The following is a 57,671-nucleotide window of genomic DNA, read 5'->3' as shown; positions in this document are numbered from 1 at the left end:
GGCTCGGGAAGGGAGATATAATTTTTACCGGTACTCCAAGTGGCGTCGGTCCTCTTTCAGATCAAGACCAGCTTTCACTTAACTGGGGTGGAAATGAAATAGGGTCCTGTTCAGTTACAATGCGTTAAGAAAAAAAGCAGTCATTTTGACTGCTTTTTTTATGCATTAACTCAATTTTAGACAAAATGAAGAAACTCGTCTAAAATGAGAAGAACCATATAACATACATGGAAACGGCCAAAGTGTGCACGTACTTCTTCAAAAAAGTTTGGCCATTAAATTGTGGCTTTGGTAAAATTACTTGTTATGGAGTATTTTAGAACGATTAAAATGCATGATGATAATCAATTAAAGTCCATATTTTAATTATATAGGGTAGAACAGGGTGGAATGTGCATGAAAAACAACCAAGAAAAGAAGTATTTAGATAATTGGCTCTCGATTACAAATATTCAAATGAGCATTACGAATGAGCTGGAAAGTGCTTTGCAAAAAAATCATAACCTTTCATTAAAAGAGTTTTACGTTCTTTACTTTTTATCCAAAACAGGCGAAAAACAATTGAGGCTACAACAATTACAAGAGATGGTAGGATTAAGTCAAAGTGCTATATCCAGGCTGGTAGTCAGGCTGGAGGCAAAAAGCTGCGGCGTATTACAAAGACAAATATGCGAAGATGATCGAAGAGGTATTTACACACGTTTAACTACATTAGGTGAAGAAAAACTACAAATTTCCTTAAATACTGTTCATGAAATTCTGCACTCTGCTTTTTCAAAAGGAAACCTTCAAGAGGAATTACAATCCTTAATCGAGAAATTATAATTTGGTTCTTAGATCCCTTAAGTAACGTGAAGTAGGTTATTTCTATATATTTTAGATAGGAATATACCTTTAGCCCAGTAACGTAATTATGAACGGATCTGTTGGGAAAAAGGGGTGTTTATCCGAAGTTGAATGTAAGCGTATTCATTCAAGGGTTGAAATAGGTTTGTTTTACCAGCGAGGATAACTTTTATTTATGCCTAATAATAAAAATGCCAGGACGAAGAATTGTTAGCTCCTGGCATTCTTTTTTTTGAGTGAAAATTGAACTCTCTCAATGATTATTTGTATTGTTGCTGGATTTCCCCCTATATTAATTTAATTAATAATTAAAGAGAAGGAATCAATCCTTCTCTTTTTAATTTAATAATCCATCAACAGCATCATAAAAGACGACGAACTCCATTATCAAAGGAAGATCACTTACTGCGGCAAATTATTTGAAACTATTTTCATTTTTTGACGTAATACTATCAGGGATAATTTAGAAATCTCATAAAATGCAAATGGATTTCTTGTTCTTTATAATTACGCCCCATTATACATATAAATTCTAATATAGATTTGACGAAGGGAAGAGGACGTATGTTAAAAAAAATCTTAGCCAGCTTAGGAAAAGGAGCTGCAACTGTTGATTTACAATGTGACAATCATAATTATCAAGCTGGAGAAAGCATTCAAGGGCAGCTAGTCATTCAAGGCGGTGAGGTGGAACAGAAAATCAATCAAGTGACTGTCCGGTTGATGATGAATGTGGTATTAAAACAAGGAAGCGTAACTAAGGAAGTTGCACATATACCATTAATTAATCGAGATTGTATTCAGCCCAAAGAACGTAAGGTCATTCCTTTTCATTACGTCCTACCTACGAATATACCTATTTCAAGGGGAACTGTCTCATACTATCTGGATACACATCTTGATATTGAGGGCGGGGTCGACCGCAAAGATGTAGACCGGCTACTCATCCAATCCCAGGAATCTATCACATCCATTTTTAATGCTATGGCTCAATTAGGATTTCGCGAGACAGCAGACTCAGGTAAACTCGATCAATATGGACAGGAATTTGTTTTCTTTCCCACTCAGCAATTCATGGGACAAGTAAATGAAGTGGAAATGCGGTTTGCCAATGAAGAATCAGGTATCCGGGTCTGGATGGAAGTTGACTGTAAAAGCGGCTACAAGGAAATTGAAGCAAAACGTGAGTTTCATTTAAATCAAAAAACGCTTGAGCAAGAAGGCGATCTTCATAAGCTACTTGGAAAGTATATATCGGACGCTATTGAACAGCCTTATGCTTTTACACAGCCGTTCTCTTATTCCACAACCCATCCTCATGGTCGCTCTTCCCAAATGGGAAACACTATACCTGGAATGATTGGTGGGTTAGCAGTGGGTGTTTTAGGGACTATGTTATTCACTGAGATGATGGAAGGTTTTGATGTTGAGGAAATGTTTGAAGAAGCAACAGAGGATCTTGATGGAGGATTTGATTCATTTTTTGATAATGGGGATGGGGAATTCTAAAAATAATTAGCTTGTTTTTTATAGAATAAAAAAAGTCCCGCTAATCAGTGCTTGGGTAAGAATTGGTAGAAAAGCGTTACTTACTTTGATAGTCAGTAACGCTTGTTTTATTGTTGTTTTTTATAAGAAGCCAGTAAGAGGTCATTTAACAGTGCACTTGCTTCCTTTTGTGCTCCGATTTCCCCCTTAATCCTCCTATATTTAGAAAAGTTATACGTCAGTCTAAAATCTCCATTCTTCTTTCCCAGAACCGTTCACTAAAAACGAAGTCATATCTAGCCGATTGTGATAAAGGATTAGGTGAAGATCATGAAGGAAAATGAAGAATTGATATGAGAAAATATGAATGTTCAACTATACTTACATACTTCCTTGGTGATAACAACTAAGTTAAGGGAATCGAAATGCTTCATCATCTGAAAATAGCCCTTGGTTTTTTGATTTGGCCTGAAAAAAATGAATAAACAATCAAATAAGGCTAATTCTATATACAAGAATGTTAAAAGGGAGATTACATAGTGAAGCCATATGAAATAAAAAATATGATTATTGATGACGATTTTAATGGTGAAGAATCGGTTACGGCTGATTTTACTCACAATGATAAAGATTATAGCATTACTCTAAAAAAAGAAGATCTTGAAATAATCAATGCATGGTTTTTTGAGGATGGTTCATCTCTTCCTGCAAATTTATCAGGTACTGTCATTGATTCAATAAGGGAAGATATAAAAAAGAGAATCTAGTCAGTTGCACTAGATCCTTTTTTGTCATTTTCTTAATGGAAAAGAAATTTAGCCTTGTTTATATCGATGATAAAAGATTATGAAGAATTATTGTTTATGGTGCAATATCGATAAGAGTTGAAAAAGACTTAAGGTACTCTTGAGGACTTTAATTATCATTTAAAAAAATACGAGTGAAACTTAATTCACTCGTATTTTTTTAAAACGATAGCTGCATTATGACCTCCAAAACCAAATGAATTGGATAGACCAGTACTTATTTCCACTTTGCGAGCAACACCTGGTACATAATCTAAATCACATAATGAATCAGGCTTTTCTAAGTTGATGGTCGGAGGGATAATTCCTTCCTTTAAGCTTTTTGCCAAAGCGATTGCTTCCACGCCTCCAGCTGCTCCTAACATGTGCCCTAGCATAGATTTATTAGCTGTTATTGGGATTTGATAAGCTTTTGATTCAAATAGTTTTTTAATCGCTAGTGTCTCAGAACGATCTCCCACTTCTGTACTTGTTGCATGTGCGCTAATAACATCAATCTCTTCAGGAGAAATATTTGCGTTTTTCAAAGCCATTTTCATCGCAAGGTAGGCTCCTTTGCCTTCTGGGTGTGTAGCTACCATATGATAGGCATCAGAACTTGCACCATACCCAATGACTTCAGCATAAATCTTTGCCTCTCTGCGTAAAGCGTGAGATAAAGATTCCAAGATTAAAATTCCTGCTCCTTCTGACATGACAAATCCATCTCGATTTACATCAAAAGGACGGCTAGCTTTAGCTGGATTATCGTTTCTCGTTGATAATGCTGTAGCATTACCAAAACTAGCTAAAGATAAATCTGTAATAGCTGCCTCTGCTCCTCCAGCAAAAACGGCATCAGCTTCTCCAAAGCGAATAAGCCTGAATGCTTCACCAATAGCGGTATTTCCGATTGCACAAGCAGAAACAGGTGACATAGTAGGTCCCATTGCGTTCCATTTGATACTAATTTGGGCTGCGGCAGCATTAGAAATCATGGCTGGTACCAGGGTTGGACTGACTCTTCTTGGACCTTTCTCTCGAAGAGTATCCACATTATCAATCAATGTTTCAATTCCTCCTATCCCCGAACCAACATATACGCCAAGTCTTTCTAGATTGATATCATCAATATTTAATTTAGAATCAGTCCAAGCTTGTTCAGCAGCAGCCAAAGCAAATTGAGAAAAGCGATCTAGACGTCGGGCTTCATTTTTTCCAATAATATCATCTGCATTAAAATCACGAATAATTCCTGCAATCTTTGCTTTATGGTTGCTTACGTCAAATGTATCGATAGAGGAAATTCCCGACTTACCTTCAGTCAGATTTCTCCAAAATTTTTCTACGCTGTTTCCAATAGGAGAGACAACTCCCATTCCGGTAATAACGACTCTTTCCATTTTTCATCACTCCAAATGAATAGTATACTTGTATTATACTTCGGGGTTATCCTATTACAAGTGAGAGTTTATCCTGGTATAATAACTACCCGGTTAAATCGTTATGAAGGGGGTTTTAGAAATGAATGATAAAACCAGACTTGAAGCTTTGTCTACATTTTTGAAAACGAAGCGATCCCAAATAAAGCCTGAATCTATAGGTATACCTGCTGGTACACGGAGAAGAACACCTGGATTACGAAGGGAAGAAGTTGCACATTTGGCAGGAGTTAGTACTACCTGGTATACGTGGCTAGAGCAAGGTCGGGATATAAAGGTCTCTACAAGCGTATTGGATTGCATATCTACAGCTCTGCAATTAAATAATGATGAACGAGAGTATCTATATGATTTAGCTTTAGAAGTGAAATCATCCATTACTCATCGAAAGAACGATCATCCAAAACTTAGTCCTTCTTTGGAAAGAATTTTAGCTGAGTTAACATATTGCCCTACTATCATTACAGACCGACATTGTCATATTGTAGGCTGGAACAATGCTGCCGCTCATGTATTTCTAGATTTTGAACAACTCCCGGATGACCAACGAAATTTGATCCATCTATTATTTACCAGAAAAGAATTAAAATCATTAGCTGTGAATTGGGAGCATTTTGTTAAAGGATTTCTTTCCATTTTTCGCGCCTATTATGGACACTACTTAGGTGATGAATGGTATAACCTATTTATTAAAGAAATGAGTGATTCCCACCCGGAATTTCAATCTTTATGGCAAGAAAGTCAAGTGAGTAAAGCTCCAGAAATGATGATTGAATTTAGGCATGCCAAAGCCGGAAAAATGCTGTTTAATTTAACTTCTCTCCAAGTCCAGGGGGACATGGACTTAAGATGCAGTATCTATACACCAGTAGAGGGAACAGCTACGGAAGATAAATTAAAACGATTAATGAAGAAAATCTCCATTGAAAGTTCATAAACCAGCATATCTACAGTCTTTGAAATAATATTCGCAAAAAGCTTCAACTAAGGTGCTTTACTTCAATAAGGCAGGTTGCTGAGGCAACCCTTGCTTTCTTGTGGAAACTAGAGAGGCAGTTTTGTTAATGATAAGGTTTAAAAAAAGAGTTGTTTTGTAACTCTTTTTTTGTATTACCATTTAAATGATAATAAGCTAATGTAAAACATTTTGGAAGTAAACTAATGAAAAATATACAAGTTGATTAGTTTTTTTCTTTTCCGATGTTTGGAATTCTAGTACCTATACTAATATAGCTCTTTTGTGATTTAATTAATATTTGACTATTTTGAAAATTCTTGATAATATTTACGCATAAAAGAATCAATCGGCAATGGCGCCTGTTTCGATAGCTAATAACGAGCTATTGGGCAGGCGTCTTTTGCATTTTTTAGGGGGGATAATATGAATAATAGAACCAAATTAAAGGCTTTATTTGGCATAATCGTTATTTGCTTGTTTTTGTCTTCTTCCTTAGGAGCGGCTGCAAGCGAACATGCAGTTTCGACTCCGCAAAAAAGGGAGGGCCATTGTATTCAAGTGTTGAATAAAGGAAAATGGGCTCCTGACACCTATAAGTCTGTTCAAAACCTAATTGATAAGCATGGTGCTGGAAGTACAGGATACGATCCAAATCGAAAACCTTATGTTGTTTTTGATTGGGATCATACGAGCATCATGAATGATACGGAGGAGGCACTCTTTCTTTATCAAATTGATCACTTAGCATATAACATGCAACCGGAAGAGTTTTATGAAGTGATCAAAAAGAATGTGCCGAATGGACCCTTTTCACACGAGTTTAAAAACCTTCAAGGAGATGTAGTCACTCTCAAGCAAATCGCCGAGGATCTGAAGCGCGATTACGAATTTCTTTATTCCAACTATAATGGAATGAATGGAAAAGAGCGGTTAGAAGCGCTACATTCAACTGATCGATTTAAAGATTTTAAAGCGAAAATGTACTTTCTGTATGAAGCCATTGGGGAAACATACGGTGTTGAAATCGGATATCCATGGGTACTTTATTTATTTGCCAACATGTCGACCGAAGAAGTTCAGCAGCTTGCAGAGGCTTCAAATGATTATAATTTAGGGGCGGCAATGGCATCGGTGAGTCTTATAAGTCCTGGGTCCATGTTAGGAGAAGCCGGTACTGTTGAAGTTACCTATACAACAGGATTGCGTCTGGCCACGGAAATCGCAAACTTAATGCATACTTTTATGGAGAATGGGATTGACGTTTATGTTATTTCGGCTTCAATGGAAGAGGTGGTGGAGGTATTTTCGTCAAATCCCAAATACGGCTACAACCTTCCAAAGGAAAATGTCTTTGGGATGAGATTAAAAAAGAAGGAAGGAATTACTCAAGCAGAATATGAAGACAATTGGCCGATCACTGCTCGAGAAGGTAAGGTGGAAGTGATTGAACACGCCATCTCCAAAACGCGGGGCGGATACGGTCCGATATTCGTAGCAGGAGACAGCAGCACAGATTATGAAATGCTGACAATTAAGAGTTTGAAACTAGGTTTAATTATCAACCGCCTCAAAACAGGTGATATCGGCAAGCTTTCGAAAACAGCTGCAGAACGTATGGGCAAAAACAACCCGAAATATGTTCTACAAGGAAGAAATGAGAATACAGGCTTATGGATACCGACTGAATACACGATCAAGCTTGGCTCAATTGAAGAAAAATTGTTGGCGAATCCATAAAAAGATTCGTCCCAGTAGATTCAGTCAAACTCGGAGTATAAAAAAAGGAAATAGCTATGGATTTCGCCCTCATTGATACTCCGAACGTATTGAAGAATTTAGATTCAGGGATTCGAGGAAGACTCAGGATGTGCATATGGAAGCAATGGAAATTGCCAAGAACGAGGATTAGGAAAGTCAAAGGATTAGGCGTCCAATTTGGAAAAGCATATGAATGGGGAAATAGCAGAAAGGTTATTGGCGCCTAGCGCATAGTCTTATTCTAGACAAAACCCTTAATAATGTTTATTGGCTTCATCATGGGTTAGTAAATCTATATGAACGATATACAAAACTACGCCAGACTTAAACTGAACCGCCGTATACCGAACGGTATGTACGGTGGTGTGAGAGGTCGGAGGCTAGGCGCCTCCTCCTACTCGATTTTATGCCACTATCGGGGCAGATTACCGTTTTCGTTCATTATGACTAACCATTTTGATAGATTCATCCAGTCGGTAGGTTCCATTCCCGCGATGGCGGTGCCTAAACGGTTTATTCGTTTAAGTTCTTTGATCCAACTTAGAAATTTAGTAACCCCTCATCGTTATTTTCAAAGGTTAAAAGGATGACCGACCAAAATTCCTTGATAGTTAACAGCTCGACAACATGAAATTGTTTTGCAATATCAATTCCTACAACAAGATGACGATTCGTGATTCTTTCAATTAGTTGATTTTGTTTGTTTTGCATTTTAAAATTTATAGAGCTTTCTCCTTAAGATAAGTTTTGAATTTGTGTGCACTCTCATCAAATTGAGGGGCTTTTTTTTTAGCCGATATTTAACGCTCTACAGGAATGCTAACGGGGGTGATTTAGAACTATAATGATCACTAAAAAGTAATCGAAATTTTTAAAAAATTGTATGCTGAATCTTTTAAAAATAACCCTTTTGATCAATCTCTATTCATAATTAATTGTATTAATATATAAGGTCATTTAGGGTCCATAATTAACTGTGTTTCAATCCAACTAAGGTTATCCTTGTTTCTCTTGAAATATCTGCTTAATGAAGATCCATTTCCTTTAGCTTTGGTATTAATAATATCAAAAACTTTAATTTCTACATCTAAACAGTGAAAAGTATTGAACCAGTCATTTAATATTGTACTATTTGTACATACTCCAATTCACCCAAATGCGAAGTTTTTCACCTATTGAACTGCCTATATTTAGGTTTTTTTAATCTCCCTGAAAACCTTCTCTCACCAAAGTAAAGCAATCATCCAAGCTTTCTCCTACCAATCCGTTAAAAACGAAGTCATATCTAGCCGATTGTGATAATTAAGGTATAATGATAGGGGAAAGATATTTTGTAACGGATTAGGTGAAGATGATCATGAAGCTAATCATTGCGGAGAAACCAGATCAAGGTTCAACGCTAGCGGCTCAATTTAAAAAGAAAAAACAGCAAGGCTATATAGAAATCATGCCGAATGAACTTTTCCCCGATGGAGCTTATGTAACTTGGGCCGTCGGACATTTATGTCAACTTGTTTCGCCGGAAACCTATCATTCAAAATGGAAAAAATGGTCGATGGAAACGTTGCCGATGATTCCTGAGAAATTTCAATATGAAGTGACCCGACAAAAGGCAAAGCAATTCAATGTTGTGAAGACTTTGCTTAGGAAACCAGAAGTCGATGAAATCATTCATGCAGGTGATGCCGGGCGTGAAGGAGAATTGATTGTACGCAACATCGTTAACTTATGCAATGTCAATAAACCGATGAAACGTTTATGGATTTCCTCTTTGACCCCGAAAGCGATATATGAGGGATTTCAAAATTTGAAGAGCGAGGAAAAAACCAGGCCGCTTTATTATGAAGCGTATACGAGAGCTTGCGCGGACTGGGTTGTGGGAATGAATGCGTCGAGAGCGTATAGTATTTTGTTGAAACAAAGGGGCGTTTCGGATGTGTTTTCAGCTGGAAGGGTTCAGACACCGACTCTTGCTTTGATAGTAAAGCGGGAAATGGAAATTGAGCAATTCAAGTCTGAACCGTTCTGGGAAGTGTTCGCAGATTTCAAGATGGACGGTAAGAAATATCAGGGTAAATGGCAGCTCAACAATGATCCGAGAATCAAGACAAAAGAAATGGCTGATAAAATTGCCGCCTTTTGTAAGGGTAAGGAAGCTGTAATAGCGGAAATGGATACTGAAAGGAAAGAGTTTCAGCCGCCTTTGTTATTTAATCTATCGTCATTGCAAGCGACAGTGAACAAGATTTATAAATATTCACCGAAACAGACGCTTGATATCGTGCAAAGTTTATATCAAAAAGGGATCGTTTCTTATCCGCGTTCAGATTCCAATTATGTGACGGAGGGCGAAGCCGAAACATTTCCCGATATTTTGCAAAAACTAAGCGGATTTTCAGAATATGAATCTCTGTTTCCTTTACCACAACCGAACATCATGAATAATAAACGGTTTGTAAATGAAAAGAAGGTGACTGATCACTATGCCATTATTCCGACAGAGCAGGTAACCGACCCAAAGCGGCTTTCCGCTGAAGAACGGAATATATATGACTTGGTTGTTCGCCGATTGATTGCGGCCCATTATGAGAAGGCCATTTTCGATTACACCACCATTAAAACGCTTGTCGATAAGCGGGCCGAATTCATTTCTAAAGGAAAGCAGCAGATTCAAGAGGGATGGCGCAAAGTGATTTTCCAAAATAATGACAAGGATGATGATGATATCATTTTGCCGTCCGTTTCAAAAGGGGATTCTGGAAAGGTCGCCAATATAAAGGTGAAAGAAGGAAAAACCCAGCCCCCTAAGCGTTATACAGAGGGTCAGCTGATCACTTTGATGAAAACTGCCGGAAAGCATCTGGATAATGAAGAGTTAGAAAAAGTACTGATGAAAACCGAGGGTCTCGGAACCGAAGCAACTCGGGCTGGCATAATTACCATGCTCAAAGACCGTAAATACATCAATGTTAAAAAAAACCAGGTGTTTGCCACGGATAAAGGGAAAGTGCTGATTACTGCAATCGGGGAGAAAATCCTGGCTTCACCAGAGATGACAGCCAAATGGGAACAGCGATTAAGGGAAATTGGTGAAGGGAAGGCTTCAGCTGGAGGCTTTATGGAAGCTGTTAAAAAGATGTCGGCAAAAATCATCAGTGATGCCGTGGAATCATCGGAAAGCTGGGATTTTCAAGGGCTGGATACCGAGTCGATTCAACGGAGCGGCCCTAAAAAGAGAAGTTCCGCATCTGTTGGCAGCTGTAAACTATGCGGTTCTAAGATTGTCGATAAAGGGGAATTCTATGGATGTGTAAGTTATCAAAAAACAAAGTGTAACTTCACAATATCCAAAAAAATCCTTAATAAGAAAATTAGTCAAGCAAATATAAAAAAGCTGTTGGCGAGCGGTGAAACGGATTTGATAAGCGGGTTTAAGAAAGGGGAAAAGACCTTTGACGCCATTTTATCTTGGTCCGACTCTGAAAAGAAGATCAGTTTTACATTCCCGACAGAACAAAACGTCAAGCAAACTTGAGGAAAGACAACATTAAAGGCGCCCTGAGACTTATATCTTCTTGTTTCAGGGTCGTTTATATAGTAAAATTTTTAGATATGCGTTTGAATGGGAGGATTCCGAATGCCTACACCGAGCATGGAGGATTACATAGAACAAATTTATTTACTTATTGAAGAAAAAGGATATGCAAGGGTTTCCGATATAGCTGAAAATCTTTCCGTCCACCCATCTTCTGTTACAAAAATGGTTCAAAAACTTGATCAGGAAAAATACTTGATATATGAAAAGTACCGGGGTCTCGTCTTAACCGCAAATGGGAAAAAAGTTGGTAAAAGGCTCGTTTACCGCCATGAACTTTTAGAACAGATGCTAAGGTTGATTGGGGTCAAGGAAGAAAATATTTATCAGGATGTTGAGGGGATTGAACACCACCTTAGTTGGAATGCCATCGATAGGATTGGAGACCTGGTTGAATTCTTTGAAGAATCTCCTGACCGTGTCGAGGATTTACGAAAGATACAAAAAAGAAATGAAGAAAATTCAAAATAAGCTGCCGCTGGCAGTTTTTTTTATGTTTTAATATCATCTGTCTTCTTGAACCGGGTATGTTCATTTTACAAATAGGGTGAAAAGGGGAGTGACGTTTTAAAAGAGGATTTTTTGATTATGAACAGAATAGCTATAAAGAGGACCCGGTATTTTAATTAGGGAAAAACGAAGTGTTTTTGTGTTTTTCAGTAACTTATTGATTAGGGGTTAAATGGGAGGGTGAATTTCTTATGAATATACATACATGGCATAAAGAGTCGGAAAAGGAATGGGATGTTTTTGCACCCATGTGGGTGAAGAATTCACAAGAAATGTGGGAAACGGGGAGTCGGAAAAACATCATTCCCTTTTTTTCTGAATATGTACCTTCGGGAGTGAAGGTGGCTGACATAGGCTGTGGAGATGGAGTTGGTTCCTTGAAATTGGCCGAAGCGGGATTTAAAGTAACTGGAGTTGATTTATCCAATGTTATGATTGAATTTGCAAAGGTGAAAACCGCTCAACAACCAGGACTTTCTTTCCTGCAAGGGGATTTCTATAACCTTCCCTTCGAAGATGAAGAAATGGATGCGGCAATGGTCATTAATTCTTTGGAATATACGGGTGAACCCTTAACGGTGATGAAGGAAATTCAACGGGTAATAAAGCCTGGAGGTTATGTCTGTTTTGGAATACTTGGTCCAACAGCTGAGCCACGAAAAAAATTCAGCTTCAACCGGTTATTAGGAGATAAAGTCATCATGAATACCATGCAGCCGTGGGAATTTGAAAAGATGGCTTTAGAAACGGGATGGAAGGCAGTGGCTGATACCGGCGTAGCAAAGAGAGGGGTGGACTATACAAAGCTCGGACATTTTTCAAAGGAATTAAAGCAAGCTGTATCGTTCATGTGGCTTTTCCTCTTTCAAAAAGAGGTGGGGCAGTGATGGAGAAGTATAAAATCGATCAATTCGTTGAAAAGACGAAACAGCAGGATAAAGGGCAAGGTTTATTTGAACTTGAAACGGAGCGAATTCTGGAGATTAATTTGGAAAAGCAGATTTGGGCAAAAATGGGAACGATGGTTTCTTATCGCGGCAACATTAAGTTCGAGCGGGAAGGTATATTGGAGCATGGTCTTGGTAAACTCTTTAAAAAAGCCTTAACCGGTGAGGGTGCATCCTTGATGAAAGCGACCGGAAGCGGCAAGCTATACGTCGCGGATCAAGGGAAGAAGATTTCCATTTTACAGTTAAATGGTGAATCGATCTGTGTTAACGGAAATGATTTACTCGCATTTGAGCCGGGGATTTCATGGGATATAAAAATGATGCGTCGCATTGCCGGGTTATTGGCGGGCGGTTTGTTCAACGTAAGGCTCGAGGGGAGGGGCATGGTCGCATTCACTTCCCATTATGAGCCGCTTACTTTAATTGTGGAACCCGGGAATCCGGTTTATACCGACCCGAATGCCACTGTAGCTTGGTCAGGGGAATTGCAGCCTGAATTCGTAACGGATGTTTCATTGAAGTCGTTTTTTGGAAGGGGAAGCGGCGAATCCGTTCAAATGAAATTCGAAGGGCAAGGATTTGTGGTCGTCCAACCTTTTGAAGAGGTATATTTCGGTAATAAGGAATCATGAACCAAACAACCTGAGTCAGATACTCAGGTTGTTTCCCATGATGATCGGATGTGTCTGCCTTAAAAAAGCGATTCATTTCAAAGTGAAAGCTTCTTTTTTCTTACCCTTTCAATCCCACTCATAAGGGGTTGATTGGTAAACATAATAGTTCAGCCAATTCGAGAACATCAGGCTGCAATGGCTCTTCCAGCGGTGAAGAGGTATCCTGGTCGGATCGTTATCAGGAAAGTAATTTTCAGGGAGTTGCGTATTGATCCCGCGTTCCCTATCGCGCTTGTATTCTTCACCTAGGGTATCGGCATCATATTCGAAATGGCCGGTAACCATAATTCTTTTTCCATCACCTGAAGCAGCAATCAATACACCAGCTTGATCGGACTGTGCGAGAACCTTCAATTCAGGATGGTTAACTAATTTTTGATAGTCAATATCCGTATAGCGTGAATGAGGGGCCATAAAATAATCATCGAATCCGCGGACTAGATTTTCATTCGGTTCAAGGACCTCATGAGTGTATACCCCGAAGCATTTCTCTGGAAGTTCGTATTTGCCTATTCCATAGTGATGGTACAGGGCAGCTTGTGCCCCCCAACAGATATGTAGGGTGGATGTGACATTTTCACTTGACCAGTTCATGATGCTCTGCAGTTCTTCCCAATAATTAACGTCTGAAAATTCCAGTTTTTCCACTGGAGCGCCTGTAATGATCAAGCCGTCATATTTCTTCGTGCGAATATCATTGAATGATTTGTAAAATTGATCTAAATGAAATTTACTTGTGTTCTTTGATTCATGTGTGCTTAAGCGCAGGAATGATATATTTACTTGAATGGGAGTATTGCCAAGAAAGCGCAGTAACTGGGCCTCCGTTTTTTCTTTCTCTGGCATTAGGTTTAAAATTAATATATTCAATGGACGGATTTCCTGATTGGTAGCTCGTTCCTCATCCATTACGAAGATATTTTCCTGTTCTAAAATTTCCCTTGCTGGCAGTTGTTCCGGAATTCTAATTGGCATGATTAGCCTCCTTCTTCAAAAATCATAATATTTTAATTATATAGAAAATTATTGAATAGAAAAGCTATTTTAATAATTTCTTGTAAATCCCGAAGGAAATGGCCTGGGAATGGTAAAATGGGAAGATCGGAAAACATTAACTATGAAGTTGGAGAGGTGTTTGGAGATTGTTTGATCCTACAGCATTTGAAAACATGAAAGTGGTATTGGAAGGAGCGGTTTACGATCGTGACTTCATTGGGGATATATTGGTCATAAACCGTGATGATATAGTGAATCTCTCAACCATGTCCAGATCATATAAGATCGAGATGGAATTGAAAAAAACAAACGAGCCCATTTCGATTAGCGGTGCCATTGAGCTACACGCTTCCCTACATAACCTAAGTTCGGAGTTACTCGATGCAGCTATTGATGATACGCATTCAGGCTGCACGGTCAATATATTCATTTCTTTTCCTAAAAAGCTTGATGAAGTGAATGCTGAACAATTATTGAGCGACCTGGAAAAAATCTGGGGAGATCAGAGAATCATATCAGTGACGACCAGCGAAACGGTCAGTAAAAAAATGCAACCCATTACTTCTTCTATATATAAAATTTCATTTGGAAGGCTTGTAAGAGAAGAGCAAATGGATGATTTGGAAGACATGGTAGAGTATTTGATTCAATCCATACAAGCAGTGAAAATTCCGGGATGATGGAAAGAGGATTAAAGTTGGTAAACCCACCTTTAAATACGGTAAAATGAATCATCATACTAAAGGGAGAGATCATACATGTCCATTTACGAATTCGAAGTAAATAAGATCAATGGCGAAACCATCTCGCTTGAGGAATATAAAGGGAAAGTGATGATTATTGTGAATACCGCAAGCAAATGCGGTTTTTCGCCACAGTATGATGATTTGCAAAGTCTATATGTGCAATATAAAGAGGATGGGCTTGTCGTGCTTGGTTTTCCGTGTAATCAGTTTTTGAATCAGGAGCCTGGTGATGATCTGGAAATCGATTCATACTGCAAATTGAATCATGGTGTAACATTCCCGATGTTCGCAAAAGTGAATGTCAATGGAAAGGAAGCCCACCCCTTATTCAGCTATCTGACTGAAAATGCTCCTGGAGTGATGGGGTCCAAATCGATAAAATGGAATTTTACAAAGTTCTTGGTTGATCGTAATGGAAATATCGTCAGCCGGTTTGCACCTAAAACAAAACCTCTGGAAATGGAAGAAAATATAAAAAAAATAATATGAAGTAAAAAAATCGAGTCCAACGGAAAGTTTCAGTTGGGCTCTTTTTTGAGGTAAGATATTTATTGCATGCATCCGTTTTTAAAAGGGGACAGATGGTTGGGATATTGAATATAATAGAAAACACAAATGAGGGGGGAAACCATGGAACGAATTGCTTGGGTAACGGATAGTACGGGAACTTTAGATGAAGAATTATCATTGTATGAACATGTATACGTCGTTCCGATGGTCGTCATCATAGATGGGAAGGAATATGAAGATGGCGTCGACCTATTACCTGAGGAATTATACCGGCGGATGAGTGAGGAAAAAATCACCGCCACCACGTCACAGCCCTCTGTCGGCCGATTCCAGGAATTATATAAGGAGCTTGAAAAACGATATGATCGAATCATAGCCGTACATCTTTCCAGTGAATTGAGCGGGACGGTTTCTGCGAGCAGGCAAGCTGCACAAATGGTTACGATCCCTGTTGACGTTTTTGATACTTTACTTATTTCCTTTCCAATGCTATTAATCTTGAAACGGCTCATGCATTATATTGAGAATGGCTATTCCATCAATGAAGCATTCGTCAAAACGAGAATGTATGCGGATAACCATGAGACCTATGTAATGATAGGTTCTTTAGATCAGCTGCATCGCAGCGGCAGGTTAACAAACACACAGTATATTCTAGGAAGCCTATTGAGCTTTAAACCCATCATTTCAATCGAAAATGGTGTCCTCCATACTAAATCTAAACCTCGGAACCTTAAAAAAGCGGAAAAACAGATCTTCACTGATTTTCGCAGATCAGTCGAAGCGGGGACAGTAAAGGAATGCACCATATTATATGGTGGAGTGTCGGAGGAGGCACAAAAATGGAAAAAGATGATTTCCGAAGAATTCCCTCATGTGTTGATCCATGTATCCCCACTGGGGAGCGCCATCGGGGTGCATACCGGTGAACAGACGATTGGGCTCAGTTGGTTCAATGAAGATTAAAGCACACCATTATTGAGAACCATGGTAAAATAGAAAGGACATGGAGTGGTGAAATGAAACAAACGATGATTGAGTTAACGGAGAAGTATGTATATGACCAATTGAATTCTGATGCCAGCGGCCATGATTGGTTCCATATCGATCGAGTTCGTAAGCTGGCTTTACATATTGCAAAAGAAGAACGAGTAGGAAATGAGTTCATCATTGAAATGGCGGCTCTGCTTCATGATATCCCTGATGATAAACTAAACCAGGAAGCCGATGGGGGCTGGAAAAAGCTTGATGCTTGGTTTGATGAAATAAAGTTGGATATTGATAGTGTTGATGCCATCAAACAGATCATCAATACAATTTCATTTAGTGCAGGGCAGTTGAGGCTACCCTCGATAGAAGCTGAAATTGTTCAGGATGCGGACCGCTTGGATGCAATGGGTGCCATTGGCATAGCCAGGACATTTGCATTTGGCGGAAAGAAGGGACAGCTTATGTATGATCCTTCGTTGCCCATTAGGGAAAACATGACCAAGAAGGAATACAGAAATGGCAAAAGCTCTTCCATTCATCACTTTCATGAAAAATTATTGCGTTTGCAAGATATGCTTAATACTTGTACAGCCAAGAAGGTTGCAAGTGAAAGGCATGAATATATGGTAGGATTTTTAGAGGAATTTAATAAGGAATGGGATGTACGATTATGAAAGTTTTTAGCATGGAACATGTAATGAAAACCCAGGGGGAAAAGCTGCTTTTTAAAGATGTCTCTTTTTCCATTACCGAAGGGGAAAAAATCGGGATCGTTGGGATAAACGGTACCGGTAAATCGACATTATTGAATATCATCGCAGGGCTGGAAGACAGTGATTTAGGAACGAAGGATCATCCGAATGATTATACGATTTCCTATCTGTCCCAAGATCCGCATTTTGATGAGAAATTGACGATCATGGAATATATGTATGAAAGTTCAACCCCCGTATTTTCGTTGATTAAAGAATATGAAAAGACGCTCATTCAACTTCAAGTAGACCCGCAGAATAGCGCAATACAGGACCGTTTGTTAAAACAGCAGCAGGATATGGACACGCTAGGCGCCTGGGATACAAGTGCCAATGCCAGAACGATACTGACCAAGCTTGGTCTTCCTGATCATTCAAGGAGACTCGGAGAACTGTCCGGCGGCCAAAAAAAACGTGCGGCCCTGGCAAAAACCTTGATTGAGACCCCTGATTTATTGATTTTGGATGAGCCTACGAACCATCTCGATTTTGAAAGCATCACTTGGCTTGAAGAATATTTAGGTAAATATCAAAAATCAGTTTTATTTGTAACCCATGATCGATATTTCCTTGATCGTGTGTCCAATAAGATTTGGGAAATTGCCCAGACCCAGCTTTTCGAATACAAAGGAAACTATGCGGATTATTTAGAATCAAAGGCCATTCGTGAAGAGAATGAATCGGCTGAAAGAACGAAAAAGGAAAGTCTATTCAAAAAAGAACTGGCCTGGATCCGTAAAGGTGCAAAGGCCAGGACAACGAAACAAAAGGCCAGGATCCAACGCTTCGAAACATTGGAATCAGGTGTAAAGGATAAGCAGAAAACCGAGAACCTGGAAATGGAATTAAGCGGTGCCCGTCTTGGGAAAAAAGTACTTGAGATGCAGGATGTTTCTAAATCCTTCGGTGATCGAACCATCATCAACCATTTTTCCTTCCTCTTCAAACCAGGTGATCGAATTGGGATCGTCGGTAATAATGGCAGCGGAAAGTCAACCTTGTTGAATATCCTGGCAGGAAGGGAATCCATAGATGAAGGAAACCTGGAAAAAGGGCAAACCGTGAAAATAGGGTACTATACGCAAGAAAGCGTCGATATGGATGAGAATTTGCGCATGATAGAGTATATTCGGGAAACTGCGGATTCAATCGCACTTAAAGATGGTAGTTTCATATCGGCTGCACAGATGCTTGAAAGGTTCTTGTTTCCTATGGGATCGCATGGGACGCCAATTCGTAAGCTGTCCGGTGGGGAGAAAAGGCGATTATATCTCCTTAACATATTGATGTCGGCACCCAATGTCCTGCTTTTGGATGAACCGACGAATGATCTGGACACGCAAACCTTGACCGTTCTTGAGGATTATTTAGAAACGTTTTCAGGTGTAGTCATTACTGTATCACATGATAGGTATTTTTTGGATAAAACGTGCCATCAGCTTCTTGTCTTCAAGAATAAAGGTGACATTGACTTCTATTACGGCTCTTATTCAGAGTTCTTGGAAGAAAAGACGGAAGAGGCTGTGCCAGTAAAAGCACCAGAGCCGCAGATGAACCGGACCGAAAAGAAAAAGAAAAAACTAACCTATGCGGAAAGTAAGGAATGGGAAGAGATAGAAGGTAACATGGAGCGGGCCGAGCTGCGCTTGAAAGACATAACATCAGAAATGTCAGCAGCGGGAAGCGATTTTGAAAAAGTCCGCCTGCTTCTTGAAGAAGAAAAGGAACTAACGGATAAATTAGATCATTTGATGGAAAGATGGGCGTATTTAGCGGAAAAATTGGAAGGAGAATGAGCGTGGTGACTGGTCCAAGGAAGTAAACTTGGATCAGTCTTTTTTTTGCCAATCTCAATTGCATGAGAATCTGTTGCCGATGTGATAATATCTAGTACATGGAGACGTCTTGTAAAAGGAGAGAAATGCATTGAAAATTAAGTCGATAGAACCTACACCAAGTCCGAATACAATGAAAATCAATTTAACAGAAGAGCTATTAGCTGGTAAAAGCAATAATTATAAGAAAGATCAAGCTGACCAGGCACCCAAGCTGATAAGGGATTTATTTACGATCGAGGGAGTGAAAGGGGTATATCATGTTGCGGACTTCTTAGCCGTTGAGCGAAACGCGAAATATGATTGGAAAGATATCTTGGTCCAAATCCGTCAGGTCTTTGGTGAAAAAACCGAGGAACAAAATCAACAAGCGGCATTAAATGAACATTACGGTGAAGTAACTGTTGCCATTCAACAATTCAAGGGCATTCCAATGCAAATTAAAGCAAGTGATAGTCAACACGAAAAACGTTTTGCCTTACCGGATTATTTCATAAAGGGCATTGCCGCTGCCCAAAAAGAAGATGATAATGTAGTCCTGCTTCGAAAATGGAAGGATTATGGCGTAAGATATGGTGATATGGAAGATATCGTGAAGGAAGTATCGGATGAACTGATTGCAGCTTATCCGGAAGATCGAATTAATCGGCTAGTTGCAGCTGCAAAAGAAATGGTCGATACGAAGGAAGCAATTTTGAAACGTCCAAAAATTAAACTGACTGCAGACATGCTGAATGATGAAAGCTGGGAAAAGCGTTATCAGGCTTTGGAACAAATGGAAGATCCAACGGTTGAAGATATTCCAGTATTGGATATGGCACTCTCCGACAGTAAGGTCTCCATTCGAAGGCTCGCGGTAGTATACTTGGGTATGATCGAAGATAGAAAAGTGCTTCCGAGCTTGTATAAAGCCTTGAAAGATAAAAGCGCGGCCGTTAGACGTACCGCTGGTGATTGTTTATCAGATCTTGGCTTTGAAGAGGCGATGGGAGAAATGTCTCAATCACTTTCGGATAAAAATAAATTGGTTAGATGGCGGGCCGCGATGTTTTTATACGAAGTGGGAAATGAAACGACCCTCCCTTATCTTAAACAAGCGGAACAGGATCCTGAATTCGAAGTGGCCCTTCAGGTCAAGATGGCCATAGACCGTATAGAAAATGGCGAAGAAGCAAAAGGATCGGTTTGGAAGCAAATGACAGAATCAAGACAAGCGAATGACAAGTGATTTAAAAAATGACTCAAAAAAAGGCATGCGGTTGATATAATCCGCATGCCTTTTTATTTTTTTAGGATCATTTCCAATCGTTTGAAAGGAGTTCCCCTGAGGTCGAATCTATAAATTGGAACTCTATTATTTTAGTAAAATGATTTTTGAAGATATTTAGTGAAGAATGGTTGCATTTGTCTATAAATATGTTAGAATTTTTAGAGTATACTAAAAATTATATTATTCTGAATCATTAAACATTTAGCGGAAATTGGGGGTACAACAAATGTCTACATCAAATATGAGAAGTGACATGATTACAAAAGGGGTCGATCGAGCTCCACATAGAAGTCTGTTGCGGGCAGCAGGGGTTAAAGAAGAAGATTTCGGTAAACCGTTCATCGCGGTTTGTAATTCATACATCGATATCGTTCCAGGTCATGTTCACCTGCAGGAATTCGGAAAAATAGTGAAGGAAGCGATTCGTGAAGCGGGCGGTGTTCCTTTCGAATTTAATACGATCGGGGTAGACGATGGAATTGCAATGGGTCATATTGGTATGCGCTATTCCTTGCCAAGCCGTGAAATCATCGCAGATTCAGTGGAAACTGTTGTATCGGCACATTGGTTTGACGGTATGGTGTGCATTCCAAACTGTGACAAGATAACGCCGGGAATGATGATGGGTGCACTTCGTGTCAATATTCCTACAATATTCGTAAGCGGCGGACCCATGAAAGCAGGTAAAGATAAAAATGGTAAATCTCTTTCATTAACATCCGTTTTTGAAGGGGTGGGTGCTTATCAAGCAGGTAATATCAATGAAGAGGATTTGCAGGAGATCGAGCAAGTTGCATGCCCTACTTGCGGTTCTTGTTCAGGAATGTTCACAGCAAACTCCATGAACTGCCTGGCTGAAGGATTGGGACTTGCGCTACCGGGAAATGGAACGATTTTGGCGGTAGCCGAAGAACGTAAGGAATTCGTTAAGAAATCCGCAAAACAATTGATGGAGATAATCAAACAGGATATCAAGCCTCGTGATATCGTGACGATTGATGCAATAGATAACGCATTTGCCTTGGATATGGCGATGGGAGGTTCGACCAACACCGTTCTTCATACGCTTGCATTGGCACATGAAGCAGGTTTTGAATATCCGATGGAACGCATAAATGAAATAGCTAACCGCGTACCGCATCTAGCGAAAATTGCACCGGCATCAGATTATCATATTGAAGATGTACATAATGCCGGTGGTGTAAGTGCCGTCATTAATGAGTTACTCAAAAAACCAGGTGCGTTTAATGGAGATTGCCTTTCTGTCTCAGGTAAAACGCTCCGCGAAAATGTTGCCGGTTGTGAAATATTGGACAAGGATGTAATCCATCCATTGGATAATCCGCATTCTGAGCGTGGAGGGCTTGCGGTATTGTTCGGTAACCTTGCTCCTCAAGGCTCCATCGTAAAAGTGGGCGCCGTTGACGCATCAGTTGGTGGCTATCACAGGGGTCCTGCCATTTGTTTCGATTCCCAGGAAGATGCACTTTCCGGAATCATTACCGGAAAGGTTAAAGAAGGGGATGTAGTGGTCATTCGTTATGAAGGGCCTAAAGGTGGGCCGGGAATGCCTGAAATGTTGGCACCCACTTCCCAAATCGTCGGGAGGGGCCTTGGAGCGAAAGTCGGTTTGATCACTGATGGCCGCTTTTCAGGAGCATCCCGAGGCATCAGCATTGGTCATATATCCCCCGAAGCAGCTGAGGGAGGCCCGATAGCCTTTGTTGAAGATGGAGATATCATCGAATTGGATTTGAATAATCGTAAAATCCAATTGGAAATTTCCGATGAAGAATTCGAAAAACGCAAAGCCAATTGGAAAGGCTTCGAGTCAAAAGTCAGGACAGGCTATTTAGCGCGTTATTCCAAACTTGTGACGAATGCCAGTTCAGGCGGAGTGATGAAAGTTTAAGTTAAAAGGAAGACTAAAACATGGTGGCAGAATGAAACTCGATTCTGTCACCATGTTTCTTTGTGAAGAACAATGAAATTTTTTTACAAAGCTTTAAGCGTCATTTTTGCATATGCACTCAAGAATATAGTATCATTATACTAATTGAAGAATTGTAACCAAGGAGGTTTTTTTATGTCGATGGCATATGATGAATATATGAAACAAATGGTGAAACCAATGCGCGCGGAACTGGTGCAGGCTGGTTTTGATGAGTTGGAATCCGCTGAAGCGGTTGAAAACTTTATGGAATCGGTAGAAGGTACGACACTTGTGGTCGTGAATTCAGTTTGCGGCTGTGCTGCAGGGTTAGCCCGTCCAGCTGCTACTCAAGCCGTACTCCAAGCGGACAATAAGCCAGATCATTTGGTAACTGTATTCGCAGGCCAAGATAAGGAAGCGACAGCTAAAATGCGTGAATACTTCGATGGAATAGAACCTTCTTCACCATCCATGGCTCTTTTAAAGGGCAAAGAGGTCGTACATTTCATTCCGCGCCATGATATAGAAGGACAGCCAATGGAAGCGATCATGGAAAATTTATTGGCAGCGTTCAGCAAGTAAATAAGTGATGAAGCGGAATGTCCTGGAAACAGGGCATTCTTTTCAAATTTTAAGAGAGTATGAAGGGGTAGGATTCATGTTTGTCACAACAGTAGGAAGAGCCGATAAAGAAACGATGATATTAGCCAAAAGGTTAGCTGAAGAATTGCAAATCCCCTTTATAGCAAGAAGAAAACGATCGGTGAGAGATATCCAAGCGGAACATAATGAAGATGATTGCCTTGTTTTTGGTAAAAAGCGGATGGAGTTATATCGATATCAGGAAAAAGAACCATTCTTTTTTCACCCGAACCTGGCGATGATCCGTTTAAAAAGAATGATGCGCGGAGAGAGTGATCCATTTCTCATTGCCGGAGATATAAACGAAGGGAACGCTGTGCTTGATTGTACCTTGGGATTGGGCTCTGATGCGATTGTCGCAAGTTTCGCAGTGGGTGAACATGGACGTGTTGTCGGATTGGAAGGAAATCAATATTTGGCCTTGCTCGTGGACCGTGGAATCAAAACATGGGAGGATGCAGAAGAAAAAATGATTTCTGCGATGAGAAGAATAGAGGTCAGGCAGGGTGATCATTACGAAATATTGAAAACATTGCCGGATAATCATTTTGATGTCGTATATTTCGATCCCATGTTTGAAGAAACGATTCAGGAATCGAATGGTATCAGGGGACTGACTCATTTTGCGGATGGTAAGGATCTATCGGTTGAAATAATGAAAGAAGCCAAGCGGGTTGCGCGCAAGAGAGTCGTGTTGAAAGACCATTACCTCAGCTCCCGCTTTGAGGAATTTGGATTTGAGGTAATAAAAAGAAAAACATCCAAATTCCATTTTGGCTTCATTTCCATCCAGTGATCACGATTTATAATCTGTTTCGTCCAGACCCATGGCACAGCCTTCCCGGCTTGAATCGGCAGCACCATAGTTTGAGCCATCGGGGTGGATTTGAATCGCTTGGACATTCCCTATTGAGTGGGGAACTTCATTAAAGGCGAAGCCCATTGCTTCCAAGTGGCCTTTGCTAGTCATATCCATTCCAGGCTCCCATTCAATATGAGGGCCCATCGGAGTGAAAATTCTAGGTTCTTCGATGGCTGCTTTCAAATCCATTTTTAAATCGAGTACATTAATGATCGTTTGTACGACTGAACTGATGATGGTTGGTCCTCCTGGTGACCCTAACGTCAAGATCGGCTTGCTGTCTTTAAAGATGATGGTCGGGCTTTTACAGCTGACTGGGCGTTTATTGGGCTGCACTTCATTCATGCCGCCTGGAATGGAATCAAAATCAGTCAGTTCGTTATTCAGCATGAAACCATAGTCTGAAACCATGATGCCTGATCCGAATGGATGTTCCACTGTAGAAGTGCATGCTGCGATATTACCCCATCTGTCACGGACAGTGAAATGGGTCGTTTCACTGATCTCTTCTTCATTTGGTTGCGGAATGACTTCCCTTTGTTCCACGGAATCATAAATCCAAGGGTTTCCGAAGTCAATGGCATTATTTCTTGACTTGAAATTTATGAATGAACGGCGTTTAGCTATATAATCATCATGCATGAGACCCGCCAATGGCAATTCGGCAAATTCGGGATCAGCGAGAAATGCTTTTTTATCTGTAAATGCCAGACGCATCGCTTCTGCGATTAAATAATATTTTTCCCAAGAACGGGCATCATATTGTTCGATTTGGAAGTTTTCCAATATTTTCAGGATTTGGATGACCGTGAATCCGCCGGCACTTGGCGCATTTGATGAAGCAATTAAATAATCCTTATAAGTCCCATACATTGGTACATCGATAGTAGCTTTATAGTCCTTTAAATCAGAAAGCTCCATGAAACCTCCAAGTTCTTGTATGCAGGAAATGATGCCCTCTCCGATTTCACCTTCATAAAATGCGGAAATTCCTTCACGTTGTAATATCCGATAGGTATTCGCCAATTTTTCTTTAATCAGCAAATCGCCATCCTGATAGGGTTTTCCGTTTGGTATGAAGAACTTACGCGCTTCATCGCCCAATCGATATTCAAAGTTCTTAAGAGCATCGCATAAAACCCAATTGACGGGAACTCCTTTTTCCGCAAACTCAATGGATGGCTCGATAAGTTCAGCCAATGGCTTGCTACCATTTTCGGCGAGTGCTTCATCCATAGCTTTCAGTATTCCGGGAATGCCAACCGCTGTTGCTTTGATGGATCTCTCTTTAAAAGGGATGACTTCCCCTTTTTCATCAAGAAACATGTCTCGATGTGCGGCTTTAGGTGCCCTTACATGGCCGTCGTATATTTTCGTTTCCTTATCTTTTGCATTATATACCATTAGAAAACCACTTCCGCCGATACCAGTCATCATTGGTTCAACAACATTTAGAGCAAATTGGATGGCGACGGCCGCATCGACAGCATTTCCACCTTCACGTAATATTTTTTCCCCTATGGTAGTTGCTACAGGATGTGCTGTAACGACCATTCCGGCGCTCCCTTTCGCAGTTTCCCTTTTGTAATCCTTATCTTTTATCTTTTCATTGTTGTTTTCCAAAATGATTCCTCCATTATTCAGTCCTTTTACCTGCCAAAAGGTAAACTTATATTTGAGTGAAAAGAAAACCTTGTCATTGTAGAAAAATGACAAGGAGATTTTTCGTAGGTATTCATTTATTCTTAATCAGCAAATGATAAATATACGAAAAATGCTAATGTTACAAGACATAAAGCCACCATGGCAGTCGAAGCCATATAAGACCCCTCCTTAAAAAGACTTGAATCTAATTAATTTCTCCAAAAATCGTCAAAATCCTTCATTTAAATGTAAATTTATTGATATTTATTAAAAAGTTCGAGTTCATAAACTTTATATAGGTATTTATCCTTTTTTTTGATTTTTAAAACATCGGTAACTATATATTCGTAATTACCAAAAAATAAAAGTATACTAAATATAAAGACAATACAAAAAAGGAGGGGGAGTGTGAGTTGAAAGCAGCGGCATGGTTCAGGAAAAGTCTCGTCATTTTAGTATCCGTTTTGACGTTTGGTCTTGTTACTCCTTCAGATCTGGCATGGCTAGCGGAAGCCGATTCGTTAAAGGATACTAAAAAAGGCTTAGTGGAAGAAGAGGGATTAGCTTATCTTCCTTCGCAGGATTCGACTGAACTTGAAGAAGAATTCAATCGGGAGGAGTTTTTATCGGACATCCTGAATAAGGCAGAGGAAAACGCATTTATGAAATTTGGCGATAAGATCAATCCAAAAATTGGCGATGAATTCAAAATGGTCATATTACCAAAAATGGAAGAAGCCATTACAGAAATGGCTGCACAATTTCCAGATGAAAAATTACAGCAATTAACCATCACTGAGCAGCCGAGCGCCGGCAGGGCAGAGAAAATATTCCATATTTATGATTCAAACAGCGGCAAGGATATCATCAGATTCCATGTCAGGCAGGAAAATCCCCCACTGGAAGGACATTGGTTCGATTTTCACTATCATACCTATCATGATTCATTTGCCACCCATTATAATATAGGGAAAATATATTGGGATAAAAATACGCCGCCAGAGTGGACGAGTAAACAAAAGCTCTCATAGCGGTTGGTTTCGTTGATTTTATTAAAGTGGAAGAGTATGATGAAATCAATAAGCATCGAATGATACGTTGCCCTGCAACGTATTTATTTTGTGTTTAAAATTAAAGTGAAGTTTTTATCATAACTGGGAACAATGTTATTTTAAAAGGTTTTCTAATTTAGCTGTTATAGGAACAGAGGAGTCTTTATCATGTCAGAGTTGTTAAATAACATCGTGCAAACGTATGCTCAATTTTTTGACTGGAATATGTGGGTGGAGGTTTTATCCGATCCGGTTAGCTGGGGATTGATCGGGACGCTCGTCTTAATGGAAGGATTGCTATCAGCGGATAACGCTCTGGTATTAGCTATTATGGTCAGGCACCTTCCTGAAAAACAACGGAAAAAAGCATTATTTTACGGTTTGTTAGGTGCTTATGCTTTTAGATTTATAGCGATTGGAATCGGTGTTTTCCTCATAAAGCTTTGGTGGGTGAAGGTGATCGGAGCCGCCTACCTTGGTTGGCTCTCGTATAAATACTTTAGGGATAAAAGAAAAAAACAAGCTGGGATCGACGAAGATATCCAGGGAATGAGTAAAAACAGCATACTGATCCGTATGTTCGGTACATTATGGGGAACGGTTGCGGCAGTGGAAATGATGGATATAGCGTTTTCCGTCGATAGTGTCTTGGCCGCTTTCGGGGTGAGTGAAAAAGTCTGGGTCCTTTTGACAGGCGGAATGATTGGTGTCTTGATGATGCGGGGAGTGGCCGGAGTATTTCTAAAATTGATAGATAAGGTTCCAGAATTGGAAACGGCCGCTTATGTCCTTATCGGATTCATTGCTATAAAAATGTTAATGGCAGTTGCAGGGATAGAAATCCCGCCTGCGATCTTTTTTGCCTTTATTTTACTGATTTTCGGCACTACAATCGTGTATCATTTGAAGAAAGGGAAAAAGGTCAAGGAACATGGCTGAGTACCATTTAAAAAGCTGTCATCAAAATGATGTCAGCTTTTTGTCGCCTAAGTTTCGGAATGGCCCCATCCCGAAACCTTTTACGATTCTTTTGTTCTTAATTCGACTTCCCAATTACGAATATTACCATTTCTCCATCTTTTCATAAAAAAGCTCATTGTTTTATCGATTGAATTCCTTTATCCAACTACATTTTTTAGTGAAAAAAAAATTAAAGGATGTTTATATAACTAACGATGAGCCTTAGTACAATAAGTTAATAAAGATAATGAGTAAGAGCACAGTTTAAAGAAAACTGTGCTTCAGTTTGTAGACAAAAGGGGTTTGGAATTAAAAAATTTCCGAACCCCTTTTGAAAATTATTTCAAGTTGATCTTGCTGAAGAGAATTTAGAAAGCATCCATCCATTATCACAAGTTTTAATAATTCTATTTTAAAACAAAAAAGACTTAAGGCAAAAAAAGGGTTCTATCTAAAATTTAAAACAAAGTTGATTGGAGCGGAAGGTGCGAGACTCCTGCGGGAAAAGCGAGTCCAGGGGAGACCCCGCAGGCGCAAAGGCGCCGAGGAGGCTCCCGGGCCGCCCGCGGAAAGCGAGCGCCTGGAGCGGAAATCAACGTCTAAATTGTTCACCTATAAAAAAACTGTAGGCAAACTCGATTTTCATCGATGTTGCCTACCCGTTTGAAACTGACATCAAAAATGATGTCAGCTTTTTTTTTGGAAAATATCAAGTATTTGAAGAAGAGCGGTAAATGTAGTGAAAAAAAGTAAAGGCAATAAAAAGTTAAGTCATAGAGAAGACAATAGCGGATGAAGCAGTATGCCAAAGAAAATGGAGAACAGAAAAAGGTCGAGAATGATAAACACTTTTAAACTGTAAATATCAAGGACTTCTTCAGCAAGTTCATGTTGCTCATTCAAGATGGCTTTTTTATTATTGGTTTCCATGCGATCACCTTAAACCTTTTACGATTATATATTGTTGATATATGAAAACCGCGGATCAATGGTTCTTCTCAGGATGATTGCGCAACCAAAATTACCAAAAAAACATAGAACTTTTACATTCAGGCAATATGTTATACTAATATAATAGTATGAAAGATTTAGAGAGTTTAAATAACATATATTTTCTTAACGATGCATGAGGAATGAGAAAGGGGAGAAGAGTGTGAAAAGGAAGAAATGGTGGTTATCCATATTTGCATTGTTTGTCTTTTTACTCTCAATGCTCTCCTATTCATTAGCGAAAGATGATGGGGTGAAATGGCGGAATTTACCCAAAGATAATCTTTTAAGACAAGCTGAACTTTTTAAGGGAAATGAAGAATTGCAAAGAATATTTTTATTTCCAGAAGAGGAGTACGATGAAGGGGAAGCACTGAAAATTGCTGAAACCATTAATAAACTGCCTCATTCACTTTTGGTGAAAACAGCGGAAAGTGGTGTGAGGATCAAACTATTCGATGGCGATATAACAGAAAATCAATCCGCGGCCAAATTAAAGGGGAAAACTCCGCGTGGTTATTTGAATAAAGAAACAACTTGGGATGATGTGCCTGGTATGGGCGGATCACATACGGTATTGGTTAAAATCGGGGCGAGTGAAAAGGGCAACGGGCATGGCTCGGTTAATTTGGAACTGCATGAGCTGGGGCACTCCATTGATAATATAGTGTTTAATGGAATCCGTGAAGACATGGATTATTTGAAGATTTGGGGTAAGGAAGTGGATGGGCTGTTTCCTGGGATTACGTATTTTTCCAACTACCCTGAGGAATATTTTGCAGAAACGTTCGCCATGTTTTATGTGAACAATGAACAAAATCAATTGCTTAGACAAAAAGCACCCGAGACTTATAATTTTATTAAACAATTAGATTAAACATTGGGCAATAATACGTTAAAATAAGGAGAATGAAAGTAGAAAAGGTGGTTTATCATGAAGCAATATTTAGATTTATGTAAGCATGTACTCGAAAATGGAACGCAAAAAGGTGATCGTACGGGGACAGGAACGATCAGTACCTTTGGATATCAAATGAGGTTCAATTTAAAAGATGGATTCCCTGTACTTACAACGAAAAAGGTTAGTTTAAAAGCGATTATCCATGAACTATTATGGTTTTTGAAGGGTGATACAAACGTTGGGTACCTTCAGGAAAACAGTGTGCGCATCTGGAATGAATGGGCGGATGAAAAGGGGGAATTAGGTCCGATTTATGGTCATCAATGGCGTTCCTGGGGAACGGCCGATGGAAGGCAAATCGACCAAATCAGTGAATTGATCGAACAAATCAAGACGAATCCAAATTCAAGAAGATTGATAGTCAGTGCTTGGAATGTTGGGGAACTGGATGAAATGGCCTTGCCGCCTTGCCATGCTTTCTTTCAATTCTATGTTGCCGATGGCAAGCTTTCATGTCAGCTATACCAACGTTCAGCGGACGTCTTCTTAGGTGTTCCTTTTAATATAGCTTCGTATGCGCTTTTAACGATGATGATCGCTCAAGTGTGTGATCTGGAGGTTGGCGAATTTGTACATACTTTCGGGGATGTCCACATCTACTCTAACCACCTTGAACAAGTGGAACTGCAGTTGACTCGTGACCCGAAACCATTGCCAATCATGAAAATCAATCCAGATGTGAAAAATATCTTTGATTTTAGCTTCGAGGACTTCGTTTTGGAAAATTACGAAGCCCATCCCCATATAAAAGGTGAGGTTAGCATATGATATCGTTGATTGTGGCTATGGATCAAAATCGTGTTATAGGTAAAAACAATAAACTGCCATGGCATTTACCAGCAGATCTGCAGTACTTTAAAAAAGTGACGATGGGCCATCCTATCGTCATGGGCCGAAAAACATTTGAATCGATCGGCAGGGTCCTGCCTGGCCGCGAAAATGTCATCGTCACCCGCAATCAGGAATTTAAAGCGGAAGGCTGCGTAGTATTACATGATATTGCACAAATCAAAATGTTCGCAGATAACCATGATGAGGAAGTCTTCGTAATTGGAGGAGCCGAAATCTTCAAGGAAATCCTTCCTTTTACCGACCGCCTGTATATTACGGAAATTCATGAAACTTTCGAAGGGGATACTTTCTTTCCAGAGATTGATGAAAATGAATGGGATGAAATCTCCTCAAACCCGGGCGAAATTGATGGAAAAAATCGATTTGCACATGATTTTATTATTCTACAAAAAAAATAAAGTGCTAATCCGATTATGGGAAATGACCATAATCGGATTTTTTTGTTATGGAACAAACAAATGAAAGAATTTTTAGAAAAATCAATTACATTAATAACAGTAAAGTGCTATAATGATTGAATTCATCAGAAAGGAAATGAGGGATTGTTATGAATCAGACTGCATCTAAGAATAGGGGGATTCAATTGGAAGATATTCTAATTGCCTATAGAGAACTGAAAGAAATCGTTTTACATACTCCTTTACAAAAAAATCAGAGGCTCTCTGAAAAATATGATTGTAATGTTTATTTAAAACGCGAGGACTTACAACACGTACGTTCCTTTAAATTAAGAGGGGCTTACTATAAAATGAAAAGCCTGACCGAGGAAGAGACGAAGAACGGAGTCGTTTGTGCCAGTGCAGGAAACCATGCACAGGGTGTTGCTTTTTCCTGCAGTCAATTGGGCATTCACGGGAAGATTTATATGCCTGCTACAACTCCAAGGCAAAAAGTCGATCAAGTTCAGCTATTCGGCAGGGATAATGTGGAGATCATCCTAATTGGGGATACCTTCGATGATGCATTTGCCATGGCGATGGAATGCTGTGAAAAAGAAGAGCGTTCCTTCATCCATCCATTTGACGATGAAAAGGTAATCGCCGGGCAGGGTACAACGGCAGTAGAAATCCTGAACGATTGTGAAGATGGAATCGATTATGTATTTGCCGCTATGGGCGGTGGCGGGTTAATGGCCGGAGTATCGAGTTATTTCAAATCGGTTTCCCCAAATACGAAATGCATTGGAGTTGAGCCGCAAGGTGCTGCTTCGATGGAATACTCCTTCAAGGAAGGAAAAGTTTCTGAACTGGAAGAAATAGATACATTCGTTGATGGAGCAGCTGTCAAGTGTGTGGGACAGTTGACATATCAGCTTTGTAAGGAAAACCTGGAGGATATCGTTGTCGTACCTCCAGGCCAAATCTGTACGACGATTCTCGATTTATATAATCAGCATGCGATTGTCGCTGAACCGGCAGGGGCTATATCTGTAGCCGCGTTGGATTCATATAAAGAACAAATCAAAGGAAAAACGGTTGTTTGCATGGTCAGCGGAGGGAATAACGACATTGGGCGCATGCAGGAAATTAAAGAGAAATCCTTATTATATGAAGGGCTGCTTTATTATTTTATCGTGAATTTTCCACAACGTGCTGGCGCTTTAAGGGAATTCCTTGATGAGGTGTTAGGACCGAATGATGATATAAGCCGTTTTGAATATACGAAGAAAAATAATAAAGAAAGCGGGCCGGCCCTGGTTGGTATTGAGCTAAAAGATAAAAATGATTATGAAGGGCTCATTCAAAGGATGAACAAGAAAGGATTCTCTTTCGTAGAGGTCAATAAAGACAGTAATTTATTTCACTTGTTGATTTAAACATCGAAAAAATGTTAAATTAGGATAGAATAATACCTATGTTATTACATTTTATTCTGCCGGCCCAGTCGTATATGGGCATACTGTCGATAATTGTTACCATTCTATGACGAATTGCCAGTTCCCTTTCAATTGGTTGGAAATGGTATTATAATCGAAGTAGGTCTAATTACAACACCAAAGGGGATGTATCCATGTCGAACATTGGAGTACCTGGTCTAATTCTCATCTTAATTTTGGCATTAATTATCTTTGGTCCGAAGAAACTTCCAGAAATTGGCCGTGCTTTTGGACAAACGCTTCGTGAGTTTAAAAAATCCACAAGTGATTTAACAAAAGGTGATTATGAAGAAGATAAGAAGCTACAACAAAAAAATCATGAATGATTGAATGCTGGGCGTAAGATGGAATCGTCTTGCGCCTTTACGCTGTAACAAAGATACGGATTTTCAGATGAAGGCGTGATCAACTTTGGAAGATAAGGAATTAAATATCATCGATCATCTCGATGAATTGAGAAAACGGCTCATCATTACAGCTGTTGCTTTTGTCATTTTTTTTATCGCCAGCTTTATTTATGTTGAGGAGATTTATAATTGGTTCGTGAAAGATCTCGATTTCGACCTGATGGTATTGGGACCGAGTGATATTATCTGGATTTACTTCATGCTTGCAGGTGTCGTAGCCATTGCAGCAACTATACCGGTAATTGCCCTGCAAATCTGGTTATTCGTTAAACCCGCTTTGATGCCAAATGAAGTGAGGGCTACCCTTGCCTATATTCCAGCACTTTTCCTGCTTTTTATAGGAGGGCTTGCTTTCGGTTATTTTGTCATCTTCCCGACCATTCTTCAATTTTTGATTGAATTGGGTGATGGGATGTTCATAACCAGTTTTACAGCTGATAAGTACTTTTCATTCGTATTTAATATGACGATACCTTTTGCTATTTTATTCGAGCTTCCTGTCGTTACCATGTTTTTGACCTCCCTTGGCATAATAAATCCTTATGTGCTTCAAAAATTAAGGAAGTATGCATACTTTGTACTGGTTGTCATAGCGATATCGATTACGCCGCCTGACTTTATGTCAGACTTTATGGTGATGGTTCCATTGCTGTTATTATACGAAATCAGTATTTCATTATCTAAAGTCGTCTATAAACGAAGGGTGAGACGTGAAAGCTTGCGGGAAGACACCTACGAGGAAGGTTTATAAGAAAAAGCCCATAATGGCATTTTGCCCTTAGGGTCTTTTTTTTTATGATTGTCAATCTGATTTCTCTGTTTTTTTACACATTTGAATATTTATACTTTTGGATTTATTGTGTATAATGTAAGCAATCGGTTAAAAATGAGGATTGATATTTTGATGTTCAAATGCTTGGAATTCAAAGATTGTTTTGGACATAAGGTCACCATTTCAGAAATACCTGTCTTACTGCCTAGTGATCCGAATTTTTTTATGTTGACCGTGCGTTTGGAAGTATTTGTTAAGAAGGTTTTTGCCAATAAAGATCATAAAGAAAATTACTCATTTAAGCATTATTTAGCATCCGTACTCAAATGGCCCGTTTATAACAAGCTTTTTTTTGGAAGTTTACTCAATAATGCTTAATGCGGATTGTTCCATAGCTAACATCTCCGTTAAAAGAGATGACACGAATGCCATGCAATATCGATTGTATCGGCATGTGTTCAGGCTAGCTCATGGAACGGTCTTTTTTTGTGTAATCAATTCAAAAGATAAGTATCACTTCAGTCGGAAAATGAAACCTTTGGTTTGAATGCTTACCTTGAATAGGTATAATACAATAGATATGTTAATTTAGGGATGTGTAATGATGAATAAAGTAAAGATAGTAACAGACTCGACAGTAGATATGACACCAGAGGAACTGGATTTTTATGATATTACAATGGTCCCTTTATCAATCTTTATAGATGGGGAGACTTTTTTGGATAAGGTTGAAATCGAACAAGAAGAATTCCTGAAAAGGATGAACCAGTCAAAAGAACTGCCAAAAAGCTCACAACCGGCCGTAGGTACCTTTGTGGAGGTATATGATGAACTCGGAAAAGACGGCAGCGAGATCATTTCCATACATATGACAGGTGGCATGAGCGGTACAGTCCGCTCAGCGGAAAGCGCAGCTAGCATGTCTGAAACGAAGGTTACCGTACTTGACTCGAAATTCATTTCAAAAGCGATGTCATTTCAGGTGATAGAGGCAGCGAAGATGGCGAAGGAAGGGAAATCCGTAGCTGAGATAATTGAACGATTGGAACATATTAAAAAGCAGTCAAGTTTAATCATTGTCATAGAAACACTTGATAACCTCGTAAAGGGTGGAAGGATTGGTAAAGTTTCTGCTTTTATCGGTTCATTGCTGCACATAAAGCCGATTGCACTTCTTGATGATGGTGTACTGAACCCTGTATCCAAAGCCAGGAGCCAGTCACAGGTCGTGAAGTTCATCATCAAGAAATTCAAAGAAGAGACTCAAGGCAAAAAGATTAGAGGCATCGGTTTTGTACATGCGAATGGCCTTGAAATAGCGGATAAGGTCCGCCAGGCCATTGCAGACTTAACCGGATATCAAGACATAAAGATAGAAGCAACGACTGCCGTTGTCAGTACCCATACAGGTGAAGGCGCCATGGCGATCATGTATTATTGGGACTGATAAGGATATACCATATGAAACTGCTTTTGGCGGCGATCTCGTCACTTTTACAATTGTCTTTAATTCGTAGAAATAGTTGCTGTCCTCATTCCGGATGGTCTGTTAGAATAAATGAAGTAACAGAATATTTTATACATAAAGGACGGGGTAGGGATGAGAAAGCTGCAATTGCTTATGGCAGCTATGGGAGCATCAATTTTATTGCTGTTGGCAGCATGCGGTTCCAATGGTGTACCTGATGCCAAAAATTGGGACCTTGAAGACTTCAGTTATATTGATCAGGAGGGGAAGCCTTTCTCAAAAAGCGATCTTAAAGGAAAGGTTTGGGTAGCGGATTTTATATTCACGAGCTGTGAGACGGTCTGTCTCCCCATGACTTCGAATATGACGAAGCTGCAGCAGCAATTGAAGGATGAAGGAATTAAGGATGTAGAGTTCGTTTCATTTTCCGTGGATCCGGAAATTGACAAACCTGATGTTTTAAAAAAATTTGGTAACCAATTTAATGTGGATTACGGCAACTGGCACTTTCTGACCGGTTATGGACAGGAAGAAATCGAGCAGTTTGCATTGGATAACTTTAAAACGATCGTCAAAAAACCAGAAGCAGAAGATCAGGTAATTCATGGGACCAGTTTTTTTCTGATTGATCAAGAAGGAAAGATCATCATGGATTATACAGGTCTGCAGGATATTCCGTTTGATGAAATCATTAAGCATATTAAAATTTTACAGAATTATTGAACAGGTTAAATGACCTGTTCTTTCTGTTTTCATTCATCTAAATTACCGGGCTTTATCGATGGTGAAAATGAGCAATAAGTTTTTGAAGAAACGGCGGTAGTGAAGAATGATTTTACATGTTAAGTAACATGCTAATTTTTATAGGACTAGCTTTAATTCACAGCGTTTTTCATATTGTATAGTAAGGAATGCTCAATTCTGGAAGTAGAATGAAGGTATATTGTTTGCAATCTTTCGTTTTCTGCATGATATAATGTATAGGTAGGAAGGTGAGGGTCATGAGGTACAAAATCACCTGTCTTTTCATATGCCTAGTTTGGATTTCAGGCTGCAATCAAAATGAAACAGCCTCAAATCAGCCATCTGTTCAGCAGAAAAGCATAGTTGAGCTGAGTAAAAAGGAAACCATTCCTGCCAGCTTTTTTCCGGACCCTGTGAAAATCGTGTCAATTGGCGACTCCTTGACTCAAGGTGTCGGTGATAGTAAAGATAATGGCGGGTATCTGCCTTATTTACAAAATAAGCTGGAAAAAGAACCATCGATTACTTCCGTTGAGATGATTAATCATGGCATACGTGGAAATAGGACCGACCAACTATTGAAAAGACTGGATAAGACTAGGATTAAAGAAGACATAAAGCAAGCTGACTCGATTGTCGTCACAATCGGTGGAAATGATATCATGAAGGTCTTTAAACAGAATTTCTCCAACCTGGAACTGAATCAGTTTGATTCGGCAAAAATAGGGTATGAAAAAAGATTAAGGCAGATACTTGATAAGGTTCGTTCCGAAAATGATTCTGCGCAAATATATCTTGTAGGCGTCTATAATCCATTTTCCAAATGGTTCGGAGATTTTTATGAACTTGATATGATCATGAATGATTGGAATGAAAGTGGAAAAGAAATCATTGAAGAATATGATTCAGCCTATTTTATTGAAATAGCAGACATTTTCGAGAATCCCGAAGAAGATTTGCTTTATGCCGAGGATTATTTTCACCCAAATGACCGCGGATATGAATTAATCGCGACAAGAATCTATAATGATATGGATATTACCACTATCGGAAAGGATACATTGGAAGCGAGTGCCAAAGGAGATGATGACCAAGAATGACAAATGTCAAATGGAAGACTTTGTTTATTTCCCTATTAGCCTTAAACATCCTGGTCATCCTGTTTGTAACGATTTTAGTTAATCTGCCGACTAAAGATAAAGAGCTGATACCCAAAGTAAGCCACGAAGAAGACATCCAATTTCAAATTCACACGAATCGGGAAGATTTGACAAGATTAATCAACCAGTATCTGGATAAAGAGGGCTTGACGGGATCCATTCACTATGAAGTGTATTTAACGGATGAGGTGGAGCTATACGGAACAATGCCATTTTTCAACCGTGAAGTGGAAATGAAATTGACTTTTGAACCAATTGCCCAAAAGAATGGGGATTTGATTCTTAAGCAAAAGTCAATTGCAGTGGGTAAAATGAACCTTCCTGTTTCATATGTAATGAATTTGATTAATGAGCGATATAATATGCCTGAATGGGTTAGCATAAGCCCCAATGACGAAAGTATTTATGTGTCATTACAGGATATGGAACTGAAAAGCGATATAAGGGTGAAGGCGAAAGAATTCGATCTGAAAAATGATGACATTTCATTTTTATTGACCATCCCTTCATCATTACAGTGATCGTGAATAAATGGATAAAAAACCAGGATCGATGCATCCTGGTTTTTTATTCATTTATGGGGAGAGCGTTAGGGTTTCTAGTGAGGATGATTCCCGATTCGACCCGATTATATAAATAGTTGAGGAAGTATTTTCTTGAAATGCTTTGTTTGGCAAAGGGAGTGCGATTTCTTTTGTTCCAGCTTTCCTCACTTCGAAGTCAACTATCATGGGATGAATAGTGAGATATTCGCTTGCTTTCCTGAAATGGAGTTGATCAAAGACGACATCTCCGCCTTTGACCGCAATGTCCACTGAGAGTAAATCATGTGAAAGCTGGATGAATCGGACCTTTGCTTCATTTGGAGGAACAGATGGGTTATCCTCGAAAGGTAAAATTTTCAACGATTCGTTAGCCACGGTAGGTGTAAGAGCAATGGTATAGGAAGCTCCGATTTCGAGAGCCACTTTACAGCTTAATAGAGGTGAGGTGTTTTGCCCGCTGCGGTATATATCCAATTGGTACTTGCCAGGGGACATTAGTGAATAACCATTGCACTCTTTATACGAGAAATTTTTGAGGATACGCATTTCATTTACATGAACATCAAATGGGTGAGCAGTTGGGACAGCATGTAAGAAGCGGACTTGTGCAGGCAGTAGGACAGTTATTTGTTCATTTCTGTATGTTGAATTTTCGAGACTTTTCAAATGTTTATGGTAATAATAATCATGCAATTGCGGATCGCTGTTTTTATAAGACGATAGTAAATCATATGTTTCCGATTTTTGTGGATATGATTGTTTATCGCTCATTTCCAACACCTCTCATTTTTCCATCATGTTTTTAACATATGTAATCATGCTTGGGCGTGTGTGTCCTTTCTAAAAAGAAAGGTAATATTTTCGTGAAAAGGCTCTCGGCATATTATTTTACAGGGGTATATAAAAACGTTAAAATGCATTCAATGGATGGTTTGTAAAAAAGGAGGATTTTCATTGACAAATCAATTAGAGAAAGCAACATTTGCAGGTGGATGTTTCTGGTGCATGGTGAAACCGTTCGATGAACAGCCTGGCATCGAATCCGTTATCTCGGGCTATACCGGCGGGACTACGGAAAATCCCACGTACAAAGAGGTTTGTTCTGAAACCACGGGACATTACGAAGCTGTTCAGATCACCTTTGATCCAAACGTATATCCATATGAGAAGATAATTGAGTTATTTTGGCAGCAAATTGATCCGACAGATCCTGGCGGGCAATTTTATGACCGGGGAAGTTCTTATCAAACGGCCATTTTTTATCATGACGAAAACCAACGTGAAATTGCAGAATTATCCAAAGCTAAGCTGCAGGCGAGCGGGAAATTTTCCGGACTGATCGTAACCCCGATTATACCGGCCAAAACGTTTTATCCAGCCGAGACATACCACCAGCATTACTATAAAAAGCAACCTGAACATTATGAAAGATATTCGACTGGCTCAGGACGTAAAGCATTTATACAACATCACTGGGGGGAAAAAAATGAAAAGTAATGAAGAATTAAAAAAGAAGCTCACTCCGATTCAATATGAAGTCACGCAAAATAATGGAACGGAACCAGCCTTTAACAATGAATATTGGAATTTGAAGGAGGAAGGATTATATGTGGATATCGTTTCAGGTAATCCTCTTTTCACTTCAAAGGAAAAGTTCGATTCAGGCTGCGGTTGGCCAAGCTTCACAAAACCGCTTAAAGAAGAGGAAGTGGTGGAAAACCTCGATACGAGTTATGGTATGAGAAGGATCGAGGTCCGCTCAAAAACTGCTGATTCTCATCTGGGACATGTTTTCAATGACGGGCCGGGACCGTCAGGATTACGCTATTGCATCAATTCTGCATCTTTAAGGTTCATCCCGCTCCAAGATCTTGAAAAAGAGGGATACGGGGAATATAAAAAGCTTTTTGAGTGATTGGAAAACCCCCTATCAGATTATGATAGGGGGTCATTTATTGAGTAATATTCAATCTGTGATGATTGACGCGATCCGGACATATGGAATGTCGGTCAGGTCCATTGCTTTAGTCCTGCCAGTCACCTCAAAACGGACAGTATGTGAACCGGGGCGAAGCCCATTAGTGACAAATAAATATCTTTCACGGGCAAATGGCCACCATGTATTCAAAGTCGTGATTTCATTTCCGTCGATCCATACATTCACTTCCCCGCCATCAGGACTTCTAAGCAGTTTCACACCAAGCATACTCCCTTTGAAGGTATATTGAATCACACTGCCCTTTTCACTGCTAGTGAAATAGCCGCCCATTGGCCGGAAACCGCTCATTTTTTCATAGTGGTCAATTTCCGATAATTCAAAACCGGAACGGGCATGCAGCTTAGTTGGAAGAACCGCTACAGCCTTCTCTTGTTTGATGTTATCCAGGAACCGTTCATATATGGCATCGGCATATAATTTATATCCCAGCCCATTTGGATGTACCAAATCTTTGGTCAGCTGTTTTTCCGTATATCCTGAATTTTTGAATACCGGCCGCATATCCACATTTGTAGCACCATAATGTTTGGATAAAAGTCCAATGGCTGTGGCAAATTCCTCATATTTCAAGGAACTCTCTGTTATTGTGAATAACTCAGCATTAGGGTGGAGCCGTTTTGCCTTTCTCATTAACGCTTCATATGTCATGGTAAAATCATCGACATTCATATATTTGCGGTCATTTTCACCAAAAACGAAGAAAATCAGATCTTTATGATCATGCTTCCTTCTTTGGGAAAGTTTGAATAGGCCCTCAAAAGCAGTTGATCCGCTTTGGACCACGTAGTCACCGTGTAACGGAATATCATTGGCATCATTCATCTTATTTTCTAGCTGTTTGAACCATGTTCGATTAGGATTTTCAGCTCCCGATCCTCTTCCGATACTGTCACCAATGACGAGATACTGAATGGGCTGGCCTGATTGGAATTTTTGATAAACATTTATCGAATCATCTGATCCATATGTTTTAGGAACTTTTTGAAGGATATAGCTGATTAGAAGGATCGTGGCGATTGCAGCGAAAGGGATGAAGGATTTTGCTTTCGTTTTCAATTATGTTCCCCCGTATTGCCTTTTATGTATCCATGTAGGTATGAGATAGCTTAAAGAGGCTAAGAATTGTTTTTTCCTTATTATATCCCAATTTTAAAGTAACACAATAAATTTGTGACAATTTTCATGGTTACTCGTGGGATTTCAGCCATTGAATGAATAACGCTTAAGATGGTGTTGATTGAAGTTTTTTCTTAAATCCAAAAAAATAGGCAAATGCACAGACCAAGGCGGGCGTATCGACATATGGTAAGGTGTAAAGAGAAAACAGAATTCTAAAAGGAGTGAAACTTAATGTACGGATATGGTGGAAATGGTGCAGGACCAGGGTACGGATATGGTGGCGGTGGATACGGCGGTTGTGGATACGGCGGCGGTAGCTGCGGATTTGGATCAGGCTTCGCTTTAATCGTTGTCTTGTTCATTCTATTGATTATCATCGGTGCTTCATTCTGCTGCTAATTCAATAACCCAAAGACCAGTTGATAAAGCTGGTCTTTTCTTATGTAAGGAGATTGGTGGTTTGACGGAAGACCTTTCTGATTCCATGGTTGTTGACGAATCTTCAAGGATAAATCCAGGTAATCATGGGACAGGCGATAAACAGCCAATCCTTTTTTAAATCCTGATTTCAGTACTATCGGCCCGTAAGAATTCAAAGAAACTAGCTGCGTGACTGACATACGATAAGGGACTTAGTTTTCTTTGTAAACCATTTCTGCTAAAATAACGACAGAATGTAATTAATTTAGGGGGATAAAGATATGAAACCTTCCCGTTTACAAGCAGGGGATGAAATTCGCGTAATTGCTCCTTCAAGAAGCTTGGCGATTGTCAAAGGGGAACAACGCAGATTGGCAGAAGAAAGATTGACTGAGCTTGGTTTTAAAGTGACATATGGTAAAACGGTTTTGTTCCATGATGACTTTTTCTCGAATTCGATCGAAGACAGGATCGAAGATTTGCATGATGCGTTCAGGGATCCGAGTGTTAAGGGGATTTTCACAAGCATCGGGGGGTATAATGCTAACCAATTGTTACGGTATATCGACTATGACTTGATTAAGGAAAATCCAAAAGTGTTGATGGGGTATAGTGATATAACAGCAATTTTATTGGCCATTTATAATAAAACAGGCTTAACTACATATTCAGGTCCTCATTTCTCGACGTTCGGGATGAAGGCTGGTCTGGAATATACAATGGAATATTTTAAAAAGGCTGTAATTGAAAGTGAAGGCTTTTATCTTGAACCAAGTGACACGTGGAGTGATGATTCTTGGCATTTGGAACAGGATGACCGAACATTCCACCCGAATGCTGGATACATGGTCATTCAGGAAGGTGAAGCTGACGGGACAATCATTGGGGGAAATCTTTGTACACTCAATCTATTACAAGGTACAGAGTACATGCCATCCTTAAAGGACAGTATCCTTTTCATTGAAGATGACGAAGAAAGCCATCCATTCAGTTTTGACCGGGATTTACAATCCTTGCTCCATCAGCCAGGTGCAAGTGGGATTAAAGGAATCGTCATCGGGCGTTTCCAAAAGGATTCAGGAATGACTGAATATGCTTTGAAGGAAATCATCGCCGCCAAAAAGGAGATAAATGGCATACCCGTAATCGCTAATGCCAACTTTGGTCATGTTCATCCTTTTGTAACTGTGCCGGTTGGTTCAAAAGCAGTAATGAAAGTGAAGAACGGAAAAGTGACGATCCAGATCCAGCCATGAACGGTTTGAAGACGCCGTTCAAAAAATGGACGGTGTTTTCATCTGTTAGGGGTATGTATATGGTTTTCATTATGGTGTATATTAGGAGTCTTTCCTCTTGTCAGCCCTGGAAATTGTCCTATTTTACAAGCATTATTAGGGAATATGAGTCTAATAGTTCAAATTCTTTATTTTTCTGATATAATACTAAGAGATTTAAAATAGAAAAGGTGATTATGTGTTATTAACAATTCCAGCATCCATTCGTTTAGAAGGGGCTTTGGCCGAGTATAATAAAAAAGGCCGTGTGAGCCATACTTGTTCCGTTTGTAACGAAGACACTTCTAACGGGGATGCAAGTAACTTGAACTACTATAAGTTAGGAACTAAAAAAGTTTGTCATTCCTGCATGAAAAATGTTTTGCGTCATCCGTCTTTGAAAGAGTATGAATATGTACATACTTCAAATATCGATAAAACGGCTTTTTATAAAAATGTGTTGGCTGTTTTAAAGGATGAAAGTTTTTTGGAATCCATTCGTGAAGAAAAACTAAATAGCGTATTGTAAGAAAAAAGTGTATCTATTCTGTAAAATTAAAGACAAGTGATTGTATGTTTTTATTGTAAGAGCAAGGCTTGTCTTTAATGTCACACATTAAAACAAAATTAAGTACATCACTTATATATAGTGGTGTGCTTTTTTTAGTTTTTAAGACCTCTAAATGACCTCTTTTACTACAACAACAATCCATATTTGTTATTATTTTACACGAATAAAAGGTCGTGGTAAGATATATAAGAACATATATTCTTGAAACACACATTCTGTTTGGAGGTTATTTTTTTGAAAGAATACACAGTAAAAGAAGTATCTAATCTCTTAGGAAAACACGAAGAAACAATTAAGCGATGGATTCGGTCAGGGAAATTCCCCAACTCATACAGAAACAGTGATAAAGAAGGATGGAAAATTATTGAATCAGATTTATTAAAACTGAATAATATTGTACCTATTAACAAAAACAAGCAAAAAGATGTTGATGAAATAGAGTTAGTTAAATTAGCTTATCAAGCTGTTACGCTTACTTCTCCTACTGATGAAATGTTATCAATTTTATCAGTTGTGGGAATTAAACGCACCTTAGAAATACTTCTTATTATGCAGCAGTCCGTTTCAAAAGTTAAAAACCCTGACGGGTTTATCCGAAAAGCAATTCGAGAAAATTGGAGTCCCTCTTCTATACCTACTAAGTTACCAAAGAATTCTAGTAAACGATTGTATGATTTATCTCAACAAGAGTTTGATAATAATAACAATCAATTAAATAAACAACAATCAGCAACGGTTCCTTTTTACAATTGGCTTGAAGAATAAGTAAACGATGAAATGAAGTATAGGTAGGTGATGTTTTGGTCACGAAATATTATTATCACTACTGTCCTGAAGAGACTGAAAGCCGTTATGAATTATTAGTTTTTAATTGTGAAGATGAGCCCTTTTTACCTTTAACAGATCATTACCACGATTGTATAGGAAGAATTGATAAAAGTTCGGCTCTTTCCTATTTGAATCGCCTTCTTTCCTTCTTTAGTTGGTTAGACCATTTTAGTACATATCAGGGAAACCGGGTTCAGTGGAATGAACCGCCCGAAGTCATACGAGTAGCTGTTGAAGATTATCTTATGGTTGAGATGGGATGTAAAGTTCGTGAAAAGGACAACTTTCGGTTTGTAAATCGTACTAGCAAAAGTCCTAATACCGTTAACCTTTTTCTATCAGCCATAAAATCATTCTACAAATCACTTATTCGGCTAAAACAGTACAATTATACGAACCCCTTATTAGATTCTTATGCAATTTTAGATGATTATAAAAGTCAAACCGTAGGTGTAAGAAAGGATAAACCACGTATGCCGGCTGAAGCAGGAACAGAAGATGCAATACCACATAGAAGGCTGACTGATTCATATTTTAAGCTAATAAATGAAGAATGGCAGCCTGAAATTATTGATGATCCTTACCTCCCTTCTCAGGTGTATCAAGCAGGTAAAAAGGTTAACTGGTCGTTAAGGGAAGTTATTATAGCTCGTATGCTCTTTGAAACAGGATCGAGAGTTACAGAAGTTATTGAGTTAACCATTGGTGATTATCGCTCACGAAAAGATTTTCAAGAGGTGAGCACATTCAATAAAGGAAGTCACGGCAAAAGAGTGAAATTTCTACGATTTGGAAAAGATACTGTTAAATTACTGATGCAATATATCAATAAAGAACGAGTGCAGTATGACGAGTTACAACGTACTTTTGATGCGTTACCGGATGAAGCTCCAATATTCTTAACCGAACTTGGAACACCTTTCTCCTATGAAGCTTGGTATTACCACTGGGACAAGGCTATTAAAGTATGTGAAATGAAGTTAAATCCGCATAAAACAAGACACTGGTTTGTTACTACAAGGATACGAGAAATCTATAATACTTCCAAGACAGAGGCTGACACTAAACAAAAGACAAATGAACTTATTAAGTATATGAAGTGGAAAAATGCAGATACGATAAAGGTTTACGAACATTTTTTTGATGAAGAAAAGCATCGTAAAGCACACGATGAAATGTTGAAAAATATGAAAAAGTCAGAAAGTGAATATGCAGAGCAAAAGAAAAATAAACGATTAAAAAATTTAACAGTTTTGAATAATATCGAGGATATTGAAATGGATCCTGAAATACAAGCGTTATTAGATGGATTGGAGTGAGACCACTGACCGTATCATCCCCTAAACCACAATCACCTTTTTATGAGAAATTATTGGGTAATGTTGATAAACAACTTCTGCATTTTCGTGATACAAGAGATTCCTTTATTTTGGATAAAATGAATGAAATGTATCTGAAATACTTTATTAATAATGCTGTAGACAAACCTTGGAACGATCATTTATTTCTTCTAATGTTGGTTTATAGAGAAAAAAATTCAGATGTTAGGTATATTTATCGCATCGTCACTACTATTAACCGACGATTGAGCCATTTGTTTGAATACTTTCATTTAACAGAAATGGAAGAATTCGATACGGAAACGCATTTGTACCAATACTTTAAAGAATCTATTTTTAAAGATCATTCAGATAGTATGAGGTCGATATTTTTTAATGACTATAGACGTTGTTCTTATACAACAAATAATTGGATTGCTAGTAAAGTACTTAAAGAACAACAAGAATACTTTCAGCAATTTATTTTTCCAATGCCTTCTTACGCTCCAAAAGAATTCTCTTTTACTAAATCAGCTAAAGATCAAGCTCGAAGAACTCGTAAGAGTGAAACAGACGTTATCGTACCTTTGCTCTCTGAAATTCGAAGTGAAGGGTATTTTCGATTGGGACAAATAGAGCGACTACGGAAATCCTATTTAAAAGCGTGTGAACGAGTAAAATCACAAAATGTAGTGCTGCCATTAGATTTCGCTTACGATGAACCCGAACGTGTCGGTGAACGCTATTATTTTCGTCTGTGGGACAAGCCTTCATTTGTATTAAATCACCAAGACCAATTTAAGACTTCTATAAAAGCAGCAATCAATCGTACAGGAGCTTATTCAGACGAAAACAATCATTACTTCGTGGAGTTTATTAAAGCTGAAAAATTGGATGAAGATGAGGAAGCAGAGGGGCTTTGGTTCATTGAACTTTTTAAAAATGGTGTTGTTGGACAATGGCCTCAAAACACCAGTGATGATGAAATAAAACAAAAACAGAAACTGCTTAATTCGTGGGGCTATGGTGAAGAAAATTCAAATAAAAATACTGTACCTTTTTCCTCTACACATAAAGGAATACTCACACCAAGCACTTTTGTTTCTAGTAATAAAGACAAAGTCGACGGAGTATTGCTCGATGTAGAACCTTTATATGTAGCGGGAACATTCGGTTTATTAGTACTAGATATTTGCACGACCACAGGTGCGAGACTAAATGAATTATTACAAATTAATAACTCGAATGAATGTATCCGTACAGTTAAAGTTGATAACAAATTACGTTTTTCATTTTATGTAGTTCCAAAAGGCCGCGACCAAGTAGAAGCTTTTTATATCAGTGAACAAACAATGAAACTAATTCAACGGGTTGGGCTGATGTTAAGAACTCATTATGGTACTGAAAAAATACCAAGTGTTTTATATCGTGGTAATCGAAAACATCTATTCCCTAAACCTAAACCCTATTTTTTTCAGTATCACAGTAAAGCACTTGGAAACGATGGGATTTCGACAAGTCTTCGTTTTTTATTACACGGACTAGGATTTGATACACAAGAAGGTAAATCTGTTGTAGTAAAGACGCACTTATTACGTCACGCTTTTGCTACCGAAGCTGTTCAACGACAAAAGATACCGGTAGACATTGTAGCAAAGTTCTTACACCAACGCGATTTAAAAATAACCAGCTATTATTCAGAGCCTACACCAAGCCAGGTTTCTCAATCAATGAGTGATTTACACGATATTATATCTGATTATATAGATCTTGATGAAGCTGTATTGCGAGCTCCAGAAGAACTTGAAAAAGAGTTAGAAGAATATAAAGAAAAAGTTGGTGTTTTCAATAATGTTATAGGAGGAACGTGTGTTACAAATCACGTTTGTCCAATTAAAATGGCGTGTTTAGGTTGCCAAGCTAAGATTCCAGACCCTGAAAAGAAACACGAGTTATTAGAAGTCATTGAGTTATCGAGAGATATGGAGAAGCGATATAGTGCAATGGGTTTAACGATTGATGTTAAAAAAGCAAAAGTGATGCGTAAACACGCACGCAATGAATTAAAAGAAATAGAACTAATTGAAAATTATAGGGAGGAACAAAATTATGAGCCAAGCATTCACTTCAATAAATGAAAGTGCCGGGCTAAAAGAAAGTCATCAGAAGCGTCGTAATCGTTCGGTAGAGATAGGGAAACAAGCAATTGATTTATTGATTAAAAAAGGCAGCCCTATTACGTTTACAACAATAGTAGAACAATCAAAAGAAATAGATTCAGAAGGTAAAGGGATTCACCATAACACTATCCGTACAAATGAAGAGTTATATGAATATTACAAGCAACATAGCAAGACTTATAAACAAAAAAACAATAGTAAAAGTAATATATCCAACCGGTCTGTCGCTGTTAAGAATATTGAATTTCATAAAATAAAGCCAAATCGTAATCGGAAAATTTTACAAAGGAACTATATGAAATTATCTAAAAAAGAACTGGTTCAAAGACTAATTCAAGCAGAAGAATATATTGCTGAAAGTAGCACTAAATGGGTTGCAAATCATTTTGACAACTTTAAGTAGGGGATATATGGAAAAGTAAATACATACAAAAAGATCTGCTGCTATGTTATTTAACTATTAGGTTCTGTTAAGAAAAATAAAAAGACCAAATTTTTTTCGGTCTTTTTTTTGATTAAAAATCAACAGTAATATTTAATACAAGGCCAACTATTTAAAATATTGTTTGTATAGGTTCCTTCTAAATCTATGTCAGGCATTACTTTCTTAGCGACTTCTAGTAAGATCTTATTCCTACTCCCATATTTTCCATCATAACATTGTAGATTATAGTTTGTTTCACTTAATAAGGTTTCGAATTGTTCTTTATTAAATTCTTCATATCTGCTCCATTATATGAACCGGTATGGTAATAATGGCTAATCATCAAATCATAAAATTCGTTTACTATTCCTTTTTCTTTTGCTAAATGGTTAAAAAAAGCTACGTCATCTTTTGTTAACCTATGGGTTTGAATATAGGTTTGGTTATAGTAGGCACCAGTGGTTACAACTGAAGACCTGTAATTTTCATTCTCAAATGAGTTCAGTACCTCATCAAAGTATTTTTTGGTCTTATGATGATAAATCATTTCTGCTAGTTCCTGAATTGTATTTTCCTTTCAATCCCTCTACTTCCTTATATTATCTACATCATCATTTTATAAGATTTTCAGCTGCCAGTTTACAGTTACCGGGGAAATGATTTTAGAAGCGATTAATATTAAATAATTGAAGATATTTTTAAAGTTTATTATGGTATTATATTCCTGTGAATTAATAACTATAAATTCAGTAAGGGGTCGGTGCTCGCTTGAAAAGAAAAAAGTCATTACTAACGTTAACAATATTGTTTTTTACAATCTCAATTATTTTGGTTCTTTTGTCTTTTATTATAAATATATGGGATATTAAAATTGAAGGGAATGAAATAATTAAATATTTTTCAATATCAAAGTCTGATATTGGGGATATAGTTACAATTATATTTGGAATTTCAGGTGGAGTTTTGGCCCTTATAGGTTTAATAGCTATTTTTATTTCAATAAATAGTCAACATAAAATTCAAAAATGTAGAGAATTATATTGGGAAATCATAAAATTATCATTTGAAAAAAGTAACCCTATTACTCTATCCAATGAAATGACTAATTTATTATGGCAATACTCGAAAATATCTGCTAATGATGATGAAGATTTTATAAATAAAATTATAAAGGGCTCTCAAAAAACTATTATTTATGTTTTAATTGTTTGGACGTCATTTATACCTTTTGCAATCGTGAATTATTTAGTAATGGGTGCACTTATTATTGTTATTGGATATGTTGGAGGCGTTATGGTATTAATTTTCTTTCATAATATACTGGGACGACTTAACAATTTAACGGATATTGGAATGTTAAAAGAGACTAAAGAAATTCTTGATATAAAAACTAACAACGATTTTCAGAGTTTGCTTCTCCTAGTAGACAATATAAAATTAAAGAGAATGCAACTTGTTCGGGAAAATTTAAAGATTGCGTTAGATTTAAATGTTCCCATACAAGGTTTTAAAACAACATTAACAGGTATTCAATATATAACCTGGGGAAGTGCACACAAAACTTTAGAGAAACAAATTAAACTTAAATGTGAAGATGTTAATCAGTTAAAAACATCAAGTAGGACTATAAGGATGGATATGTTTGGAAATACCGGTATGTTAGATATTAAGCTAGGTATTGATGATTTTAATGAAGAGATAAGTAAGTGGATTCATAATGGTATGTTTTGGGCAAAAGACTCAGATTCGGAAGTATTCCTTGATATTCATTTGATTGATGATAAATGGGGCCGTTATAACGAAGAAGAGCAACCAGGATATGAAATTATTACGACGGAAGATAAATCAGGAATTGAATCGGAAAGTGTTCAAGCAATTGTTCCGCCCGATACATATGCAATAAGGTTATCAACATACATAACTCTAACAGAGAGTAAGGATGATAGACAATATTTAGATATTCTCTGGGAGTTTCCAATAGATCTTTATGTTGAACCAAGAATAGTTGCTGTTAGTGTTGGAGCAAATGGAAGAGTGCTTAGTCAAAACTATTGGGATTATAGTCAAATAAAAGAGGATATTGAAAACATTGAAAAATGAGAAAGAGGGAAAGATGCTAGGTGGTCTGATATCGAGATGAAAGTTTTAGAAGTAAAACAATGGATCGTTAAGATATTTTAACATAGTCTATATTTAAAGAGAGTTGATCCATATCTTAAGCCTCCTTTATTCTAAATTCTACAAAAAAACTTTTATGTTTGTAATAACCCCCCTTTTTTTTTATGGAATGAGTTAAAATAGTATAGTTTAATAGATAAAAATGGGAAAAGAGGAGCCTGATGGATTTTAAGTATGAGTTCTTTAAGGAACAATACGACAAACAACAAGAATTAAAGGAATCGTTAAACAATCGTTTTACCATCATTATGACCATTGTTCCTTTGTTGTTCACTGGTATCTTTTTTTGCTTCAAGAATATTAACGATTTAGAAAAATACCCATTCTGGTACTATGAGCTTATTAACTTCGGTTTTATCTCTCTAATTTTAGATGTCATAATTATTGTTCTTTTAATGCGACATTTTAAGGGAGAAGTATATGAAATTTTCCAACAACCTAGTGAATGGGAACGTGTGTATAAAGAATATGAAACATATGAGAATAATCAGCCGAATCCAGATGTAGAGAACGATTTCAAAGCATTTCTTTGTGAAGAATATTCAAGAATCTCCAATCATAATTGGAATGTAAATGATAAGCGAAGAGAAAGTTTAAATCTAGCTCACAATTTTATCATTGCCTCACTTATTACAACTTTAATATCGGTAGGCTGTTACATCCCAAGTTTCTTCGGCGATGATGCGAATACACAGAAAGTAGAAATAACAAAGACCCCAAAAATTAATTTAAAAGAGGTGCCTGATGTCAAGAGTACAGAAAAATAACGATCAAAACCAACAAACTACACAAAATTCAGAACCAACAAAAAGAAAACCAACAATAGCACCGGTCAAAAGAAAAGATTTTCGACGTTTAACAAAAAGCCCATTTTTCAAAAAAAAATAAAAAATTTTAAAAAGACCTTTAAAGCATTAGGTTATTTTATTGTTCAACTAACGGGTGATGTGCGAATAGATTTGTAAAAACTTCCATATTATCACCTGTTCACTTGGGTATCAAAGGGGATTATATTTTTATATGTAAATAAATCTGTTAGAACCTATTATAGAGGCGACTCGGGGTATTTCAAATACTACCTTGCTACAATGATTAACTTATGCCAAATGGGATTTAATTATTATATGGAACTTAACGGAAAAGCAACGTTTAGAGAAGTTCATTTTAATTGAATCATACATAAAGGTATTTTAAGACGAGGATAAAATAGAAGGAAGTGAGAGAGTGTACGACTATACGAATTTAAGTGCAAATGAATTTGAGATCCTTTGTTCAGATATTTTAAGTAGAGAATTAGGTATAGACTTAAGGCACTTTAGCCCAGGTAGAGACGGCGGAGTTGATTTAACGGAAAGCCCGACAGAAAAAAAAGTTGTTGTACAAGTTAAACATTATAGTAAGAGTACTTTTAGTAGCTTAAAAACTTCATTAGAGAAAGAGCTTGAAAAGTTAAAAGAAATGAAACCGAGACCAAATGAATATTATGTTTGTGTCTCTAAAGATCTAACAGTAGACAATATCAAAGAAATACGACAAATATTTAATGATTATATGGATAGCGATAAATATATATTTACTAAAAATGAATTAGATGAATTTCTTAGCAAGGAAAGTAATCAGGATATCTTGAGGAAAAACTTTAAACTTTGGTTAGTAGCAGATAAAGTATTAACGCAAGTTATCAATAGGGATGTATTCATTGATGGTGAGGTACTTTTAGATAATTTAGAGAAAGATTTCAAATACTTCGTACAAACAAAGCTTTTCAATAGTTGTATAGAAATACTTGAGAAAAGTAGGAAGATTTTGATTAGTGGCGATCCTGGTGTTGGAAAATCAGTAACTTCTAAAATGCTTACATTTTATTTCGTAAAGCAAGGATATCAAATAAGGTATACAACTAATGGTGAAATAAGCGATTTAAAAAGAAGCTTACAAGATAACAGAGAACTAAAAGAAGTCATTTTATTAGATGATTGTTTTGGACAATACTATTTAAAATTAAAACAATGGCAGGATTCAGAACTAATTAGTCTTATGAACTATATTAATTTATGTGAGAATAAGATACTTATTTTGAATAGTAGGGTAACGGTTTTAAATGAAGCACAAGTGGTATCTAGAAAACTAAGAGAATATCTTGAAGACGATAAAGTGAAAATTAAAACTATCAATATGAATGCTATAACTCCAACTGAAAAAGCTAAAATTTTCTATAATCATTTATTAAAAAATGAAATCCCAAACGATTATTATGCCTCGGTAAGAAAAAATAAAAATTATATAACAATCGTAAAACATCCTAACTATAATCCTAGGATTATTGAATATGTTACGCATCAAAGACGGTATTCAAAAGTTGAAGCAGAGAAGTATTATAATTTTATTATAGAGACTTTGAAGAACCCTCAGGAAGTTTGGGAAGAGGAATTTAGTCAGGGATTAGGTGTCGGAGATAGAGTTTGGATGCATACTTTATTTTCTCTAACAGATACATTAGTAAGTATAGACTTACTAGAAGAATGTTTTATAAATAGACTTCAAATGGAAGGTAATATTGATAATACAACCAATAAATTTGAAGAATGTAAAAAAAGGTTAACTTCATCATTAGTTAAGGTAGTAGATGATGGAAAAGGAATGGTTACGGGAGTATTGAATCCATCTATAAATGATTATATGAAGCATTCTATTCTTTCGAATCAATTAGAAGTAAATAATATTATTAAAGCATCTGTTTATATTGAGCAAATAGAAAAGGTTTTAGGAAATGCCTTTGAAAAAGAAGTAAACTTAATGTTAGAGCGAGGTACTATCTTAGAAAAGAAAAGCATAAATGATAAAATTCCTGTTTATATAATTTTTGCTTTAATAAATAACAGAATACGGAATTTAGATTATAGGAAATATATAAGTGAAGGATTATTAAAAATTAATAATTTACAAGATTTCTTTGGTACAAAGCTTAGTAAGGCGGGAATTATTTCGAAGTTACTTAAGGATACCGAGATATTTGATTTTTATAATATAAAAGAACTTTTAGAAGACTATTCTTTTAGAAGAAACTTTATTACAAACTTAAATTTAAAAAATGTAACTGCAATATTGGAAATACTAGATTCAAAAGAATACACTGAAGAACCTATTTTTGAAGATTTAATTGATTCATACAGAAGTATGATAGAAAACCACGTATATGATTTAGATTTGCTAGATTATATAGAAGCAGAGGATTGTAAAGATGTTGCAATTGCATATTATAATGGTACCAATGAAGAGTATGAGGAAGCTTTAGAAGTACTTAAAAACCAGATAACAGAACTGCTAATAGAAGAAATAATGTCTTTAATATTTGGTCCTAATAATGATGAAATTAAAGAATATACGTTTGAGTTTATAATAGATAGATTAAATGACGAAATGGAAGACGTAGTGAAATGGTATATAGAGCCTGAACCAGATGACGATTATCCAGACCCTAGAGAAGATAATTTTGAAGATGATTATACATTAGATACATTAGATATTATACTGGATAGAGATATTTAGTAATGTAAACAGGAAATTAAAAATGGTTAATCTCCCCTATAAATCTGATATTTATGAATGAGATGAGAATAAACCATCTATATATTATTAACAAAGCAAAAAGCATAAATAACCAACAAAAAGAGACTATACGATAGTCTCTTTTTGTTGGTCTAAACAATATAAATAACGCGTTAACACTAATTTAAAAATGATTGAATCATTTCAGTAACTTTTTTCCTTTGCTGAGGAGTTAATTTTTTTGCTGTATTAACCAGGTTCACTAAATCGGTAGGCAAATCTTCACTGATATCAAATAAATCGATAAGAGAAGTTCCTAATGCTTCAGTAATTTTCAGAAGAGTATCAACAGATGGAGACTGAACATTTCGTTCAATTTTACTAATGTTTGACTGACTTATTCCTGACAGATGTTCAAGTTGGGTGGTAGATATACCATTTTCTAATCTTAAAGCCCGTAATTTTTCACCCAAATTCATCATTATCAAACCTCATTTTTCCTTTTTATATTCTTTATTAAATTGTATTTAGTGGAGATATCATAGCAAAAAAGTGATTGAAAAAAGCGTATTATTCCAAATAGAATAATTTATGTTTAAAAATATTCTAATATGAATATAATGGTCATTAGAAAGTGATCGTGGAGGTGAGAAAATGTCAATAGATACAAAAAGACTCAGTATTGGAAAGTTATTAGGGAGTGTTAATGAAGTCTTTAGAATACCTTTATATCAAAGGCCCTACAATTGGGGTAAAGATCAATGGAATGATCTATGGGAGGATTTAATCAGACTAGAAGGTGACAAAACACATTTTCTGGGTTTTATCATTACCATAAGCCAAGAACGGCAAAAAGGTTTTGGCTATTTTGAGGTTGTAGACGGACAACAACGAATTACAACAATTTTAATACTTTTAACTGCAATTCGTGATTTAGCAGAAAAAATTGATAAGGATCGTGCGGCCTACATAAATAATTACTTTTTAAAAAGTTCTACAATAGATGAAATTGAAGCAAAGCTAATATTAGGAAGGAAGGATAACAAATTATTCAAAAAATTAGTTGAAAAAAGTATTAATAAGGAAGAAATGAAAAATGAAAAAATTATTCAAGCACATAATTTCTTTATAGAAAAGTTGCAAGACAGTAAACTGCAATGGCAGCACATTTATACGAAGTTATTGGGGTCATTGGATCTTGTATTAATGGTTACTGACTCATATTATGACGCGTTTAGGCTTTTTGAAACTCTAAATAACCGTGGATTATCCCTTTCGTCCGTTGATTTGATTAAGAATTATTTACTAAGTAAATTTTCAGCCAACGAATCAATGTTGGAAGAATGCATTGAAATATGGGATAGTATTATTGAAAATATTGAGGATATTGAGTCGGTCCGACACGATAAGGTTCGTTTCTTTAGACATTATTTGTTCTCTATTGAATATGGTGTAGTCCCAATACCTAAACTGTATTCGAAATATCAAAAGTTGATTGATTCAACTGATAATTTATTGAGTTTAGTTGAGGATATATGGTTAAAATCTGAAATGTATTTAAAGCTGTATAATGGAATATTAGGCATAAAGGAGGTTGATGATCTGCTAAATACTATAGTTCGTATAGAAGCTACTACGAGCTATCCACTTCTAATTAAATGCCTATCCGGGAACCTTAATAAGGAACAAATGATATCGATTTTGAAGTCTATCGAAGTTTTTACGTTGCGAAGAAGTATATGTAATATTTCAACGCGAGACATAGATAGAATTTATAATCATTTGGCTTTTGAATCGTTTAATAAAGAAAGGCCAGTTTCTTATATTGTTGATTATCTAAAGAGGAGAACCCCATCGGATACTGAATTTTACTTAAATTTCCAGAATCGAGATTTTACAAGGTCTGCACAAACGAAATATATTTTAGAAATGATAGAAAATGCTATAACAAACAACACAAGAGAAAAAACGATAAGTGGCCGGAGTGACGTTCATATCGAACATATTATGCCAAGAGAATTAGTAAGGAAAAGTAATAAAGTCATTGAAAATACGTGGCAAAAAGAACTCGGGTCAAGAGCTTCTGAATATTCGATGTTTGTTAATAGAATTGGGAACCTTACGCTGCTTGGAAGTGAATTAAATATTACTGCTTCTAATTATCCCTTTCTTGAAAAGAAAAAAAAATATGAGCAATCAATAATTATGTTAACCAAAGAAATCTGCCAAGAAGACAAGTGGACCTTTGAAGAAATAAATATTAGGAGTGTTTACCTTGCGGGTATAGCTAAGAAGATATGGAATTTCAATAATCTTGTTTTGGAGTAAGAGGGGGTTAGAATCTTCTAGATCAAAACAACCGGTATAAAATCTAGCAAAAAACAAACAAGACTTCATTTCTAAAGCTAAAATTAAATAAAGAAAAAACTGAAATAACTGTCACGTTGTCAAATGAACCCGTTACATATATAGAAGCAGAAATGGAGCCGCAAGAATTTAATCCCGATTATGAGTGGGAAATAAGAAACCACAGTATAACGAATTTAAAAAGACACCTCCTGAACCGTAGGAGGTGTTTTTTAGAGGCGTTAATCGGGAAAGGTAGCAATTAGTGAAACAATTGAAAAAGTTATAATATTTCGGATTCGGACATACAAGATAATCTTAAAAAATTCCTCCAACCTTAGCATTTATTGGTTTTGAAATGTTACCCTTGAAAAAGATGGGTTACTTCGAAAGGAGATTGATTATGTCCGATTTTGAGGAATATTTGAAAAAGAAATTAGAAGAGGATAAAGATAAAATTGAGCAGCTATCTTACTCAACCGATCAGCTGAGGGAAATTTATCAAAAAGAGTACGAATACAATAAGAATTCACCTGCACTAGAGTTGAGACTAGAAGGACAAGAAATAGAAAGTGAACTTGTAGAATATTACTTACCCGAAAAATGGGAAATGCCGAGGCAAGGTACACTTCTTTATGACGATGAAAAACTACTTAATGCTTTGAAATTAATTATCTTCAACATAGGTGTAAAAAGAACTCTAGATGTAATTCCACAGGATTTAATTAAACAGTATCAAAACGGTCTTAATAAAATGAAAGTATTTGTTATATACACAACAGACAACGGATTCTTTGAGGTATTAGGCATAATAACAAGAAGATCTTTAGAAAATGCAAGAGCCGCAGCAAGATTAACACACTCAACCAATTTCCACGGTAACCGGCAAAAATATGATATCCTTGGACCATTTGATGATGAAATCCAAGCTGACAAATATATTGAAGCAATAAGGTGGGGGGATAATGATAGTTGAAAGAAAATCAGGCATTACAAGCTAACCAGTACAAGAATAAAAGAATGGAGCTAGCATCCAGGCAGTCAATTTTATTTCAATAATGGGGCAGGGTAGATGGGGTAATAAAGTAAACTGGCATAAATCTGGCCTTTTAATAATGGCTATATAGAAAGGATTATTTTATCGCTAAATTTGGATAGTCACAATTTACACATTTACTTTTCTTTTTGTTATGGCAACTATTTAACCTGCGAATTTACTGTCGTTTAATCTCGGATTTGAAACCAAAATTCATCCTGGAGGAAACAATGATAACAAAGTTTGAAACCCGGTATTTTTACATTATTTGCCCTTATGGTGATAATTTTATTAAGTGGAACACAGTAAAAGGAGTTCTTAGCGAAGATATAAATGATGATTACAACGTAATTTCCGATTTAATGGCTATGGACGTTAGAGAAAAATTCGGGGAAGAATATGACGTTTGGGGCATTACCAAAGTGGAATTTGAACAAAGGATTAAGCCTGAAATGAAATAAAGTTCCTTAATAAACTAACGGGACAGGATTGCTTAAGAAGAATTATTACCCTTTTTGTGGAATAGGGGAGATATCTGATGAAAAAAATTGTAATTATTGGTTCGGGGGGTTCTGGAAAATCCACTTTGGCAAAGCAGTTAGGCGAAAGGTCAAAAAGAAATGTTTATCATCTTGATGCATTACTCTGGAAACCTAATTGGATAGGTGTTCCAAGAGAGGAACAAAGAAAAGTTCAAAAGGAATTAGTTAAAGAAGAAGAATGGATTATTGATGGGAACTATGGAGGGACAATGGAGATAAGACTTAATGCAGCCGATACAATAATCTTTCTTGATATTCCGAGAACAATTTGCGTCTATCGTGCATTTAAAAGAATGCTTCAATATCGAAATAAAACAAGACCAGATATGGGAGAAGGTTGCGAAGAGAGGTTTTCCTTTGAGTTTTTTAAATGGATATGGGAGTATCCCAAGACGAAAAGACCTAAAATTTTAGAGAGACTTGATCAGTTGTCTAAAGAAAAGGAAGTTATTATCTTAAAATCACAAAAAGAAGTTCAATATTTTTTGGAAAAAGTACAATATCTATAACTTCTTGTTTAGCTAACGGGGGTGCTTAGTTAACAAAAAGACCGATTATATCGGTCTTTGTTTTATTATTCAGCAGTGAATGTAAATGTTTCTTTTAATGGTCTGCCTTCGCTACCTTTTTGAGTCCAAATGATTTCCACTTCCAATTCCGTTGCATTTTCAGCCAAAAGGAAATTGCTAAATTTATAAGGATACCCATCATTCAATTGTTTTGCTAAAGAAATCGTCTGTTCATTAGTATCTATTTCTCTACAAGGATGTTCAGGAGGACAACCAAAAAGTGCAAACTTCGTTGTAGAATTAGGTTCATTTCTAAACATATGAATTTCCGCAGACAATACATCCTTACCAATGTTATCAACCTTTAAAGAGTAAGTATGAAATTTTCCCTTTTCGGGCTTTGC

At 37.4% G+C, this 57,671-nt stretch carries 58 protein-coding genes and 2 pseudogenes (2 of these 60 cut by a window edge); 50 read left to right on the top strand and 10 right to left on the bottom strand.

What is annotated here, in order from left to right; translation table 11 throughout:
* The 4 genes from J7I90_RS11900 to J7I90_RS11885 all read left to right on the top strand — a co-directional run.
* Positions 1 to 128 carry the end of a fumarylacetoacetate hydrolase family protein gene (locus J7I90_RS11900; RefSeq protein ID WP_214771860.1) on the top strand. 499 nt of this gene lie to the left of the window's left edge, so the window shows 128 of its 627 coding nt (coding positions 500-627); its start codon lies beyond the left edge, outside the window; the stop codon is at positions 126 to 128.
* Positions 129 to 396: 268 nt separating this feature from the next.
* The gene (locus J7I90_RS11895; protein ID WP_214771859.1) at positions 397 to 825 is read left to right on the top strand and encodes a MarR family winged helix-turn-helix transcriptional regulator; all 429 of its coding nucleotides are present in this window, start codon (positions 397 to 399) and stop codon (positions 823 to 825) included.
* 585 nt (positions 826 to 1,410) lie between these two features.
* Entirely contained in the window at positions 1,411 to 2,355 is a 945-nt protein-coding gene (locus J7I90_RS11890) for a sporulation protein (protein WP_214771858.1), read from the top strand.
* Positions 2,356 to 2,873: 518 nt separating this feature from the next.
* Positions 2,874 to 3,101 (top strand): hypothetical protein, encoded by a 228-nt coding sequence (locus tag J7I90_RS11885; protein ID WP_214771857.1) that lies wholly within the window; start codon positions 2,874 to 2,876, stop codon positions 3,099 to 3,101.
* Positions 3,102 to 3,286: 185 nt separating this feature from the next.
* On the opposite strand, the gene fabF is transcribed toward J7I90_RS11885, so the two are convergent.
* On the bottom strand, positions 3,287 to 4,522 hold the full coding sequence (fabF, locus tag J7I90_RS11880; protein WP_214771854.1) for a beta-ketoacyl-ACP synthase II: 1,236 nt from the start codon (positions 4,520 to 4,522) through the stop codon (positions 3,287 to 3,289).
* Between the two features lie 121 nt (positions 4,523 to 4,643).
* On the opposite strand from fabF, the gene J7I90_RS11875 reads away from it, so the two are divergent.
* The 3 genes and pseudogenes from J7I90_RS11875 to J7I90_RS11865 form a co-directional block, all read left to right on the top strand.
* The gene (locus tag J7I90_RS11875) at positions 4,644 to 5,498 is read left to right on the top strand and encodes a helix-turn-helix transcriptional regulator (RefSeq protein ID WP_214771852.1); all 855 of its coding nucleotides are present in this window, start codon (positions 4,644 to 4,646) and stop codon (positions 5,496 to 5,498) included.
* Positions 5,499 to 5,942: 444 nt separating this feature from the next.
* Positions 5,943 to 7,256, top strand: a complete 1,314-nt coding sequence (locus J7I90_RS11870; RefSeq protein ID WP_214771850.1) for an HAD family hydrolase — start codon at positions 5,943 to 5,945, stop codon at positions 7,254 to 7,256.
* 62 nt (positions 7,257 to 7,318) lie between these two features.
* Positions 7,319 to 7,605: pseudogene (locus tag J7I90_RS11865) on the top strand (group II intron maturase-specific domain-containing protein); the annotation flags it as partial.
* Between the two features lie 120 nt (positions 7,606 to 7,725).
* On the opposite strand, the pseudogene J7I90_RS28255 reads toward J7I90_RS11865, so the two are convergent.
* Positions 7,726 to 8,000 (bottom strand): annotated as a pseudogene (locus J7I90_RS28255) (IS110 family RNA-guided transposase); the annotation flags it as partial.
* Positions 8,001 to 8,634: 634 nt separating this feature from the next.
* Here J7I90_RS28255 and J7I90_RS11855 point away from each other — a divergent pair.
* The 4 genes from J7I90_RS11855 to J7I90_RS11840 all read left to right on the top strand — a co-directional run bounded on the left by J7I90_RS11855 (position 8,635) and on the right by J7I90_RS11840 (position 12,964).
* On the top strand, positions 8,635 to 10,812 hold the full coding sequence (locus tag J7I90_RS11855) for a DNA topoisomerase III (RefSeq protein ID WP_214771845.1): 2,178 nt from the start codon (positions 8,635 to 8,637) through the stop codon (positions 10,810 to 10,812).
* Positions 10,813 to 10,914: 102 nt separating this feature from the next.
* Complete coding sequence (mntR, locus tag J7I90_RS11850; RefSeq protein WP_048687667.1) at positions 10,915 to 11,343, top strand: transcriptional regulator MntR; 429 nt, start codon at positions 10,915 to 10,917, stop codon at positions 11,341 to 11,343.
* 230 nt (positions 11,344 to 11,573) lie between these two features.
* A complete protein-coding gene (locus J7I90_RS11845; protein WP_214771842.1) occupies positions 11,574 to 12,269 on the top strand; it encodes a class I SAM-dependent methyltransferase in 696 nt (231 codons plus the stop codon).
* The gene (locus tag J7I90_RS11840) at positions 12,269 to 12,964 is read left to right on the top strand and encodes an AIM24 family protein (protein ID WP_214771839.1); all 696 of its coding nucleotides are present in this window, start codon (positions 12,269 to 12,271) and stop codon (positions 12,962 to 12,964) included. Before J7I90_RS11845 ends, J7I90_RS11840 begins: the two co-directional genes overlap by 1 nt.
* Before the next feature lie 108 nt (positions 12,965 to 13,072).
* On the opposite strand, the gene metA is transcribed toward J7I90_RS11840, so the two are convergent.
* The gene (metA, locus tag J7I90_RS11835; protein ID WP_214771837.1) at positions 13,073 to 13,981 is read right to left on the bottom strand and encodes a homoserine O-acetyltransferase MetA; all 909 of its coding nucleotides are present in this window, start codon (positions 13,979 to 13,981) and stop codon (positions 13,073 to 13,075) included.
* A 167-nt stretch (positions 13,982 to 14,148) separates the two neighbouring features.
* On the opposite strand from metA, the gene J7I90_RS11830 reads away from it, so the two are divergent.
* The 9 genes from J7I90_RS11830 (at position 14,149) to J7I90_RS11790 (ending at position 23,476) form a co-directional block, all read left to right on the top strand.
* Positions 14,149 to 14,682 carry a hypothetical protein gene (locus tag J7I90_RS11830; protein WP_214771835.1) on the top strand — a complete coding sequence of 178 codons (534 nt, stop codon included), beginning with the start codon at positions 14,149 to 14,151 and terminating at the stop codon, positions 14,680 to 14,682.
* Between the two features lie 78 nt (positions 14,683 to 14,760).
* Positions 14,761 to 15,237: a glutathione peroxidase gene (locus tag J7I90_RS11825; protein ID WP_214771832.1), complete on the top strand. Its 477-nt coding sequence runs from the start codon at positions 14,761 to 14,763 to the stop codon at positions 15,235 to 15,237.
* A 141-nt stretch (positions 15,238 to 15,378) separates the two neighbouring features.
* Positions 15,379 to 16,224, top strand: coding sequence for a DegV family protein (locus J7I90_RS11820; protein WP_214771830.1), 846 nt, complete (start codon positions 15,379 to 15,381; stop codon positions 16,222 to 16,224).
* Positions 16,225 to 16,277: 53 nt separating this feature from the next.
* Positions 16,278 to 16,922, top strand: coding sequence for an HD domain-containing protein (locus J7I90_RS11815; protein WP_214771828.1), 645 nt, complete (start codon positions 16,278 to 16,280; stop codon positions 16,920 to 16,922).
* The gene (locus J7I90_RS11810) at positions 16,919 to 18,796 is read left to right on the top strand and encodes an ABC-F family ATP-binding cassette domain-containing protein (RefSeq protein ID WP_214771825.1); all 1,878 of its coding nucleotides are present in this window, start codon (positions 16,919 to 16,921) and stop codon (positions 18,794 to 18,796) included. Before J7I90_RS11815 ends, J7I90_RS11810 begins: the two co-directional genes overlap by 4 nt.
* A 130-nt stretch (positions 18,797 to 18,926) precedes the next feature.
* On the top strand, positions 18,927 to 20,063 hold the full coding sequence (locus tag J7I90_RS11805) for a conserved virulence factor C family protein (protein WP_214771822.1): 1,137 nt from the start codon (positions 18,927 to 18,929) through the stop codon (positions 20,061 to 20,063).
* 268 nt (positions 20,064 to 20,331) lie between these two features.
* Positions 20,332 to 22,017 carry a dihydroxy-acid dehydratase gene (gene ilvD / locus J7I90_RS11800; RefSeq protein ID WP_396020428.1) on the top strand — a complete coding sequence of 562 codons (1,686 nt, stop codon included), beginning with the start codon at positions 20,332 to 20,334 and terminating at the stop codon, positions 22,015 to 22,017.
* Between the two features lie 174 nt (positions 22,018 to 22,191).
* Positions 22,192 to 22,620 (top strand): BrxA/BrxB family bacilliredoxin, encoded by a 429-nt coding sequence (locus tag J7I90_RS11795; protein ID WP_057277313.1) that lies wholly within the window; start codon positions 22,192 to 22,194, stop codon positions 22,618 to 22,620.
* Positions 22,621 to 22,696: 76 nt separating this feature from the next.
* Entirely contained in the window at positions 22,697 to 23,476 is a 780-nt protein-coding gene (locus tag J7I90_RS11790; RefSeq protein WP_214771819.1) for a class I SAM-dependent methyltransferase, read from the top strand.
* Here J7I90_RS11790 and ggt read toward each other — a convergent pair whose 3' ends face one another.
* Positions 23,477 to 25,165, bottom strand: a complete 1,689-nt coding sequence (gene ggt, locus J7I90_RS11785) for a gamma-glutamyltransferase (protein ID WP_251025241.1) — start codon at positions 25,163 to 25,165, stop codon at positions 23,477 to 23,479.
* A 434-nt stretch (positions 25,166 to 25,599) separates the two neighbouring features.
* On the opposite strand from ggt, the gene J7I90_RS11780 reads away from it, so the two are divergent.
* Positions 25,600 to 26,217, top strand: a complete 618-nt coding sequence (locus tag J7I90_RS11780; protein ID WP_214771817.1) for a YpjP family protein — start codon at positions 25,600 to 25,602, stop codon at positions 26,215 to 26,217.
* A 189-nt stretch (positions 26,218 to 26,406) separates the two neighbouring features.
* Positions 26,407 to 27,177, top strand: coding sequence for a TerC family protein (locus J7I90_RS11775; protein WP_214771816.1), 771 nt, complete (start codon positions 26,407 to 26,409; stop codon positions 27,175 to 27,177).
* Between the two features lie 792 nt (positions 27,178 to 27,969).
* Here the strand turns inward: J7I90_RS11775 and J7I90_RS11770 are convergent.
* Positions 27,970 to 28,128: a hypothetical protein gene (locus J7I90_RS11770; RefSeq protein ID WP_214771814.1), complete on the bottom strand. Its 159-nt coding sequence runs from the start codon at positions 28,126 to 28,128 to the stop codon at positions 27,970 to 27,972.
* Between the two features lie 223 nt (positions 28,129 to 28,351).
* On the opposite strand from J7I90_RS11770, the gene J7I90_RS11765 reads away from it, so the two are divergent.
* The 11 genes from J7I90_RS11765 (at position 28,352) to J7I90_RS11715 (ending at position 36,949) form a co-directional block, all read left to right on the top strand.
* On the top strand, positions 28,352 to 29,065 hold the full coding sequence (locus J7I90_RS11765) for an anthrax toxin lethal factor-related metalloendopeptidase (RefSeq protein WP_311315225.1): 714 nt from the start codon (positions 28,352 to 28,354) through the stop codon (positions 29,063 to 29,065).
* A 57-nt stretch (positions 29,066 to 29,122) separates the two neighbouring features.
* The gene (locus J7I90_RS11760; RefSeq protein ID WP_048686772.1) at positions 29,123 to 29,917 is read left to right on the top strand and encodes a thymidylate synthase; all 795 of its coding nucleotides are present in this window, start codon (positions 29,123 to 29,125) and stop codon (positions 29,915 to 29,917) included.
* Positions 29,914 to 30,399, top strand: a complete 486-nt coding sequence (locus tag J7I90_RS11755; protein ID WP_214771810.1) for a dihydrofolate reductase — start codon at positions 29,914 to 29,916, stop codon at positions 30,397 to 30,399. The genes J7I90_RS11760 and J7I90_RS11755 overlap by 4 nt, the downstream gene beginning before the upstream one ends.
* 149 nt (positions 30,400 to 30,548) lie before the next feature.
* A complete protein-coding gene (gene ilvA, locus J7I90_RS11750) occupies positions 30,549 to 31,817 on the top strand; it encodes a threonine ammonia-lyase IlvA (RefSeq protein WP_214771808.1) in 1,269 nt (422 codons plus the stop codon).
* A 194-nt stretch (positions 31,818 to 32,011) separates the two neighbouring features.
* Positions 32,012 to 32,203 carry a twin-arginine translocase TatA/TatE family subunit gene (gene tatA, locus J7I90_RS11745; RefSeq protein ID WP_034307557.1) on the top strand — a complete coding sequence of 64 codons (192 nt, stop codon included), beginning with the start codon at positions 32,012 to 32,014 and terminating at the stop codon, positions 32,201 to 32,203.
* 85 nt (positions 32,204 to 32,288) lie between these two features.
* The gene (gene tatC, locus J7I90_RS11740; RefSeq protein ID WP_214771806.1) at positions 32,289 to 33,035 is read left to right on the top strand and encodes a twin-arginine translocase subunit TatC; all 747 of its coding nucleotides are present in this window, start codon (positions 32,289 to 32,291) and stop codon (positions 33,033 to 33,035) included.
* A gap of 135 nt (positions 33,036 to 33,170) precedes the next feature.
* Positions 33,171 to 33,434 (top strand): DUF2535 family protein, encoded by a 264-nt coding sequence (locus tag J7I90_RS11735; RefSeq protein WP_306804680.1) that lies wholly within the window; start codon positions 33,171 to 33,173, stop codon positions 33,432 to 33,434.
* Between the two features lie 226 nt (positions 33,435 to 33,660).
* Positions 33,661 to 34,503, top strand: coding sequence for a DegV family protein (locus J7I90_RS11730; protein WP_214771802.1), 843 nt, complete (start codon positions 33,661 to 33,663; stop codon positions 34,501 to 34,503).
* Between the two features lie 153 nt (positions 34,504 to 34,656).
* On the top strand, positions 34,657 to 35,247 hold the full coding sequence (locus J7I90_RS11725) for an SCO family protein (RefSeq protein ID WP_214771799.1): 591 nt from the start codon (positions 34,657 to 34,659) through the stop codon (positions 35,245 to 35,247).
* Between the two features lie 278 nt (positions 35,248 to 35,525).
* Positions 35,526 to 36,368, top strand: a complete 843-nt coding sequence (locus tag J7I90_RS11720) for an SGNH/GDSL hydrolase family protein (protein WP_214771796.1) — start codon at positions 35,526 to 35,528, stop codon at positions 36,366 to 36,368.
* Positions 36,365 to 36,949 (top strand): YpmS family protein, encoded by a 585-nt coding sequence (locus J7I90_RS11715; RefSeq protein WP_214771794.1) that lies wholly within the window; start codon positions 36,365 to 36,367, stop codon positions 36,947 to 36,949. The genes J7I90_RS11720 and J7I90_RS11715 overlap by 4 nt, the downstream gene beginning before the upstream one ends.
* A 54-nt stretch (positions 36,950 to 37,003) precedes the next feature.
* Here J7I90_RS11715 and J7I90_RS11710 read toward each other — a convergent pair whose 3' ends face one another.
* Complete coding sequence (locus J7I90_RS11710) at positions 37,004 to 37,744, bottom strand: DUF4397 domain-containing protein (protein WP_214771791.1); 741 nt, start codon at positions 37,742 to 37,744, stop codon at positions 37,004 to 37,006.
* A 183-nt stretch (positions 37,745 to 37,927) separates the two neighbouring features.
* Between J7I90_RS11710 and msrA the strand changes: the two genes are divergently transcribed.
* A complete protein-coding gene (gene msrA, locus J7I90_RS11705) occupies positions 37,928 to 38,470 on the top strand; it encodes a peptide-methionine (S)-S-oxide reductase MsrA (protein ID WP_251025240.1) in 543 nt (180 codons plus the stop codon).
* The gene (gene msrB, locus J7I90_RS11700) at positions 38,460 to 38,888 is read left to right on the top strand and encodes a peptide-methionine (R)-S-oxide reductase MsrB (RefSeq protein WP_187049640.1); all 429 of its coding nucleotides are present in this window, start codon (positions 38,460 to 38,462) and stop codon (positions 38,886 to 38,888) included. The genes msrA and msrB overlap by 11 nt, the downstream gene beginning before the upstream one ends.
* 51 nt (positions 38,889 to 38,939) lie before the next feature.
* On the opposite strand, the gene J7I90_RS11695 is transcribed toward msrB, so the two are convergent.
* Positions 38,940 to 40,028, bottom strand: a complete 1,089-nt coding sequence (locus J7I90_RS11695) for an SGNH/GDSL hydrolase family protein (protein ID WP_214771785.1) — start codon at positions 40,026 to 40,028, stop codon at positions 38,940 to 38,942.
* A 294-nt stretch (positions 40,029 to 40,322) separates the two neighbouring features.
* Here J7I90_RS11695 and J7I90_RS11690 point away from each other — a divergent pair, with 294 nt between their 5' ends.
* The 7 genes from J7I90_RS11690 (at position 40,323) to J7I90_RS11660 (ending at position 47,086) form a co-directional block, all read left to right on the top strand.
* The gene (locus J7I90_RS11690; protein ID WP_082609319.1) at positions 40,323 to 40,490 is read left to right on the top strand and encodes a YjcZ family sporulation protein; all 168 of its coding nucleotides are present in this window, start codon (positions 40,323 to 40,325) and stop codon (positions 40,488 to 40,490) included.
* Between the two features lie 302 nt (positions 40,491 to 40,792).
* A complete protein-coding gene (locus tag J7I90_RS11685) occupies positions 40,793 to 41,767 on the top strand; it encodes a S66 peptidase family protein (protein ID WP_214771782.1) in 975 nt (324 codons plus the stop codon).
* A gap of 217 nt (positions 41,768 to 41,984) precedes the next feature.
* Positions 41,985 to 42,314: a hypothetical protein gene (locus J7I90_RS11680; protein ID WP_034307530.1), complete on the top strand. Its 330-nt coding sequence runs from the start codon at positions 41,985 to 41,987 to the stop codon at positions 42,312 to 42,314.
* A 276-nt stretch (positions 42,315 to 42,590) separates the two neighbouring features.
* On the top strand, positions 42,591 to 43,121 hold the full coding sequence (locus J7I90_RS11675; protein WP_214771779.1) for a helix-turn-helix domain-containing protein: 531 nt from the start codon (positions 42,591 to 42,593) through the stop codon (positions 43,119 to 43,121).
* 35 nt (positions 43,122 to 43,156) lie between these two features.
* A complete protein-coding gene (locus tag J7I90_RS11670) occupies positions 43,157 to 44,503 on the top strand; it encodes a site-specific integrase (protein ID WP_214771776.1) in 1,347 nt (448 codons plus the stop codon).
* Between the two features lie 5 nt (positions 44,504 to 44,508).
* Positions 44,509 to 46,641 carry a site-specific integrase gene (locus J7I90_RS11665; protein WP_251025259.1) on the top strand — a complete coding sequence of 711 codons (2,133 nt, stop codon included), beginning with the start codon at positions 44,509 to 44,511 and terminating at the stop codon, positions 46,639 to 46,641.
* Complete coding sequence (locus tag J7I90_RS11660) at positions 46,613 to 47,086, top strand: hypothetical protein (RefSeq protein ID WP_214771769.1); 474 nt, start codon at positions 46,613 to 46,615, stop codon at positions 47,084 to 47,086. The genes J7I90_RS11665 and J7I90_RS11660 overlap by 29 nt, the downstream gene beginning before the upstream one ends.
* 280 nt (positions 47,087 to 47,366) lie before the next feature.
* On the opposite strand, the gene J7I90_RS11655 is transcribed toward J7I90_RS11660, so the two are convergent.
* The gene (locus tag J7I90_RS11655; protein ID WP_214771767.1) at positions 47,367 to 47,654 is read right to left on the bottom strand and encodes a hypothetical protein; all 288 of its coding nucleotides are present in this window, start codon (positions 47,652 to 47,654) and stop codon (positions 47,367 to 47,369) included.
* A gap of 221 nt (positions 47,655 to 47,875) precedes the next feature.
* On the opposite strand from J7I90_RS11655, the gene J7I90_RS11650 reads away from it, so the two are divergent.
* The 4 genes from J7I90_RS11650 to J7I90_RS11635 all read left to right on the top strand — a co-directional run bounded on the left by J7I90_RS11650 (position 47,876) and on the right by J7I90_RS11635 (position 52,834).
* On the top strand, positions 47,876 to 49,207 hold the full coding sequence (locus tag J7I90_RS11650; RefSeq protein WP_214771765.1) for a hypothetical protein: 1,332 nt from the start codon (positions 47,876 to 47,878) through the stop codon (positions 49,205 to 49,207).
* A gap of 239 nt (positions 49,208 to 49,446) precedes the next feature.
* Positions 49,447 to 50,052: a hypothetical protein gene (locus tag J7I90_RS11645; RefSeq protein WP_214771763.1), complete on the top strand. Its 606-nt coding sequence runs from the start codon at positions 49,447 to 49,449 to the stop codon at positions 50,050 to 50,052.
* Positions 50,030 to 50,173 (top strand): hypothetical protein, encoded by a 144-nt coding sequence (locus tag J7I90_RS11640; protein WP_214771761.1) that lies wholly within the window; start codon positions 50,030 to 50,032, stop codon positions 50,171 to 50,173. The genes J7I90_RS11645 and J7I90_RS11640 overlap by 23 nt, the downstream gene beginning before the upstream one ends.
* A gap of 336 nt (positions 50,174 to 50,509) precedes the next feature.
* Positions 50,510 to 52,834 (top strand): nSTAND3 domain-containing NTPase, encoded by a 2,325-nt coding sequence (locus J7I90_RS11635; RefSeq protein ID WP_214771759.1) that lies wholly within the window; start codon positions 50,510 to 50,512, stop codon positions 52,832 to 52,834.
* A gap of 179 nt (positions 52,835 to 53,013) precedes the next feature.
* Here J7I90_RS11635 and J7I90_RS11630 read toward each other — a convergent pair whose 3' ends face one another.
* Positions 53,014 to 53,316 carry a helix-turn-helix domain-containing protein gene (locus J7I90_RS11630; protein WP_214771756.1) on the bottom strand — a complete coding sequence of 101 codons (303 nt, stop codon included), beginning with the start codon at positions 53,314 to 53,316 and terminating at the stop codon, positions 53,014 to 53,016.
* Positions 53,317 to 53,488: 172 nt separating this feature from the next.
* Between J7I90_RS11630 and J7I90_RS11625 the strand changes: the two genes are divergently transcribed.
* The 4 genes from J7I90_RS11625 to J7I90_RS11610 all read left to right on the top strand — a co-directional run bounded on the left by J7I90_RS11625 (position 53,489) and on the right by J7I90_RS11610 (position 57,267).
* Positions 53,489 to 55,162, top strand: coding sequence for a DUF262 domain-containing protein (locus J7I90_RS11625; protein WP_214771753.1), 1,674 nt, complete (start codon positions 53,489 to 53,491; stop codon positions 55,160 to 55,162).
* 421 nt (positions 55,163 to 55,583) lie between these two features.
* Complete coding sequence (locus J7I90_RS11620) at positions 55,584 to 56,156, top strand: hypothetical protein (protein ID WP_214771750.1); 573 nt, start codon at positions 55,584 to 55,586, stop codon at positions 56,154 to 56,156.
* Positions 56,157 to 56,446: 290 nt separating this feature from the next.
* Positions 56,447 to 56,677 (top strand): hypothetical protein, encoded by a 231-nt coding sequence (locus J7I90_RS11615; RefSeq protein ID WP_214771746.1) that lies wholly within the window; start codon positions 56,447 to 56,449, stop codon positions 56,675 to 56,677.
* 77 nt (positions 56,678 to 56,754) lie between these two features.
* Positions 56,755 to 57,267, top strand: a complete 513-nt coding sequence (locus J7I90_RS11610; protein WP_214771743.1) for a DNA topology modulation protein — start codon at positions 56,755 to 56,757, stop codon at positions 57,265 to 57,267.
* Between the two features lie 65 nt (positions 57,268 to 57,332).
* Here J7I90_RS11610 and J7I90_RS11605 read toward each other — a convergent pair whose 3' ends face one another.
* Positions 57,333 to 57,671: the 3' portion of a hypothetical protein gene (locus J7I90_RS11605; protein WP_214771741.1), read on the bottom strand. Its footprint extends 162 nt past the window's final position; 339 of the gene's 501 nt are visible here — the last part of the coding sequence; its start codon lies off the right edge, out of view; the stop codon is at positions 57,333 to 57,335.

The sequence above is a fragment of the Bacillus sp. ISL-57 genome, from assembly GCF_018613135.1.
Taxonomy (GTDB): Bacteria; Bacillota; Bacilli; order Bacillales; family DSM-1321; genus Peribacillus; species Peribacillus frigoritolerans.
The sequence above is the reverse complement of the archived record's forward strand: the minus strand, read 5'-3'. Positions and strand labels throughout refer to the sequence as shown.

What these genes read in the sequence shown, in the direction of transcription:
- J7I90_RS11895 (WP_214771859.1), top strand. Translation starts at nt 397, where the DNA reads ATGAAAAACAACCAAGAAAAGAAGTATTTAGATAATTGGCTCTCGATT.
- J7I90_RS11890 (WP_214771858.1), top strand. Translation starts at nt 1,411, where the DNA reads ATGTTAAAAAAAATCTTAGCCAGCTTAGGAAAAGGAGCTGCAACTGTT.
- fabF (WP_214771854.1), bottom strand. Translation starts at nt 4,522, where the DNA reads ATGGAAAGAGTCGTTATTACCGGAATGGGAGTTGTCTCTCCTATTGGA.
- J7I90_RS11875 (WP_214771852.1), top strand. Translation starts at nt 4,644, where the DNA reads ATGAATGATAAAACCAGACTTGAAGCTTTGTCTACATTTTTGAAAACG.
- J7I90_RS11870 (WP_214771850.1), top strand. Translation starts at nt 5,943, where the DNA reads ATGAATAATAGAACCAAATTAAAGGCTTTATTTGGCATAATCGTTATT.
- J7I90_RS11855 (WP_214771845.1), top strand. Translation starts at nt 8,635, where the DNA reads ATGAAGCTAATCATTGCGGAGAAACCAGATCAAGGTTCAACGCTAGCG.
- mntR (WP_048687667.1), top strand. Translation starts at nt 10,915, where the DNA reads ATGCCTACACCGAGCATGGAGGATTACATAGAACAAATTTATTTACTT.
- J7I90_RS11845 (WP_214771842.1), top strand. Translation starts at nt 11,574, where the DNA reads ATGAATATACATACATGGCATAAAGAGTCGGAAAAGGAATGGGATGTT.
- J7I90_RS11840 (WP_214771839.1), top strand. Translation starts at nt 12,269, where the DNA reads ATGGAGAAGTATAAAATCGATCAATTCGTTGAAAAGACGAAACAGCAG.
- metA (WP_214771837.1), bottom strand. Translation starts at nt 13,981, where the DNA reads ATGCCAATTAGAATTCCGGAACAACTGCCAGCAAGGGAAATTTTAGAA.
- J7I90_RS11825 (WP_214771832.1), top strand. Translation starts at nt 14,761, where the DNA reads ATGTCCATTTACGAATTCGAAGTAAATAAGATCAATGGCGAAACCATC.
- J7I90_RS11820 (WP_214771830.1), top strand. Translation starts at nt 15,379, where the DNA reads ATGGAACGAATTGCTTGGGTAACGGATAGTACGGGAACTTTAGATGAA.
- J7I90_RS11815 (WP_214771828.1), top strand. Translation starts at nt 16,278, where the DNA reads ATGAAACAAACGATGATTGAGTTAACGGAGAAGTATGTATATGACCAA.
- J7I90_RS11810 (WP_214771825.1), top strand. Translation starts at nt 16,919, where the DNA reads ATGAAAGTTTTTAGCATGGAACATGTAATGAAAACCCAGGGGGAAAAG.
- ilvD (WP_396020428.1), top strand. Translation starts at nt 20,332, where the DNA reads ATGTCTACATCAAATATGAGAAGTGACATGATTACAAAAGGGGTCGAT.
- J7I90_RS11795 (WP_057277313.1), top strand. Translation starts at nt 22,192, where the DNA reads ATGTCGATGGCATATGATGAATATATGAAACAAATGGTGAAACCAATG.
- J7I90_RS11790 (WP_214771819.1), top strand. Translation starts at nt 22,697, where the DNA reads ATGTTTGTCACAACAGTAGGAAGAGCCGATAAAGAAACGATGATATTA.
- J7I90_RS11775 (WP_214771816.1), top strand. Translation starts at nt 26,407, where the DNA reads ATGTCAGAGTTGTTAAATAACATCGTGCAAACGTATGCTCAATTTTTT.
- J7I90_RS11770 (WP_214771814.1), bottom strand. Translation starts at nt 28,128, where the DNA reads ATGGAAACCAATAATAAAAAAGCCATCTTGAATGAGCAACATGAACTT.
- J7I90_RS11760 (WP_048686772.1), top strand. Translation starts at nt 29,123, where the DNA reads ATGAAGCAATATTTAGATTTATGTAAGCATGTACTCGAAAATGGAACG.
- J7I90_RS11755 (WP_214771810.1), top strand. Translation starts at nt 29,914, where the DNA reads ATGATATCGTTGATTGTGGCTATGGATCAAAATCGTGTTATAGGTAAA.
- ilvA (WP_214771808.1), top strand. Translation starts at nt 30,549, where the DNA reads ATGAATCAGACTGCATCTAAGAATAGGGGGATTCAATTGGAAGATATT.
- tatA (WP_034307557.1), top strand. Translation starts at nt 32,012, where the DNA reads ATGTCGAACATTGGAGTACCTGGTCTAATTCTCATCTTAATTTTGGCA.
- J7I90_RS11735 (WP_306804680.1), top strand. Translation starts at nt 33,171, where the DNA reads ATGAGGATTGATATTTTGATGTTCAAATGCTTGGAATTCAAAGATTGT.
- J7I90_RS11730 (WP_214771802.1), top strand. Translation starts at nt 33,661, where the DNA reads ATGAATAAAGTAAAGATAGTAACAGACTCGACAGTAGATATGACACCA.
- J7I90_RS11725 (WP_214771799.1), top strand. Translation starts at nt 34,657, where the DNA reads ATGAGAAAGCTGCAATTGCTTATGGCAGCTATGGGAGCATCAATTTTA.
- J7I90_RS11720 (WP_214771796.1), top strand. Translation starts at nt 35,526, where the DNA reads ATGAGGTACAAAATCACCTGTCTTTTCATATGCCTAGTTTGGATTTCA.
- J7I90_RS11715 (WP_214771794.1), top strand. Translation starts at nt 36,365, where the DNA reads ATGACAAATGTCAAATGGAAGACTTTGTTTATTTCCCTATTAGCCTTA.
- J7I90_RS11710 (WP_214771791.1), bottom strand. Translation starts at nt 37,744, where the DNA reads ATGAGCGATAAACAATCATATCCACAAAAATCGGAAACATATGATTTA.
- msrB (WP_187049640.1), top strand. Translation starts at nt 38,460, where the DNA reads ATGAAAAGTAATGAAGAATTAAAAAAGAAGCTCACTCCGATTCAATAT.
- J7I90_RS11690 (WP_082609319.1), top strand. Translation starts at nt 40,323, where the DNA reads ATGTACGGATATGGTGGAAATGGTGCAGGACCAGGGTACGGATATGGT.
- J7I90_RS11685 (WP_214771782.1), top strand. Translation starts at nt 40,793, where the DNA reads ATGAAACCTTCCCGTTTACAAGCAGGGGATGAAATTCGCGTAATTGCT.
- J7I90_RS11660 (WP_214771769.1), top strand. Translation starts at nt 46,613, where the DNA reads ATGAGCCAAGCATTCACTTCAATAAATGAAAGTGCCGGGCTAAAAGAA.
- J7I90_RS11655 (WP_214771767.1), bottom strand. Translation starts at nt 47,654, where the DNA reads ATGATTTATCATCATAAGACCAAAAAATACTTTGATGAGGTACTGAAC.
- J7I90_RS11645 (WP_214771763.1), top strand. Translation starts at nt 49,447, where the DNA reads ATGGATTTTAAGTATGAGTTCTTTAAGGAACAATACGACAAACAACAA.
- J7I90_RS11640 (WP_214771761.1), top strand. Translation starts at nt 50,030, where the DNA reads ATGTCAAGAGTACAGAAAAATAACGATCAAAACCAACAAACTACACAA.
- J7I90_RS11630 (WP_214771756.1), bottom strand. Translation starts at nt 53,316, where the DNA reads ATGATGAATTTGGGTGAAAAATTACGGGCTTTAAGATTAGAAAATGGT.
- J7I90_RS11625 (WP_214771753.1), top strand. Translation starts at nt 53,489, where the DNA reads ATGTCAATAGATACAAAAAGACTCAGTATTGGAAAGTTATTAGGGAGT.
- J7I90_RS11620 (WP_214771750.1), top strand. Translation starts at nt 55,584, where the DNA reads ATGTCCGATTTTGAGGAATATTTGAAAAAGAAATTAGAAGAGGATAAA.
- J7I90_RS11615 (WP_214771746.1), top strand. Translation starts at nt 56,447, where the DNA reads ATGATAACAAAGTTTGAAACCCGGTATTTTTACATTATTTGCCCTTAT.
- J7I90_RS11610 (WP_214771743.1), top strand. Translation starts at nt 56,755, where the DNA reads ATGAAAAAAATTGTAATTATTGGTTCGGGGGGTTCTGGAAAATCCACT.